We start from the raw sequence: 51,892 nt of genomic DNA, 5'->3' as shown, positions 1-51,892 counted from the left end.
CGCTCAGGGTCAGAGTACCGCTACCGGTTTTCGCCAGCCCGCCGTCGCCGGAAACCACTCCGCTCAGCGTCTCGTTGTTGCTGCCGGTGGCGACAGTGCCGGTGCCAGTCAGAGCCACAGCATTTGCCAGATTCAGGTCACCCGTGGTAAAGCCCAGTGTGGTGCCGTCAGCCATCGAAAGTGTTCCACTGCTCAGGGCATTGTTGTTGGCTACATCAATTTCACCGGCTGTCAGGTCAGTACCGCCGGTATAGGTATTTTCACCGGTCAGTGTCAGGGTGCCGGTACCGGCTTTCGCCAGTTTGCCGTCACCGGAGATGACGCCGGAGAGGGTTTCGCTGTTGCTGCCGGTATTGACGGTAGCAGAGTCACCGGACAGCAGCACGTTATTAGCCAGAGTCAGGTTATCGGTAATAAAGCCCAGTACAGTATTGGCCGCCATGGTCAGAGTACTGCTGCCCAGTGCGGTATTACTGCCGGCGTCAATTTCACCTTCAGTCAGTGAGGTACCGCCGCTGTAGGTATTGTCGCCTTTCAGGGCCAGGGTACCGCTGCCGGTTTTCACCAGGGTGCCGTCGCCGGAAATCACGCCACTCAGTGTTTCGCTGTTGCTGCCGGTGGCGAGGGTGCCTGTGCCGCTCAGAGCCACGGCGTTAGCCAGGTTCAGCTCCCCGGTGGTGAAGCCGAGAGTGGTACCGTCAGCCATAGATAGCGAACCTGTACCCAGTGCATTGCTGTTGCCGACATCGATTTCACCGCCGGACAGGGTGGTACCACCTGTGTAGCTGTTGTCACCATTGAGGGTCAGGGTACCGCTGCCGGTTTTAGCTACCTGTCCGGCACCGGAGACATCACCAGACAGGGTTTCACTGTAATCACCGGTCGCAATCGAGGAGTTCAGGCCGCCCAGCACGATGTTGTTCGCCAGTGTCAGATCACCTGTGGTAAAGCCGAGGGTGGTGTTGTCGGCCATGGTCAGCGTGCCGGTGCCCAGTGCATTGCTGTTGTTAATATCAATTTCACCGGCGTTCAGGTCAGTACCGCCACTGTATGTGTTGTCACCGGTCAGGCTGAGGATACCACTGCCGGTTTTCGCTAATGTACCATCACCGGAAATCACACCGCTCAGGGTGTCATTAAAGCTGCCGGTGCTGATAGTTGCTTTACCGCCAGACAGGGTCACATTATTCGCCAGATCCAGATCCCCGGCGATAAAGCCAAGGGTGGTGCCATCCGCCATAGTCAGCGGACCGGTGCTCAGTGCATCGCTGCTACCAATATCGATTTCACCGACGGAAATCTTAGTTCCACCGGTATAGGAGTTATTACCGGTCAGGGTCAGCGTTCCTGTACCGTTCTTATCGATAAGTCCGGCACCGGAAATATCGCCGGATAATGTTTCGTTGTAGTCACCGGTCTGGATAGCCGAATTAGCACCACCCAGCACGATATCGTTAGCCAGATCCAGGTCTGCTGCTGCAAAACCCAGGGTGGTATTATCGGCCATTGACAACGTTCCGCTGCCCAGCGCATGGCTGTTGGCAACATCAATTTCACCAGCTGACAGGGTGGTTCCTCCGGTATAGGTATTGTCACCGCTCAGAGTCAGTGTGCCGCTGCCGGATTTGGTCAGCGTATCACCGGAAATCACGCCGCTCAGTGTTCCGGTATTGCTGTTGGTATTAATGGTGGTGTGAGTGCCGGACAGATCCACACTGTTGGCCAGTGTCAGACCATCAGCTGCAAAGCCTAAGGTCGTATCATCAGCCAGGGTGACAGCACCGGTTCCCAGTGCATTATTACTGCCGGCATCCAGCTCTCCTGCTGATACAGTGGTGCCACCAGTGTAGGTGTTGTCACCAGTCAGAGTCAGAGTACCACTGCCTGTTTTCGCCAGTACGGCGTCACCGGACAGGGTACCACTCAGTGTTTCGCTGTTACTGCCGGTATTAACGGTTGAAGTTCCGGACAGGGAAACATTGTTAGCCACGTTCAGGTCACTGGCAGTAAAGCCCAGTGTGGTGCCGTCAGTCATCGCAAGCGAGCCGGTTCCCAAAGCATTACTGTTACCGACGTCGATTTCGCCGCCGGACAGAGTGGTACCACCGCTGTAGCTGTTATCACCGTTCAGGGTCAGAGTACCACTGCCGGTTTTGCTGATTTGTCCTGCACCGGAAATATCACCGGACAAAGTTTCGCTGTAATCACCGGTGGCGATGGCTGAGCCACTGCCGCCCAGCGAGATATTATTCGCCAGATCCAGACCACCGGTGGTGAAACCGAGGGTCGTGTTATCCGCCATCGCCAGAGCACCGGTCCCCAGAGCATGACTATTACCGACGTCAATTTCACCAGCAGACAGGGTGGTACCACCGGTATAGGTACTGTCACCGGTCAGGGTCAGCGTTCCACTACCCGTTTTAGCTAATGCACCGTCACCGGAAATCACGCCGCTCAGCGTTTCGTTATTACTTCCGGTGGCGATAGTGCCGGTACCGGTCAGAGTAACAGCATTTGCCAGATTCAGGTCACCGGTGGTAAAGCCGAGAGTGGTGCCGTCAGTCATGGCCAGACTGCCGGTTCCCAGCGCGCTGTTATTACTGACATCAATTTCACCGGCCGACAGTGAAGTACCACCGCTGTAAGTATTATCACCACTCAGAGTCAGGGTTCCACTGCCAGTCTTCGCCAGCGTTCCGTCGCCAGAAATCACGCCGCTCAGCGTTTCGTTATTACTTCCGGTGGCGATGGTGCCGGTACCGCTCAGAGCCACGGCGTTAGCCAGGTTCAGGTCACCGGTGGTAAAGCCGAGGGTAGTGCCATCAGTCATGGCCAGACTGCCGGTTCCCAGCGCGCTGTTATTACTGACATCAATTTCACCGGCTGACAGTGAAGTACCACCGCTGTAAGTGTTATCACCACTCAGAGTCAGGGTTCCACTGCCAGTCTTCGCCAGCCCACCTTCACCGGAAATCACGCCGCTCAGTGTTTCGTTATTACTTCCGGTGGCGATGGTGCCGGTACCGCTCAGAGCCACAGCGTTTGCCAGGTTCAGGTCACCGGTGGTAAAGCCGAGGGTAGTGCCATCAGCCATGGCCAGGCTGCCGGTACCGAGAGCGCTGCTGCTGCCAGCATCAATTTCCCCGGCAGACAGGTTAGTACCGCCGCTGTAAGTATTATGACCCGCCAGCACCAGAGTACCGCTGCCGTTTTTGGTCAGCGCTGCATTACCGGAAACCACACCACTCAGGGTACCGGCGTAGCGACCGGTATCAATGGCGGTGTTGTCTCCTGCCAGGCTGACATTGTTCGCCAGATTCAGATTATCCGCGGCGAAACCTAAGGTGGTATCAGCAGACATGGTCAGGTCACCGCTACCCAGCGCATTACTGCTACCGGCTGCAATTTCACCTTCTGTCAGTGAAGTGCCACCGCTGTAGCTGTTATCACCGTTCAGGGTCAGGGTGCCGCTGCCGGTTTTGGTCAGTGAAGCACTGCCTGAGATATTGCCGGACAGGGTCTCGTTATAGCTGCCAGTAGCGATGGTAGGATCGGTGCCACCCAAAACCATATCGTTGGCTAAATCCAGATCACCGGCAGTAAAGCCGAGGGTGGTTCCATCCGCCATATACAGCGTACCGGTCCCCACTGCAGTGCTGCTGCCAACGTCAAGTTTACCTTCGGTAAGGTCGGTGCCGCCGGTATAAGTATTGTCGCCGGTCAGAGTCAGAGTACCGTTGCCGGTTTTCGCCAATAATCCGTCACCAGAAACGGTGCCATTCAGCGTTTCGCTGTTGCTGCCGGTAGCCACCGTCGCAGTGCCGCCAGACAACAGCAAATCATTGGCCAGTGCCAGTTTATCGCTGATAAAGCCCAGTACCGTATCGGCCGCCATGGTCAGCGTGCCTGTGCCCAGTGCGTTGTTGTTGTTAACATCAATCTCACCGGCAGACAGGCGGGTGCCGCCGGTGTAAGTATTATCATTGGTCAGGGTCAGGGTACCGCTACCGTCTTTGGCTAATTCACCTGCTCCTGAAATAACCCCACTCAGGCTTTGAGGTTTACTGCCAGTATCGACAGTGGCTGTGCCACCCGACAGGGTGACATTGTTTGCCAGATTTAGATCGCCGGTGGTAAAGCCGAGGGTGGTGGCATCTGCCATCGTCAGATTGCCGGTACTCAGTGCGTTGCTATTGCCAATGGCAATCTCACCACCGTCGAGGGTGGTACCGCCGGAGTAGGTATTATTACCGGTCAGGGTCAGCGTACCGCTCCCGGTTTTACTGATTTGACCGACCCCGGAAATTACCCCGGACAGAGTTTCACTAAAGTCACCGGTCGCAATCGCCGAATTCAGTCCATTCAGGGTAATATTATTGGCTAAATCCAGATTGTCGGTAGTAAAGCCGAGGGTGGTATCATCGGCCATTGTCAGGTCACCGCTGCTCAGCGAAGCACTGTTGCTGATATCAATTTCACCCGTTTCCAGATTAGTACCACCGGTATAGGTATTTACACCGTTGAGAACCAGGGTCCCGTCACCGGTTTTAGTGAGAGCGGTGTTCCCGGAAACAATACCATTCAGCGTACCGGTATTGCCGTTGGTATCAATCGCAGTGCCATTTCCGTTCAACAGCACATTATTCGCCAGTGTCAGCTTGTCGCTGATGAAGCCTAATATCGTATCAGCTGCCATGGTCAGCTCACCGCTACCCAGCGCGTTGTTGTGACCTACGGCAATTTTGCCGGTGTTAAGTGCAGTTCCGCCGCTATAGGTATTGTCACCACTCAGGATCAGGGTGCCGCTGCCATTTTTAGTCAGCTCCTGATCACCAGAGATGACACCACTCAGAGTACCGGTATTGCTGCCGGTATCAATAGTCGTACCTGTATCTGACAACAGGATATTGTTCGCCAGATTCACCTCAGTAGCAGAGAAGCCTAAGGTAGTGTCTGCGGCCATCTCCAGGTCACCACTACCCAGTGCCGTGCTGCTGCCAACATCAATTTCACCTGCTGACAGGGTGGTGCCGCCGGAATAGCTGCTGTTACCGGATAACGCCAGTGCGCCTGTGCCTTGTTTAGTCAGTGAACCTGTGCCGTTAAGAGCACCGGTATAAGAAGTGTCGGCAGCCTGGTCGACAGTCAGATTATGCGCATTCAGGGTGACTGAACCGCCGGTGCCGGATAACTGAGAAGTGGTAAATTTCCAGTCACCTAAATCCAGTTCACCACCGTTTATCGTCAGAGCGGTATCGGTCAGAATCGCATTTTCTGAACCACGGACCAGGGTACCGTCATCGACTTCGGTGCCGCTGTCATAGGTATTGGTGCCGGAAAGGGTTAACCTGCCGGTACCTGTTTTGGTCAGTGAGCCGCCGGTGCCTTCGATAATGCCAGACCATGCGCCATCCTGATTAGCCCCGCCCACCAACAGATTATTAGCACCCAGATTGAGGGTGGCATCGCCGGCAGCGTATTTACCTGTAGCATTACCATCGTCATCGTAGAGAGCACCACCCAATACTCCGGAAGGACTCACCCCGGTCAGATTACCGACTGTCAGTGAGCCTGTTGTCAGGTTACTTAAATCGAACAAAGAACCAGAAGCTCCCCCGATGCCTCCGCCAACAAATTCCCATTGGTTATTACCCTGGGTGGTGCCGTTAAAGGTAATGACGCCACCACCTATGGTTTGAAAGTAGAGCGGCTGAGTGTTACTGTCGCTGGTCACTGTGGCATTAGTGAAATTGATATAGCCGCCACGGGATACAGCAACCGCACCATTAGTATTAGCAACCAGTTTGTCGGCGACATTGATGGTTCCATAACCACCGGCAGGGATATTCCATTTAGCATTAGTTTTTAAAGCCACAGCAGTGAACGTTTCGGAACCATCAGCATCACCGGTTTCAGTGCCGTCACTGTTAACGTTAATAACGTTATTGCCTGAAAGATTCACCGTCCCTCCGCCTGCGCCGGAACTGTAATCTACCTTATCTGCGACCACTCCCAGTGCGATACCATTTTCTGAGTAGACATTCAGTGTACTGTCACTGACACTTTGGGAAGAACCGTCAGCAGCAAAAACGGCGGCCGCAAATCCTAACTGGCGGTAGGCGGTAAAGGTAAATGCTGATACACCATTCTGTAAATCACCTGATAAAGAAGGGGTCGCGATAATTCCGGCACTATAATCGGCAGTATTACTGTAACCAAACGGACGATAACGCCAGTAAAAATCAGATTGTGGATAATCTGAAGGAAACTGAGAATCACTGAGACTATAAGAGGCTTTTTCGGTGTTGGAGAGATTGATGGTTGAACCCGTGATAGTCGCGGTACCACCGTTAATGGTGGCGACACCGACAGTTTTTGTATTTATCGTTCCTCTATCGAGCGTCGCTGCCTGATCGGAACCATTGAGCAGATATGCTGCAGCACCATATTCTGTCTGATCTGCCACTAACACTGACGATGGCAGGGTGACGGCCATGGCCGAGAAGGGCACTGCAGCCGAAAGGGATAACGAAACCAGACCGGCGGTCATCTTCCTGGTTTTAAAAGTTACCTGATCTTTGTATTTATAATCGTAGTCAGAGAACTTCTCCGCACACTCTCGATTCTTTTCATCAACGATAATCATAGGTTCGCTCCATTCCGGATAGAGAATTGCTGTGTGTAAATTTATGAATCTTATGCGTTTTATTTTTTTTGTTGCGTTAAATTAAGAGGCTGTAAAGGAAAGGTTTTTTCTTTGTTAAGCGTAATTGATGACCAGTACTTTGTAAACAATACGGCTATGGACAAAACAGGCATTGTTTTTTTAAAAACAGAAACTTCATTAGGTTTATCCGGAATAAATGAGGGGGTGTTCAGGAAACGATAAAATAGATGTTTATGTTTTTATTATTATTTTTTTATTTTCTTTTTTTAAAAGTAATCGTTTTCTTTTTTAGTCAATCAGGCAAAGGCTATCGTTGTCTGAGATTGTTACGGTTTTACCGATAGATTAATTAAAGATTTTTTTTGTTCAGCCTATTGACTGTTAAAATAGCAGGGATGAAAAGAGACCAATTATTTATTCCATAGTAAGCCGGCTCACTAAGGGAAATGATCGGTAAATTGTTTAATATTTGGGATTAAATTTCGTTGTCAGGGTGAAAATTGACAGAAAACGGTGCTTGTGTGTCCGGGCGCCTGGGCGTTATGAGAACCCGGAGCAAAATGAATCACTGTAGAAAGTGGGTGCTGAATGGCTTGCGAGTGAAGGCAGGAATTTTCACCGAACGGTTTTTTTCGGCTCTTCACGCCACCCGGCTTTCAGTTATCTCTCCGCAGCACATTACACTGTCAGGAGACAGAAGAGATAAACGGGCGCATTTAAATGGGGGGGCCATGGTTCATCTCAGCACAAAACAGTGGTGTCTGTCAGCCATCGCAGGGAAAGGAGATGCCTACCCTGCCTGGCCCAGGTTGCTGGAGAGGGTTGCTGAATTTTTTATTCTGACGTTCTCTTTACCTGCCATTCAGTCACTGATAACCGGCAGTGTGTGTCATTGCTCCTCATCAGGTATTGTTAAATTTTTATCAATTTCCGGAATAGTATGATGTTTTGCTGTCTTTCCCGGAATGACGTCAAATAAACTTCCGCCAGAGAATCCAGGAGATATTTTTAATATTATCTCCGTAATTATTTGTCAGTCAGTTAAGCTCCGTTATCCTTAGATAAAATGAAGTGCCTTGTTTTATCTGTCAGGCTGTGAAATTATCATGGTAATTTTTTATAAGGATATTCTATTGTTTTTTATATATTTACTCCCGGTTTTTTTTGAATTTCAGATATGAGTGGGTTTTGATTTTTTCAAATAGCAGAGTGATATCTTTCAGAATGATTTTTGTCAGGAGTAAGGGGGGCATACTTTGTAAGCTAAACGGATCTGTTATTTATCAGGGTGAAAAGCAGGTTTATTAACGGTTTTATTTGATCAGATATTTAAAACTTTATTTTTTATCATTTCTGAGGGAGAGCGATTATTGCCGCAATTTTCGCTACGCATTATCTCCCGGCATCTTCTTTATGTGACTCAATGTGGTTATTTATCCTCCGTTCCGATCATTCCCGGACTGAGTTCACTACGTGCAGACCGGTTTTCGGCAGTTCTTCGGCGAAAAGACTCACTATCGGTTTACTCATTTTTTGTAAATTTCCCGGTGGATGCTGAAAGCCTTATAGCTCTGCAGACCTTGTCCTGACTGGCCAGGTGAACCGTTACACTATCGCAATAGCACAAATTTCCTATGCCGACAGCCATTAACTGTAAAAGTTCTGTATGTTTCAACATTTGGTATTGATAATCATTATCATAATGATATAGATTACCATTTCTTTTTTGTGGGGCGTTTCCCCCACGACACACGTCATTATAAAAACCTTCGTTTGCATTGACCTGTGGCAAACGACTTTTTTGGTATGCCTGGATACTGACTACTATGTATAAATTTCTGACTCAGGGTAAGATTAAACCTGTCTTATTTAAGGCGACAGCGGTGGCAATTTCTGTTCACGCGGCCTGTTCTTTCGCAGCAACCACCAGTACTACAGCAGCCGACAGCGATTCCGATCAGCAAATCATCGTCAGAGCCACCGCCCCTCAGGTGAATGCCAGTAACCGCAAAACAGTGACGGCGGCAGAGATGCAGAAACTGGGGGTCACAGATTTTGGTTCCCTGATGCGTTACCAGACACTGATCAGCGCTACCGGCGCCAGTGGCGGTTCAGGTAACGGCAAAAGTGGCTTTGACCGTGGTGGCTATACCGGATACAACATTCGTGGTCTGGAAAGTAACCGTGTCGGCATTGATATCGATGGTGTGGAAATACCCTCTGCGACCAGCCGTGGCTATGTGGGGCGTACCGGAGTCAATACTTTCGGTATCGGTCGTGACTATATCGACCCGTACCTGTTTGGTCTGATGAATATCGATGCCGGTGCCACTGCAGTATCACAACCCAATACCTCGATCGGTGGTGCAGTTTCCTTCAAAACCAAGTCACCCGATGATTATCTGCATCCGGGGAAAACCAGTTACTTTGGCTACCAGTCAGATTACGATTCTTCAAACCGGGGCTGGCATAATGGGATTACTGCAGCGGCAGGGGACGAAGAACTGCGCGGTATTTTCGTCTACAGCCATCGTGATGGCCAACAGACGCGTAATAACAGTGGGACGGTATCTGCCTATCCGGCTAACTGGCACTCCAACGCTTTTCTGGGCAGTGTTATCTGGCAGCCTAACGATGAACATAAGCTGACCGGAACCTTCAGTTACTACGATAAAACCAATCATACGCATTTCGATACCTGGGATTCGGGGGGGAGTGCGATTATTGGTACCAGCCATCAGTCCAGTGAGACCCGGCGTTTATCCGGCAATCTTCAGGATTTCTATACGCCGGAAAATGAATGGATTGACTCTCTGACTACCAATCTCTACTGGCAAAAAACTCAGGCGCGCGATAATACGCTGGCGCCATACGATACCGGCGTGATTGGCCGGACATATTCCGACTACGATACCAATAACATTGGTTTCACTACCGAGCTACGTAAGACGATAGGCCGTCATGAACTCAGCGGCGGCCTGAATGCGGACCTGGGTAACACCAAACGTCCGTTCGATCAGGATCCGGCTCCGCTGGTCTACTACTCAGTCATGCAGCCGCAGGCCAACAGTACCACCACCAAACTGGGTGGCTTTGTTCAGGATAAAATCAACTTCGATCTGCAGGGGCATAATTTTGCGATTGTCCCGGGGGTTCGTGTGGCTTATGAAAAAACCAGGCCAAAAGATCTCGAAACTCTGGCGGCCGGCAGTTCTGTTCTGACCACAGACGAGGTAGAAACCCTCTATGGTACAGGTACCAGCGATACCGAAGTGCTGCCGTCGCTGCGTTTTCAGTATAATCTGACCCCGGGACTGCTGACCTATGTTCAGTACAGCCGCGGGGCGGAATTCCCTGAAGCCAGCCAGTTGTACGGTTCATGGAACCTGGGTTCCAGCTATGCGGGCAGTCAGCAATATGCGCTAATTGGCAACCCGGCACTGAAAACCGAAACCAGTAATAACTTTGAATGGGGTCTGAACGGTGAACTCACTCCGGGGATTACCCTGACCAGTTCTGTGTTCTATAGCCAGTATAAAAACTTTATTGCTTATAACCGTTATGACCGCAACGGTTCACCGTCGATGTTCACTAACGTGCCGTCGAACATCTATACCATCTACCAGGCGGAAAACCGTGATAAAGCCTATATCTACGGGGGGGAAATCAGCACTAAATTCAGTATCGGTCACTGGATTCACCAGGCAGAAGGCCTGAGTGCCACCCTGGCCTGGGGCTATGCTAAAGGTGAGTCTAAGTCTTCACTTGACGGTGACAGCTATACAGCACTGGACAGCGTAGCACCAATGAAAGCTGTGGTCGGTGTGGCCTGGGATGATCCTACCGGTCTGTGGGGCACTGCGGTGACGGCGACTTTTGTGAAGGGTAAACAGGCACAGGAAACGACCCGCGATACCACTAAAACCGGTACCGTCACTTCAGAAGAAAGTCCGTATAAGCGTATTCCGGGCTATGGTTTAGTGGATGCCACGGCTTACTGGCGTGTGACGAAGAATGTCAAACTGAGCGGTGGGGTGTATAACATTACTAACCGTAAATATATCGACTACCTCAGCAGCCGTGATCTGGAAACCTCCACTGCGCAGGATCGCAACGATGTTTCATTAGCTTACATGCCGGGTCGTACTTATCAGGTCGGACTGAATGTCGATTTCTGATCATTGAAAATCTGCCCTGCCAGTCAGGCAGGGCTCTCAGGGAAATGAGGACGCAGGAGAATTTATGAGCACACATTATCAGCAGTATCTGGAATTAAAAGCACAGCATCCTGGCACTTACGCCCGTGATCTGGCGGCACTGATGGGCATAACTGAAGCAGAACTGTTACTGGCCAGAACGGCAGACGATGCACAGCAGCTACGTGCTGACTTCCCGGCATTGCTGGAAGCGCTGAAAGCAGTGGGTGAGACCAAAAATATTACCCGTAACGAATATGCTGTCCATGAACAGGTCGGAACCTACGATAATCTGCATATTGGCCCGCATGCCGGACTGGTGCTTAACCCGCGCCATCTGGATCTGCGTTTCTTTCTGTCGAAATGGCACAGCGCCTTTTATCTGCAGGAACAAAGTGCCCGGGGTGAGCGAAAAAGCATCCAAATCTTTGATGATCAGGGTAATGCGGTACTGAAAATTTATGCCACCGACAATACCGACCTTCAGGCATGGCAACAGCTGATTGCTCAGTTTGTACTGGCAGAACCCGCAGGATTAGCGCTGAATCCCGTGGCTGCTCCGGAATTTGCTCAGCATGTTGATGGACAGAAAATAGAGCAGGAATGGCGTGCGATGACCGATGTCCATCAGTTTTTCCAGTTACTCAGTCGTCACAATATCAGTCGTCCGCAGGCTTTTGCGGCAGTGAGTGATGATTTAGCGCAGAAAGTTGCCCCGCAAACCCTGGAACGTTTGCTGACCCTGGCCCATGAAGCCGGCAACGAGATTATGATTTTCGTCGGTAACCGTGGCTGTACCCAGATTTTCACCGGCGCCGTTGAGAAAGTGACCCCGATGAAAGGCTGGCTGAATATCTTTAATCCGAACTTTACCCTGCACCTGCAGGACCAGCAGATTGCTGAAAGCTGGATTACCCGCAAGCCTACGGCCGACGGTCATGTCACCAGTCTGGAACTGTTTGCCGCCGATGGCACCCAGATTGCCCAGCTGTACGGACAACGCAGCGAGGGTCACCCGGAACAGGCGCAGTGGCGTGAGCAGATTGAATCTTTAGCCGGAGGCGTACCTGCATGAGAATATTTGGCCTGATGCTTTGTCTGCTGGCGTTACCGGTATTTGCTGCCCAACGGGTAGTGTCGATTGGTGGTGATGTCACGGAAATTGTCTATGCTCTCGGTGCCGGTGACCAGCTGGTCGGGCGCGACAGTACCAGTTTCCGCCCGGCTCAGGCCACTCAGTTGCCGGATGTAGGTTATATGCGCCAGTTAAATACCGAAGGGATTCTGGCGCTGAAACCCAGCCTGGTGCTGACCAATGAGCAGGCAAAACCCTCTCAGGTACTGACCCAGCTTTCCGGCGTTGGCGTGAAGGTGGTGGAAGTGACCGGTGAAAACTCGTTGTCTGCCATTTCACAGAAGGTTACCACCATTGCCACCGCACTGAATGAAACGGCGGCGGCACAGTCGTTATTGCGCCAGATCAGCCAGCAGATAGCCGCGATTCCGTCGACCCGGTTGCCGGTGAAAGTGCTGTATATCATGGCGAACAGCGGCATGACGACGATGGTTGCCGGGAATCAGACGGCGGCGGATGTGGCTATCCGCAGTGCCGGACTGACCAATGTGATGGGCAATGTGCCCCATTACCAGACACTGTCTGCCGAAGGGGTGATTGCTGCGGCTCCGGATTTAGTGCTGGTCGATCGCAGTGGTGTTCAGGCTCTGGGCGGGCCGGATAAGTTCTGGAAACTGCCAGGTTTAGCCATGACTCCGGCGGGTAAGCATCACCGGTTATTGTACATCGATCAGATGGCGTTACTGGGCTTTGGTTTAGACACACCAAAGGCAATTTTGCAGCTGCGTCAGGCTGCAGAAAAAATTCATGCTGAATAGCCGTCAGACACGAGGCTGGTTAATTGTGATGGCGCTGGTGCTGCTGGCGACATTGCTGGTCGCCAGCCAGACCGGGGCAATCAGATTGTCGCTGATTTCTCTCTGGCAACAAGGCCCCGACAGCCTGGGTCGCAGGATCTGGCTGGATATCCGCCTGCCGAGGGTGTTACTGGCGGCACTGGTCGGGCTGGCGCTGGCAGTCTCCGGGACGGTGATGCAGGGGCTGTTTCGCAATCCACTGGCCGATCCCGGCTTGCTTGGCATCAGCAGCGGGGCAGGGTTGGCGGTTGCCGTCGCGATTGTTATTCCGCTGGCCTTACCTCCCGCCATTTTGTTGTGGCTACCAATGATTGCTGCGTTTACCGGCAGTCTGCTGGTCACCGCTCTCATCTTCAAACTCAGCCAGTTTACCCGCGGTCATCTGTCACGGTTATTATTGTTTGGCGTCGCAATCAATGCCGTTTGCGGGGCTGTCGTCGGCGTACTTTCGTGGGTCAGCAATGATCAGCAGTTGCGGCAGTTGTCATTATGGGGAATGGGCAGCCTGGCACAGGCGCAATGGCCGGCACTGGCGGTGTGTGCGTTACTGATTCTGCCGTCTGCGGTACTGACGCTGTGGTTCGCCAACCGGCTCAATCTGCTGCAATTGGGGGAAGAAGATGCCCATTATATGGGAGTGAATGTCCAGCGAACCCAACGTCAGTTACTGGTGCTGAATGCTCTGTTGGTAGGCACCGCGGTCTCGGTCAGTGGAGTGATTGGTTTTATCGGGCTGGTGATCCCGCATCTGATGCGGATGTGCTTTGGCAGTGATCATCGCAGAGTGTTGCCTGCCTCTGCGCTGAGCGGAGCCATTTTACTGTTAGTGGCGGATACCCTGGGCCGCACCCTGGTCTCTCCGGCGGAAATGCCGGTCGGATTACTGACCAGTCTGATTGGCGCCCCCTGGTTTTTCTGGCTGATCGTCCGCCGTCAGCAGGGGAATGATGATGTCTGAACTTGAAGCAATGGCGGTCGGTCTGCAACGTGGACAGCGCCAGTTACTGAGCGGGATTTCTCTGCGACTGTCGGCCGGAGAAATGGTTGCTCTGATAGGGCCGAACGGTGCAGGAAAATCGACCCTGATGCGGGTGCTCAGCGGTTTTATTGCTCCCGACAGCGGGGAATGCCGTTTACAGGGGAAAGCACTGAGCGAATGGGACGGACAGCAACTGGCCCGGCAAAGGGCCGTGATGCGCCAGCAAAGTTCTCTGACCTTTTCGCTGACCGCCCGTCAGGTGATAAGCCTGGGCAGGGCCGCCTGGAGCCGCCATCATCAGGATGAGATAGTCAGTCAGGTGGCCGGGCTGACCGGCTGTGATGAACTGCTCGACCGCAGTTACCTGCAACTCTCCGGCGGAGAGCAGCAGCGGGTTCAGCTGGCGCGGGTCCTGGCGCAACTCTGGCGCGACGGCGAACCGCAGGGTTGCCTGTTTCTGGATGAACCAACCTCCGCACTGGACCTCTATCATCAGCAGCATATTCTCAGGCTGCTACACCGGCTCACCCGGCAGGGCAAGCTGATGGTGTGCAGCGTGCTGCATGATCTTAATCTGGCATCATTGTGGGCTGACCGGCTGTTATTACTGCATCAGGGGAGTCTGGTGGCGGAAGGAACACCACAACAGGTGCTGGAAAGTGAACTGTTGCAACGCTGGTATAAAGCAGAGCTCAGTGTGAATACCGATACTCCCCATCAGCGACCCCAGGTGATGTTGCTGCCGTAAAAAACAGGCGCCGGGAAGGCGCCTGTGAGTGTTGTTGCCAGCCGGTCAGTATTTATCCGGCACAATCATATGCTGTGGTACCGGGCTTCTGATGTAATCTTTTTTATGCTCACGTTTCGGCAGGATGATTAACGGATGTTCCTGAGTTTCATACGGGATCTGCGACAGCAGGTGACTGATGCAGTTGAGCCTTGCACGTTTCTTATCAACGCCCTGCACTATCCACCAGGGGGCTTCCGGGAAATGGGTGCGTCCCAGCATATCTTCCTTGGCTTCGGTATAGTTTTCCCACAAGCGGCGGCTTTCCAGGTCCATCGGGCTGAGCTTCCACTGTTTCAGTGGGTCATGGATGCGGCTCAGGAAGCGCAGTTCCTGCTCTTCATCGGTAATCGAAAACCAGTATTTAATGATTTTGATGCCGCTACGCACCAGCATTTTTTCAAACTCAGGAACGCTGCGGTAAAACTCTTCCAGTTCCTGCGGGGTACAGAAGCCCATCACCCGTTCCACACCGGCACGGTTATACCAGCTACGGTCAAACAGCACCATCTCTCCGGCGGCCGGCAGATGCGAGATATAACGCTGAAAATACCACTGGGTCTTTTCACGATCGCTGGGTGCCGGGAGTGCCGCAACACGGCAGGTACGAGGGTTCAGGCGCTGGGCGATACGTTTAATCACGCCACCTTTACCAGCAGCATCCCGGCCTTCAAAAATAATCACCACGCGGTAACCGGTACGGGTCACCCAGTCCTGTAATTTAACCAGCTCGCCCTGCAGGTGCAGCAATTCACGGAAGTAGCGACGACGCCAGTTTTTTTCATCTACTGTATCAGGGGTTTGTTTATCCAGCCGCAGATCATCAAGTTCCATTTCCAGCTCTTCGTCGTAGCTGTCATAAAATTCTTGCAGTAGCCGGGCATTAAACTCAGGCGTTGAGCCATGGTTATCATGTAGAGACATAATCGTGTCCTGATCAGAAATGTGAGAACAGTGTAAACAGTAAAGCGGACAGCAGGATGGAGACCGGCAGGGTCAGAATCCAGGCCATGATCATATTGCGCAGCGTCGATTTTTGCAGTCCGCCCCCGCTGGCTGCCATGGTTCCGGCAACCCCTGAAGATAAAACGTGGGTGGTGGATACCGGCAAACCAAATACATCGGCTGCGCCAATAGTGGCCATGGCGACCAGTTCGGCACTGGCCCCCTGAGCATAGTTAAGATGGGTTTTACCAATCCGTTCACCGACAGTCACCACAATGCGTTTCCAGCCCACCATGGTGCCTAAGCCCAGCGCCAGAGCGACCACAATCTTCACCCACATCGGGATAAAGCGGGTTGAACGGTCCAGTTCGGCTTTCATGGCTTTCAGGTTTGGCTGGGTGTCAGCAGGCACCACCAGACTGGTGGATTTCATGCTACCGATAGCCTCCGATGCCAGGTACATATCATTACGGATGTTCGGGACCAGATGTGCCGGAATCTTATCCATCGCGCCATAATGCTGAAGCTGCTGGCTGATATCGCTCAGCACCACACCCAGTGCCGGTAAGGTTCCGGCATCGGCGGAAGGCTGACGGATAAACTCCTGTAACTTTGTACGGGCCTGGACGGTCGTCTCCGGCTGAACCTGTTGCAACCGCAGTAGCTGCTGACCGGTGACTTCCGCCAGTGCCGCCACCCGCGGCACTTCGCTGTCCGGCATGGAGCGATTCAGCGAGTAGGCGATCGGCATGGTACCCACCAGGATCAACATGATAAGCCCCATGCCTTTCTGCCCGTCGTTAGAACCGTGGGCAAAAGAGACACCCGAGCAGGTGAGGATCAGCAGGCTGCGGATCCATAATGGCGGTCGGGAATCGGCTTTAGGTGCCTGATACAACTGACGATCACGGATGGTGCTTTTCATTACCCGCAACAAAATGGCCGACAGCACAAAGCCAAGTATCGGTGACAGCAGTAATGCTGAGAATACGCTGGTCACCTGCCCCCAGTTAACACCGCTCAGCCCGTTTTGTCCGGCCTGAATGGCGTAAGCGACGCCAACACCGATGATCGAACCGATCATGGTGTGGGATGATGAGGATGGCAGACCAAAATACCAGGTACCGAGGTTCCAGATAATGGCAGAGAACAGCAGGGCAAAGATCATGGCAAAACCGTGACCTGAGCTGGCCTGCAGGATCAAATCCACCGGCAACAGAGAAATGATCCCGAAGGCTACCATGCCGCTGGACAGTAATACGCCACAGAAATTACAAAAGCCTGACCAGACCACCGCGATATTCGGGGTCATGGAACGGGTATAAATGACGGTGGCTACCGCGTTGGCGGTATCGTGAAATCCGTTCACAAATTCAAAGCCCAGCGCGATGACCAACGCCAGTCCGAGTAAGGTAAATGAGAGGTAACTGGTGAAATGGTCTCCGGACAGAGAGACATCCTGAAAAACATTAAGGCCGGCAAACACCAGGCCGGCAAGTGCCAGTACTCCGACAATAATTGCGGGGCGCTTGCCCTGACGGTGTTGTTCAACCGGTGAGGTAACGTCTCCGGTTCCCAGCGGAAGGCTGTTTTGACTCATAATAATCTCACTGTGTATTCATCGCAGGTGATGACCGCTGTATAAATAGCGGCACTTTATGACAGTCAGATGAAGGCGTGAGTAAATCTGGTCTCCCGGGAGAAAAAACAGCGCTTTTTGTGGTGTTAATATGACTGAAATATTTCACTCTTATGATCGTGGCAAATTACCCTGAACCACTGAGATTCAACCATGCTGCCAGGACCTTTTCCCCGCCAGACCGATTTTTCGGAAGAAGTTTCCGGGCTGATGTATGGCTATTATTTTTCTGCCGGTGCCGCACCAGAGCGCCAGACGGCAGAAGCACTGGTCACACTGGCACAGCAACCGCCTGTCGATCAGGGATTTATCTGGCTGCATATTAATCTTAATCACGCCGCCGCCGGGCGCTGGCTGCGTCAGCATTTTTTACCGGATGATGATTTTCTGGATGAAATTAATGCGACTTCCTCACGTACCCGTATTGCCCTGCAGGGCGATGCACTGTTTACGGTACTGAACGATGTACGGCTGGAGCATCAGGGCAGCCAGATCGACAATGCTACTCTCTGGACCTGGTGTCGGCGGGGAATTCTTATTACCGCCCGCTACAAGCCGGTGAGCATGATCGAAAAAATGGTGGCCACACTGCCGGATCTGGACTTTAGCCGTGCCGAAGAGATGTTGTTCTGGCTGCTGGAAATTCAGGAAAACTGCCTGGAGTCGATCATTCGTCATGCCAGCCATGATGTCTACCAGATAGAGGAGCGGCTGTTTAACAGCGCGATGCGGCATAACCGGACCATACTTAGTAAAATCCGCCGCAGCCTGTTGCGGGTTCAGAGCCTGCTGGCCCCGGAACCGGCGGCGCTGTTTCGCTTACTGAACCGTCCGCCGGAATGGCTGGCCGACCAACAGACCCGTGAGTTGCGTGAATTCAGTGAAGAATTCAGCGTCGGGCTGAATGACCTGGGTAACCTGATGGAGAGGATTCGCCTGTTACAGGAGGAAGCCGGCGCGCAACTGATGGAACAGAATAACCGTACACTCTATTTACTGACAATTATTACGGTACTGGCGTTACCGATTAATATCGTTGCCGGATTATTTGGGATGAATGTCGGGGGTATTCCGCTGGCCAGTGACCATCATGGTTTTTTCCATCTGGTGGCGCTGGTGGTGCTGTTTACTTTGATTGCCTGTTTGTGGGTATACCGACGCAGCCGTTGAGGGCGGTACGCTGCCTTGTGGTACCGCCAGCGGCTGTCAGTTACTCATCAAAGCAGAGTTCGGGAGCACTGCCCTGATCATCATACTCTTCATAGTCGCGGGCTCCCCGACGTTCCGGGCTCTGAATATCATCGGACAGGTAGCGCTGGCCTGACGCCAGGATATCTTCAATTTGTACCGCGTAAGTTGATGTCATCATGAAACCTCGTAGTGGCTGAATATCGAATCATCGGGGGTCAGCATGACAGCCACAGATGACAATTCTGTGATCATTGCCGCGGACAGCGCGTGGTGAGCAGGGAACCCGGCGACTTAACGGGCAATTACCGCTATGCTGTGAAGCCTTTACCGGTGATGGCAGGAGAATAAGCGATGTTACGTTTAGCCGTAGTTGGAACTAACTGGATCACTGACAGCTTTGTCAGCGCGGCACTGGACAGCGGGTTGTATCAGCTGTCTGCCGTTTACTCCCGTAGCAAGCAGCAGGCGGCATCGTTTGCCGAAAAATATGGTAAACCGGCATTGTTTACCGACCTGCAACAACTGGCGCAAAGTCCGCAGGTTGATGCTGTTTATATTGCCAGCCCGAATTCACTGCATTGTCAGCAGAGCTGTCTGTTTATGCAGCATGGGAAGCATGTGATCTGCGAGAAACCTTTTGCCTCTCACGTTCGCGAAGCAGAGCAGATGATAGCCTGCGCCAGACAACATCAGGTGGTGTTGTTTGAAGCGTTTAAAACCGCCACGCTGCCTAATTTTCGGGTGATCCGCGAAACTCTGCCGGCACTGGGAACCCTGCGTAAGGCGCTGCTGCATTATTGCCAGTACTCATCACGTTACGGGCGCTATCTGGCCGGAGAGAATCCGAATACCTTTAATCCGGCCTTTTCTAACGGGTCGGTGATGGATATCGGTTTTTACCCGCTGGCCAGTGCGGTGGCGTTATGGGGGGAGCCGCAGAGTGTGATTGCAGAGGCCTGCCTGCTGGATAGCGGGGTGGATGCGCACGGTGCGGTAGTCCTGAATTACGGAGACTTTGATGTCACCATTCTGCATTCCAAAGTCAGCGATTCGGTGCTGGGCAGCGAAATCCAGGGGGAGCAGGGGGCACTGGTTATCGATAAACTGTCGACCTGCGACGGAGTAACTCTGCATCCGCGCGGGGAAAAGCCACAGGCGTTGAGTGTGCCACAGCATGACAATACCATGCGTTATGAGGCCGAACTGTTTGCCCGGCTGGTGGCTGACCGGGTCGTGGACCATCCGGCATTACAGGTCAGTCTGATCACTTCACGGTTACTGACGGAGATCCGCCGCCAGACCGGGGTGCGTTTTCCTGCCGACAAAACAGACTAAGCAGTGAGGGCCGCCGTGGCGGCCGCTCTCAGATTTCGAAATTATACGCTACTTCACTGGCTGCTGAGCTGTTTTGTGCATTGGCTTTCAGCTCGTCGACCGACAAATTCGGATTACACAACATCATAAACTGCCACAGATAGTCGCGCTGTAACTGGCCCCGTTTGACAGCCAGCCAGACGGTACTGGCAGAGAACAGATGGCGCACATCCAGTGCACTGACCCCTTCATCCTCTTCGGTGACTGCCGTTTCCGCCAGAATACCGATGCCCATTCCCAGTTTAACGTAGGTCTTCACCACATCCGAATCCTGAGCACTCAGAACAATATCGGTTTTCAGCGAGGCACTTTCAAAGGCTTGGTCGATAGCCGAACGTCCGGTCATCCCGCTGCGATAGGTAATTAGCGGCCATGCCGCCAGATGCTCCAGGGTAACATCGGTCAGATCAGCCAGCGGATGCTGACGGGGCACCAGCACTTTATGATTCCACTTAAACCAGGGAAACGCGCGTAATGATTCGCTGTTAGACAGCACTTCAGAAGCGATACCCAGGTCAGCGGTTCCGGCACTGACCATCGCGCGAATCTCTTCCGGGGTCCCCTGATTCAGCACCAGACGGATATTCGGGTAAAGTTCGCGAAACAGTTTGATCTTATCCGGCAGGGAATAACAGGCCTGAGTGTGGGTAGTGGCGATAGTCAGCACACCATCCTGCTGGCCAGTGAACAGTTCACCTAAACGCCGTGCTTTTCCGGCATCATCGAGAATGCGGCGTGCAATGGTCAGCATCTCTTTACCAGGCCCGGTCAGACCCAGCATCCGCTTACCATGACGGATAAACAGTTCTACCCCCAGTTCTTCTTCCAGTTCACGGATGTGCCGGCTGATCCCTGACTGCGAGGTATATAAGGTTTTGGCGACCTCGGTGAGATTGAACTGGCACCGGGATGCCTCCCTGATAATTCTTAGCTGCTGGAAGTTCATGTCATTCACTTTTCTGAAAGAGTTACCCCAGTAAAATAAAAAAAATTACCTGACGGGGTAAATAATTAAAACTTTTCAGATATTCCGGAACGGTATATACGCAATTATTTTCTCTCAGAACAGCAGACCGGGTCGGCGGTTTAGTAAATTCGACCACACAGTGGCATAAAACAGAAATTATTTCCTGGTTTTTGCTCTCAGGGGAGCGGTTAGTTTTTTTTTATCCAAGCTTTGCCATTTTTGTTATTTCAACTCTCAATTCCACGGCTCTTATTATGAAATCCGGGCGGATTTTTTATAATTAAAGAGGCAGTGGATGAAAGAATGGCGTTTTGCAGGATTTAAAAAACATTTACTGTTCACACTGATGGTGGCCGCGCTGCCGGCATGGGCTGCCACGCAGCCTCATCAGGGGGGCACATTAATTTATCTGGAACAGCAGGCGCATACTAATCTTTATCCGCCGGCCGGTGGGTTCTATCCGAACGGGGGCATCCTGAATCAGTTAACCGATAAGCTCACCTGGCAAAACCCCAAAACGCTGGCGATTGAACCCTGGATTGCCCAAAGCTGGAGCAGTAATCCGCAAAAGACAGAGTGGACGTTTAAACTACGCCCGGGGGTGACGTTCTCTGACGGTACACCCCTGGATGCTGCCGCGGTCGCTAAAAACTTCGATACTTACGGACTGGGAAATAAAGAAAAACATTTCCCGGTCTCTGAAGTGATAAATAATTATGACCACAGCGAAGTCATCGATCCGCTGACGGTTAAATTCTATTTTAAACAGCCTTCACCAGGTTTTTTACAGGGAACCTCGACCATTGGTTCCGGACTGGTTTCGCTCTCTACCCTGAATAAAAGTTTCGACCAGTTAGGCGATGCGCGGAATATTATCGGTTCCGGCCCGTTTGTAGTGAAATCTGAAACTCTCGGTCATGAACTGGATTTGGTCGCGCGTAAAGATTACCACTGGGGACCGGTGAATGATCCACATCAGGGGCGGGCTTATCTGGATGGCATTCAGATCCTTGTGACGCCTGAAGATGGTGTTCGTATCGGGGCATTACTGGCCGGCCAGGCGGATTTTATTCGCCAGATTCAGGCCTATGATGAAAAACGGGTGGCGGCACAACACCTGACGATTTATGCCGAAGCGACCCGTGGCGTGAACGACAGCCTGAGTTTCCGGCCGGATAATCCGCTGGTTTCCGATGTCCGGGTACGTAAGGCATTGCTGCTGGCGACTAACCGCCAGCAAATTGTCGATACCCTGTTCTCACCAAATTATCCGGTGGCCACCTCGGTGATTGCCGCCAGCGCATTAGGCTATGTGCCGCTGCAAAATCTGCTGACTTATGATCCGCAACAGGCGAAGAAATTACTGGACGAGGCGGGCTGGATCACCGGTAGTCACGGAATCCGTCAGAAAAATGGCGTGCCGTTATCACTCAGCGTTTATGTATCCCTGCCGCAGCCGCAAAACCAGCAGGTACTGCAACTGATTGCCCGTCAGTGGCGTGAGATCGGAGTGAACCTCAATGTCCGTCCGGCGGATGCCGGGACTTCCGCATTGAATAATCTCGATCCCCTGAAAGCACCTCTGGCGGTGGCGGAAGTGGGCAGGGCCGATCCGGATGTGATCAAAAGTGACTTCTATCCGGCCAACCGTGATCTGCTGCTGCAAAAGGGCGGTCTCAGCAATAAAGTGAAAAGCTTCCGCGATGACAAACTGAATGATCTGCTGCTGAAAATCTCTCAGGAAACCGATAACGCACAACGCCTGAAACTGACCGGCGATGCCCAACGCTATCTGTTGGAGCAGGCGTACGTGATCCCGATTTTCGAAGAACCCCAGGTCTATGCGGGTGCGCAGTGGCTGAAAGGGATGAGTTTTGAAGCCGTTGGCCGGCCATCGTTCTATGATGCCTGGTTAGATAAGAAATAAGCGGGAGGGGGGATCATGGGGCGTTATGTGCTGCAGCGGGTGCTGCAGGGAATTCTGGTGTTGTGGGCAGCCTGGACACTCTCCTTTGTGTTGTTACAACTGTTGCCTGGCGACGCCATCATGATCAAATTCCTTGATCCTTCTCTGGGCCTGGACGCTGAGCAGATTGCGCAGATGCGTAAGCTGTACGGTGACGGAGTCCCCGCCTGGCAGCAATATTTTTCTGCCCTGACGGCCATACTGCACGGTAACCTGGGCTATTCGGTACAGCTCGGGGTGCCGGTCACCGATGTACTGGCCACCAATTTTCCACAGACGCTGAAACTGGTGATCCCGGGGTTTATTCTGGCTCTGATTATCGGCCCGGGAATCGCCATTATCGCCTGGCTGCCCGGCTTACACTGGCTGCGTAACAGCCTGTATTCACTGCCTTCGCTGCTGGTGTCTCTGCCGGTGTTCTGGCTCGGGATCGTTCTGATTCAGATCTTCTCATTCCAGCTGCACTGGGTGTCGGTGATCAATCCCTCGCCGGTTGGCGGAATGATCCTGCCGGTGATCACGCTGGCGGTGCCAATTGCGGCACCTCTGGCGCAAATATTTTTGCGCAGTATTGATCAGGTGCGGACTCAGCCGTTTGTCGCCGCGGCGCGTTCGCGCGGCGTCAGCCAGTTACGGGTACTGTTCCGCCATGTTCTGCGTAATGCCAGCCTGCCACTGTTGACGGTCGCCGGCCTGTTGCTGGGGGAACTGATTGCCGGTGCGCTGGTCACCGAAACGGTATTTGGACTGAACGGGTTGGGGCAGGTGACCTGGCAGGCAGTGAACAATCAGGATGACAATGTGTTGCAGGCAGTGGTGATGATTTCAGCACTGGCTTACGTTGTGATTAATCTGCTGGCGGATCTGCTGACCCCTTTACTGGATCCGCGCCTTAATCTTGCCTCGCGGGGGAAAGTATGACTGCTATCGATAGCCTGCGTATTCAACGCAAAAATCAGCCACGGGCGGCCCGTCGTCTGCGGATAACACCGGGTCTGTGGCTGGCATGGGCTGTGATTGCTCTGGCGCTGGTAGCTGCCCTGTTTCCATACCTGTTCGCCCATTATGACCCTTACAGCGGGGTGGCCGGGACACAACTGACTCCCCCGGATGGCAGCCACTGGCTGGGCACCGATCAGCTGGGGCGTGATGTGCTCAGCCGGATTATTTATGGCACCCGCTGGTCATTATCGGCTGCGGTCGCTGCGGTTGCTGTCGGGCTGGTGGTCGGGGCCGCCACAGGAATGCTGGCCGCCTTCAGTCGTCTGTCGGTGGAAAATCTGGTGATGCGTCTGGTGGATGTGCTGCTGTCGATTCCGGCGCTGCTGTTGTCACTGAGCATTATTATTCTGCTGGGTATGGGGACTTTTCATGCGGCACTGGCGGTAGGTTGTGCCTCGGTCGCCAATTTTGCCCGGCTGGCACGGGCGGAAGTATTACGTATCCGCCGTCAGGATTATATCGAAGCCGCATTTGGCAGTGGCGGGCGTTTTCCGGCCGTGTTCCTGCGCCATGTGCTGCCGAATGCGCTGCCGACATTACTGGCTTTCTCTGCCCTGCAATTTGGTCAGGCTATTCTGGCGTTATCCACCCTGAGTTTTCTGGGGTTTGGCAGCCCGCCACCGGTGCCTGAGTGGGGACTGATGATCGCCGAAGGGCGTAACTATCTGGCGACTGCCTGGTGGCTGTCGGTATTCCCGGGAGGGGTGGTGATCGCCGTGGTGTTGGCGGCTAACCGTATCAGCCACTATTTATCAGGAGATACGCTATGACAACCCTGGCCATGCCGGTATTACAGCTGGATGGGCTGACGCTGGCTTACCATTCCGGTGACCAGTGGCGCGAAACAGTGCATCAGGTGAGCTTTAGCCTGAATGCCGGCGAAATGCTGGCGGTGGTGGGGGAATCCGGTTCCGGGAAAACCACCACGGCTCAGGCGGTGATGGGACTGTTGCCGGAGAATGGTCGCCGCAGCAGTGGCCGGATCCTGTTTAACGGTGAAGATATCAGCCAGTGGTCATCCCGCCGGCTGGACAGCCTGCGTGGTGCTCAGATTTCCCTAATCCCCCAGGACCCGGGGAACTCACTGAATCCGCTAAAAACCCTGGGCGATCAGGTCGGTGAAGTGCTGCTGCTGAAGGGCCCCCGGCTCTCCCGCACCCAACGTCGCGAACAGGTGACCGAACTGTTTCGCCGTGTCGGACTGAGCCATCCGGAACAACGCATTTCCCAGTATCCGCACCAGTTGTCCGGCGGTATGAAACAGCGGGTATTGATTGCCATTGCCATAGCCATGAAACCGGCACTGATTATTGCTGATGAGCCGACCAGTGCACTGGATGTTACCGTGCAGAAGCTGATTATGAACCTGATTGATGAGCTGCGGCATGAATACAATACTGCGGTACTGTTTATCACTCACTCTCTGGCGCTGGCCAGTGAACATGCCGACCGGCTGGTGGTGTTCCGCGAAGGTCGCCTGCTGGAGCAGGGGGCGACGGAACAGGTGATTAGCCATCCGCAGCATAGTTATACGCAGCAGTTGCTGGCCAGTGTTCGTGAAAATTATGCCCCTGCCGGGAGCTTGCCGGTCACCGTGGCTGACAGTTCACCGGTGATCCGCATCTCCTCGGTGGCTAAGCAGTTTTCTCTGAGCCGTAAACAACAGATGCAGGCATTACAGGATATTTCTCTGACCGTATCCCGTGGGACCACCCACGCGCTGGTGGGGGAATCGGGGTCAGGCAAAACCACGCTGGCGCGAATTCTGCTGGGTTTTGAACAGGCGGATAGCGGCGATATCGAAATCAGCGGTCAGAGGACTTCCGGCCTGTCACGTGAAGGCTGGCGGCAGTTACGGCAGAAAATCCAGTTTGTTTATCAGAATCCGTTTTCCTCGCTGGATCCGCGCCAGACCTTATTCTCTATTATCGAAGAACCGTTACTGAATTTTACCACGCTGACCCGTTTGCAACGCCAGCAGCGGGTAGAGGAGGTGACTGTCCAGGTGGCCCTGGATCCGGCCCTGTTATCGCGACGCCCGCAGCAGTTATCCGGCGGACAACGGCAGAGGGTGGCGATCGCCCGGGCGCTGATCCTGCGGCCGGAGATCCTGGTCCTGGATGAAGCCACTTCGGCACTGGATGTGACTGTACAGTCGCAAATTCTGGCGTTACTCAGTGAGTTGCAGCAAAAGCTTTCACTGACTTATCTGTTTATTACCCACGATTTACAGGTGGTGCGGCGTATTGCTCACCAGGTCTCGGTATTGCGTGGTGGCAGACTGATCGAACAAGGCGATACGGCGCAACTGTTTGCCACACCGCAAAGCGATTATACCCGTCAACTGATTAACGCGATCCCGGCGTTCAGCCCGTCAGTGGAGGCAGTGCTATGAGCGAAAAACGGATAGGATTCTTTACGCGGTTGCTGGATAAAGCCCCGGCCGCAGAACGCTACCGGCTGGCGACGGAGCAGATCCGCCACGCGGAGGCGCTCGGTTTTGACAGTGCCTGGGTGGCCCAGCACCATTTCCATGAACAGGAAGGGGGCTTACCTTCGCCGTTGTTGTTTCTGGCTCATGTCGGTGCGGTGACCCGCAACATTCGTTTAGGTACCGCGATTATCACTTTACCGATGGAGAATGCGATTCGGGTCGCTGAAGATGCCGCGGTGCTGGATCTGTTGACCGGCGGGCGTCTGGAGTTGGGATTAGGTTCCGGAGGGACACCCAGCTCATTTGAACCCTTCGGACTGAGCTTTGAGCAGCGGGGGGAGGTGTTTGCCAACCATCTGGGCACCCTGCAACAGGCATGGCAAGGACAGGCACTGGCGGATACCGCGAATCACCTTTATCCGGCGGCCCCCGGGCTTGCTGATAAAATCTGGATCGCCACGTTTTCGGTGGCAGGGGCGGAAAAAGCCGGTAAAGCGGGGCACGGGCTGATGCTGTCGCGCACCCAGCCGAGACCGGAAGGCCAGCCAGAATTGCCGCTGGATGCACTGCAAAACCCAATAATTGATGCTTATCTGGCGGCGCTGCCGTCCGGGGTTGCCCCCAGGATACTGGCCTCCCGGACCGCTTTTGTCGCGGACGACCGTCAGTACGCCCGTAAAGTAGCATTGCCGGGTCTGACCGCCCAGGCCGCCGCTTATCGTCAGTCTGGCCACCAGTTAAGGGGCGAGACTCTGGACGATTTTATCGGTCAGTTTGATGCCCATATCGGCGATCCGCCGGATGTGCTCTCTTCCCTGTTACAGGACAGTTGCCTGTCCCGGGTCACAGATATCTCCTTCCAGGTGCATTCTGTGGAACCTGAACATGCCGACGTGCTCCGTTCTCTGGAGTTACTGTCCCGCTATATCGCCCCGGTGTTGCGCAAGCATGCGCCAAAGAGATTGTCAGAGAGGTCTTTATGAGTGAAATTTACGATCTGGTTCAGCAGTTATCCGCCATCCCCGCCGGCTCAGAACTGGCAGAAAGCCGGCAGATCCGTAGCGCGGCCACGGAGCATACTCAGGGCAGTTATCAGGCGTTATTTGGCGCCGGCAGCGATCACTTCCCTTTGTCACTGCGTGCACTGGTCGCGGCCAGTGTCGCGGGTTGGCACCATGCCGATGCCCTGCAACAGCATTACTCAATACTGAGTCACCCGTCAGAAACCTCTGCCCGGCTGGAGGCTGCGCTGGCCTTTGCGCACCGCCTGACGTTTGAACCGGTGGCGGCCAGCCCGGATGATTTACAGAAGCTGCAGCAGGCGGGCTGGGAGACTGACGATATTATTACCCTGGCGCAGCTGATTGCTTTTGTCAGCTTCCAGAGCCGCTTAATTCACGGTTTTTCATTGCTGACGGCACCTCAGGACGATGCTGTGGCAGAGCCGGGTCCGGTGGCTGCGGGGCGCTGGCATACCCATCCGCAGACCCAACAACACCGTCCGGCGCCGGTCGCCTTTACCCAGAAAAACCTGGGTTGGGAATCCTGGCTGGCGGCGAAACCTTTCGCTGAATTCAGCCCTGAGCAGCAGGAGACTCTGATTCGCTTCGGGCATCAGGATTCTGAATACTTCCGGTTACTGGGCCGTAACCTGCCGGTACTGGAACAGCGCACACTGACCGATAAGGGTATTTTCTACACTAATGGCGGTTTAGCCCGTGCCGAACGTGAGCTGGCTGCGGCCGTCACCAGCAAGGTGAACGGCTGCATCTATTGCGCCTCGGTACATGCCCGTAAGGCGTCACAATTGTCGAAGCAGCGGGATGATGTGGCATTACTGCTCCAGGTGCAGCCGGGAGATCCGCTGTCGGCAGGTCAGACTGAACGCTGGGAAGCAGAGATTGAGGCCGTGGCCGCATTATCCGTGACGCCACCGCAACTGACCACTGCACATCTGCAACGTTTGCGTGGACTGTCGCTTTCTACCCTGGAAATCACCGATCTGCTGCAGTCGGCCGCGTTCTTCGCATGGGCGAACCGGCTAATGCTGACTTTGGGCGAACCCTTTATTCCTGAGGAAACGGCGGAAGCGGCGGCGTAATCCGGGGTCCGGGGAGGTGGTCGCCTCCCCACAGGATCCTGAGATTCCCGACAACACTATCAACCTCTCCGGCGCCTGTTTACTTTGTTCTTTCCTCTGTTTCCTGCGCTCTGTTTTTGACAACCCCGGGATTTCTGCCGAAGGTGTGGTTCTCTGGCCGGTGGGGAGCTCTGCCAGGATAACCTGCAGGGCTTTGCTCACCTGAGTGAAAGTCAGGCTACGCAGGTTCTGTCCGGTATTTTAGCCACTCTTCAGTGCGCAGGACTATTAAAGCGTCCGGTGAGCGCTTATTATCAGCCACTGATGTTTATCCCTGACGGGAGATTACGATGTTTCAGGGAATTAAACGGCTGGCCGTCATACTCTGTTGCCTGCCACTGCCGGCGTTTGCGGGGTTGTACCATATCAATCCACAGCTCAGTCATCTGGTATTACACTGGCAGATGATTGGCGTCAGGGAATATCATGCGCGGCTGTCTGAGATTCACGGCGATGTCAGATTCGATAAGCAGCAGGATACACAGATTCATCTGCAGGCCAGCCTGCCGATTGCCAGCCTTGATGCCCATAACTCGTTGTTGACCCGTGCGCTGAAAAGCGCGTCGTTTTTTAATCAGTCTGCGTATCCGGACGCTTTCTTCAGCAGCAGCCGGATGGTGGCGCTGGGCAATGGTCGTTACCGGGTATTCGGCAGCCTGCAGATTAAAAATGTGCGCAAGCCACTGGTGCTGTATGCACAGCAGAGTGATATCTCAGCGCAGCGTATCCGGCTGTCGGCGCAGACCACCATTTCACGGCAGTCCTTCGGGATGGGGCAGTATCCGGCGCTGGTCAGCGATCCTATCCGGGTCGATATTGTGTTGTACGCCGACAGCGCACAGTAAGTGGCCGGTCACCTGCACGAGACAGGGTGGGTGACCGGCAGAGAAGACCCGGTTATTGTCCGCGCAGTTTAGGGTCCAGTGCATCCCGCAGGCCGTCCCCCAGCAGGTTAAAGGCCAGCACTGTCAGGAAAATGGCCAGACAGGGGAACAGCGCCACATGGGGGGCCATCACCATATCGGCTCTGGCTTCATTCAGCATGGCACCCCATTCCGGGGTCGGAGGCTGAGCGCCCAGGCCGATAAATGACAGGCTGGCCGCCGAGATTATCGAAATCCCGATACGCATGGTGAAATAGACGACTATCGACGACAGGGTACCCGGCAGAATATGTCGCAGCAGAATATGGCTGTCGGATGCGCCGATGCTGCGGGCCGCCTCGATAAAGGTCTGTCGCTTCAGGACCAGAGTATTCCCCCGCACCAATCGTGCGAAGGCAGGGACACTGAATACCGCTACCGCCAGGATCACGTTCGACATTCCACTGCCCATGATAGCAACGATAGCAATGGCCAGCAGAATGCCGGGAAAGGCAAACAGAACATCACAGATACGCATAATAATGCGGTCAGCCCAGCCTTCGTAGTAACCGGCAATCAGCCCCAGCAGAGTGCCAATCACCGAACCGATAGCCACCGAAAATACTCCGGCCAGCAGTGAAATTCGGGTACCCACCAATACCCGGCTGAAGATGTCGCGCCCCAGCGCATCTACCCCGAACCAGTGCACCAGTGTCGGCCCCTGATCCAGCCGGTCATAATCGAAATAGTTTTCTGCATCATAAGGGCTGATCCACGGGGCGATGATTGCCACAATCAGCAGCAGCAAAATAAACAGGGCTGCACCCATCGCCACCGGCTGTTGTTGAAAACGCTGCCGGAACTCCAGCCACGGGGTACGGGGCTGATGTTCTTTCAGCAGCGGCATCGCTTTCAGGGCCGCTTCACGTCGCCAGTTCTTCATTACTCTTCCTCAGCGGTAGCGGATTGCCGGGTTAATTGCCGCATACAGCAGATCAACCAGCAGATTTATCAGGATAAATTCAAACGAAAACAGCAGCACTTCGGCCTGGATTACCGGGTAGTCACGCATCGAGACCGAGTCGATGAGCAAACGCCCCAGTCCTGGCCAGTTAAACACCACTTCCACCACAATCGACCCACCCAGCAGAAAACCAAACTGCAGGCCCATCATGGTCACGACCGGGATCATGGCATTGCGCAGCCCGTGTTTGAAAATCACACTGAACTCAGAGGCTCCTTTGGCACGCGCGGTACGCATATAATCTTCCCGCATCACCTCGATAAACGAGGAGCGGGTAAATCTTGCCATCACTGCCGCGACGGCAGCCCCGAGGGTCAGCGAGGGTAAGATATAGTGCTGCCAGCTGCCGGCGCCGACCGTCGGCAGCCAGCCGAGCTGAACCGAAAAAATCTGCATCAGCAGCATGCCGAGGGCAAATGCCGGAAAAGAGATCCCCGAGACCGCCAGCAGCATTCCCAGTTTATCCGGCCAGCGGTTACGCCAGACGGCGGACACCACCCCAATCACTAAGCCAAATACGCAGGCCCACAACATGCTGGTAATCGTCAGCAGCAGGGTCGGCATAAAACGCTGGGCAATCTCCTGGCTGACCGGGCGTTTGGAGACCATCGACTGACCGAAATCGCCGTGCAGCAGCTGGACAATATAGCGCCAGAACTGTTCCGGTAACGGCAGATCCAGCCCGAGCTGGTGGCGGACCATCGCGACCACCGTCTCATCGGCATTGGCCCCGGCCTGCAAACGGGCCGGATCGCCCGGCAGCAGGTGGACAAACATAAAGACCAGCACTGCTACAATAATCAGGGTCGGGATCATCCCCAGCAGGCGTTTAATAAAGTAATTAAGCATTCACGATCCTGATGGCTGAGGCTGGCGTTACCGCCAGCCGGGTCGTTTACTTCAGATCCGCATCGTCAAAGTTAAACGAGGTATCCGGCATAATGTAGAAACCGGTTAGATCTTTGTTATTGGCCGAAACCAGTTTTTCCACCACCAGCGGGATCCACGGCTGATCTTTCCAGATACGATCCTGAGCATCTTTGTAGAGCGCGGTTTTTTGCGTGTCGTCGGTGGTTTTCAGCGCATCCGCCAGATCTTTATCTACCTGTGGATTACTGTAGAACGCAGTATTAAAGATAGCCGGTGGCCATGAGGAGGTGGCGAACAGTGGGGTCAGTGCCCAGTCGGCTTCACCGGTAGAGGCAGACCAGCCGGTATAGAACATTCTGACGCCGCTCTCTTTCTGGCCTTTATCTTCGACCTGCGCCGCACGTTGTCCGGCATCCATCGCCGTGACCTGAGCTTTCACACCCACCTGAGCCAGTTGCTGCTGAACAAACTGCAGGACTTTCTGGGCGGTGGTGTAGTTATGTGATGACCAGAGTACGGTCTGGAAACCGTTCGGGTAACCGGCTTCTTTCAGCAACTCACGGGCTTTGGCCGGATCATAGGCCGGTGCCGGGAAGGTCTGAGCATAGGCAATCGCCGGTGGAACGATACCGGTGGCCGGGGTGGCATAACCGGAGAAGGCCACTTTCACCAGGGCCTGACGGTTAATTGCGTAATTCAGCGCTTCACGCACCTTCGGATTATCGAACGGTTTCTGTGTCACGTTGAGGCTGATATAGCGCTGCATGATGGATGGCCAGGTGACCACGTCCAGTTTGCTGTCTTTTTTCAGCAGCGGTGCCTGCTCATACGGAATCGGGAAGGCGACGGTAGCCTCGCCGGTTTGCAGCATCGCAGCGCGGGTATTATTGTCTACCACCGGACGCCAGGTAATCTCATCCAGTTTCGGGTAACCTTTCTTCCAGTAGCCGTCCCATTTTTTCACTTTCATGTCGTCAGTCTGGTTCCAGCTGACAAACTGATAGGGTCCGGTACCGACCGGATGGAATCCGATATCCTTACCGTATTTTTTCAGCGCTGCCGGAGAGATCATCACCGCAGAGGGGTGCGCCAGGTTGTTGATAAAGGCCGAGAACGGCTGCTTCAGTACCACTTTAACCGTCAGTGGATCTACCACATCGGTATGGGCGATATATTTAAACAGGTTATAACGCTTCAGGTGGCTGTCCGGGTTACTCGCGCGGTCGAGGTTCACTTTAACCGCTTCGGCATTAAAGTCGGTGCCGTCCTGAAACTTCACGTTCGGGCGCAGTTTAAAGGTATAAGTCAGGCCGTCTTTACTGACGGTGTAGCTCTCTGCCAGTACATTCTCCAGCTTCATATTTTTATCGAAGCCAAACAGCCCCTGGTAAAATGACTTGGCGACACTCTGCGACAGGGTATCGTTGGCATCGTACGGGTCCATGGTGGTGAAGTTAGATAATACGGCAACCACAATGTCTTTGGCGGCAAAAGCAGGTAAAGAGACGGCACTGCTGCCGACAAGGCCGGCGGCTATCAGCCATTGAGCTGTTTTCTGTTTCATGGTCCTGTTCTCCTGTCGTTATTCTTATGCCAGGCGGGCTAAACCGCGCAGAGGGCAGTGTGTAAAAGTGAAAACTCAGTCACTATGATGGCCGCTTTCGGCCACAAAATGGTGTTCAGAGACCGGAATCATCGTCACCCGTTTCGGTGATTCTCCTTTCCGGTAAATGGCATTTGGCACTTCTTCGGCTCCGGCGCTGTACAGATGGCGCGGAGCATCCGGATCGGCCACCGGCACCGCGGCCATGAGTTTACGGGTGTAGGGATGACGCGGATTTTCAAACACGGCCTGGCGTGGGCCGATTTCGACAATCTGCCCCAGATACATCACCGCCACCCGATGGCTGATGCGTTCCACCACCGCCATATCATGTGAAATAAACAGGAAGGCGATCCCGAACTCCTGTTGCAGATCCATCATCAGGTTAATGATCTTCGCCTGGACCGATACATCCAGCGCCGAGACAGATTCATCGGCGATCACGACTTTCGGGTTGAGTGCCAGCGCCCGGGCAATACAGATGCGCTGACGTTGCCCGCCTGAAAACTCATGCGGATAACGGTTGGCATGCTCCGCCAGCAGACCCACTTTCTCCAGTAGCTCCCCGGCACGCCGGGCCGCATCGGGACGGTTCATCACGTTATGCACCAGCAGCGGTTCCATGATCGAAAAGCCGACCGTCTGGCGGGGATCCAGAGAAGCGTAGGGGTCCTGAAAAATAAACTGAATATCACGGCGCAGGTGCGCCAGCGCCGATCCGGACAAACTATCGATCCGTTGTCCGTTAAAGGTAATCGATCCCCCCTGACTTTCCACCAGTCTCAGCAGGGAACGGCCGGTAGTGGATTTACCGCACCCGGATTCACCCACCAGGGCCAGGGTTTCTCCGGCATAGAGATCAAAACTGACATGTTCCACCGCATGAACCTGACGCTCAACGCGGTTCAGCCAGCCGCCCCGGATATCAAAGCGGGTGACCAAATCGCGTACCTGCAATATCGGGGGAGCATCGCGTTTGACGGTATCCGGCTGACTGGCGGCTTTCACTACCTCACCCGGCAGGGGAAATTTGGCCGGCAGAGGCTGGCCGTGCATGGCTCCAAGGGTGGGTACTGCCGCCAGTAGCGCACGGGTATATTCCTGCTGTGGGGCCTGGAATAGCTGGCGTAGCGGGGCGGTTTCCACCTGTTTTCCCTGATGCATAACGGTAACACGATCAGCCATTTCCGCCACCACGCCCATATCGTGGGTGATAAAAATCACCCCCATATGCATCTCTTTTTGCAGTTCCCGGATCAGGTTCAGGATTTGCGCCTGCACCGTGACATCCAGTGCCGTCGTCGGTTCATCAGCAATCAGCAGCGCGGGGCGGCAACTCAGTGCCATGGCAATCATCACCCGCTGGCGCATGCCACCGGATAACTGGTGGGGATAGCGGGTCATGGTATCGGCCGCTGCCGGAATCCTTACCCGGTCCAGAAGCTCGCGGGCCTCTTTCCATGCCTGACTGGCGCTTTTTCCCTGATGCAGACGCAGTGATTCGGCAATCTGCTCGCCGACCGGAAACACCGGGTTCAGGGAGGTCATCGGTTCCTGAAAGATCATGGCGATATCTGCGCCACGGATCGTTCTTAACTGCTGTTGATCGGCGCTTCCCAGATCAAACAATGATCCGTCACGGCGTCTCAACCAGCGATCACCACTGACCTCGCCCCCGGCCTGCTGGATCAATCCCATTAACGCCAGCGAAGTCACCGACTTTCCGGATCCGGACTCGCCCACCAGTGCCAGAGTTTCACCATGGCTGACAGACAGTGACAACTGTTCCACGGCCTGAAATCGCTGGTTGTCGCGGCGAAAAGAGACCGCCAGGTTCTCTGCCAGCAACACCCGGTCAGGATCATGGAGCATTGTCGTATGGATATCAGTCATGGCAGCTCCTCAGAGTGCGGGCGGATTACGGTAAATAGCGACCTGCGGTGGTTCATCACCCTGAGCCGAGGCGCGGTACATCCCTTCGCTGTTAAACGGCAGGGCAATATGGCCGGTGGCATCGATAGCAATCAGGCCTCCTTCGCCGTTCAGTTCCGCGATGGTTTGCATCAGATGCTCACAGGCACTGTCCAGCGAACGGCCGGCATAATTGATTTGTGCCGAGATGTCATATCCGGCCTGTGCCAGAATAAATACCTCGCCGGTACCGGTGCAGGAAACTGCGACCTGCCTATCAGCATAGCAGCCCGCGCCGGGCAGGGGGGTATCGCCGACACGACCCACCCGTTTATTGGTCAGCCCGCCGGTGGAGGTGGCAGACGCCAGATTGCCGTCAGCGTCCAGTGCCACAGCGCCGACCGTACCAAATTTACTTTTGGGGTCAATAGGATCACCTGAGGCTACCGCAGAAGCGCCGTCGTGATCCCGCAAAATACTGTCGCTCTGCAACGCCTGTTGCAGTTGGGCAAAACGTTCGGGAGTAGAGAAAAAATCGGGGCTGACCTGCTCCAGCCCTTGTTCGGCAGCGAACAGATCGGCGCCCTGACCGGCCAGAATCACATGCGGGCTGTGTTCCAGCACTGCACGGGCAGCCAGTACCGGATTACGCACCCGGCTAACAGCAGCGACCGCTCCGGCCTGCCGGGTACGGCCATCCATCACACAGGCATCCAGTTCATGAGTGGCCTCATGGGTAAACACCGATCCTTTCCCGGCATTGAACAACGGGCACTCTTCCAGCAGCCGGACCGCTTCGGTCACGGCATCCAGAGCACTGCCTCCGGCAGTTAAAATCTGTTGTCCGGCACTGACGATATCCAGCAGGGCCTGACGATAGTATTGTTCTTTTTCTGGGCTGAGTGCGCTGCGGGTAATGGTCCCTGCGCCGCCATGAATGGCTATCGCGGTTTTCAAACGTGGCTGTCCTGTCATAGAGATTATAATAAGTTATAGTTATTTATGATTTTTTATACTTTTTGACTATAAAAACTGCAGCTCAGCTTGTAAAGCCTGCACTGTGTCCGTGCTAATACCCTTTTGTTATGAAAAGTAAAAAAAAACACTAACCAATCCCCCCGGCAAGGGAAACTACGTCGGCGGTGGGGATTATCGTGGCAGATCCGCATCTCTCACCGTGCCCGGGTGGCCGGGCAGTCGGCACAGAATGGCGGGGTTTAACAATTGTCTGGCGCCCTGATCACCGCTTAGCGCCATTAACGCGTCACGATAAATGGCGGTGAATCCGACAGGGTGGCCGGGATGTTGTTGCCAGAAGGGTCTGACCTGAGTCGCTCCGGCGGCTAGTGCCGCCGCGACATGATGATAATCGTCACTGACAATCCAGCCCATATCGCCCGGTACTATCAGCCAGCCTTTCCAGTCCGGGGTAGCTCTGACACCGCAGGCAATGGTCTCTCCGCTGCCCTGACTGTCAGCCAGTGACACCGGCAGGTTAAACCGTGCCGCCAGTTGCTGAACCGCGGTCTGTTGCGGCCGGGTGATTATTCTGACCGGAAATCCGGATACTATGGCCTGTTGCAGCGTCAGGGCCAGCAACGGTGTCGGTTGCTGCCCGGCATCCGGATATTCAGCCAGCAGCTTATCTCCCTGACCGCCAGCCTGATGAAAGCGCCGTCCTTTGCCTGCGGCAAGAATCAGGATGCCATAGCCATGATCTGTCGCTGAATACATTGCGCTGTAACCTCTGAATACGATGAATTCCATCATGGCATATTCTGCCATCGATTGGAGCAGGGTTGTGGGAAATGGGGCAGAGAAGGACCGAAAACAGGGGATAACAGCAGGTTTTTCGCAGGCAGTCAGGGGAAATCCCTACAGCCCGGCCGGAGTCGGGCTGCGGGGAGTATGCTTAGCGGTAAACTATTCCACCGTCCGTCAGAATCGCCTGGCCGGTAATATAATCGGAGTCATTGCTGGCGAGGAAGGAGACCAGTGCGGCCACGTCTTCCGGAGTCTGCGCACGCCCCAGCGCGATACCATCGACATATTTTTTATAGGTCTCACCTACCGGGGTGCCGGTAATCTCAGAGAAACGCTGATCAATTTCCACCCACATATCGGTACCGACAATCCCCGGGCAGTAGGCGTTCACCGTAATTCCGTCGCTGGCATACTCTTTGGCCGCGGCCTGGGTCAGGGCGCGTACTGCAAATTTCGTCGCCGAATAGACCCCCAACAGCGCAAAACCATCATGTCCGGCAATCGATGAGGCGTTGATAATTTTGCCTTTCTGCTTACGCTGCTTAAATTTGGCAGCGGCGGCCTGAATACCCCAGGTGACCCCGCCAATATTAATCCGCAAAATCCGTTCAAGATCTTCCGGCTGCACATCGGCAATCGCTTTGACCTGCGCAATCCCGGCATTATTGATCATGACATCAAAGCCACCGAGTGCCTGTTCCGCGTGATCGATCGCGGCATACACCTGGTCACGCTGGCTGATATCGGCGCTGAATACCGTGGTTTTTACCCCTTTTGCCGCCACTTCCTGCTGAACTGCAGCCAGTTTATCGGCGTTCAGATCGACCAGAGCCAGATTAACCCCTTCTTCTGCCAGACGCAGGGCAATGCCACGACCGATCCCCTGAGCTGCACCTGTGACTAACGCTGTCTTACCTTTCAGTCCACGAGCCATATCGTCCTCTCATTACGAATTAAGATGTGAGTAACATATTAGATCTGCTGATTGATATAAGCTTGATGCGAATCAACCTTTAGACTGTGCAAAAAGAACCGGCCAAAGGAAAGCATTTTTTGTCTGTTTTTTGATCGCCGTTTTTCTTTTTTATTTCATCTGGTTAATCTAAAAATCGCAACAGACTGGCAGGAGAGGCTTGTCTTACCCATTGGCTGGCGTTTTGCGGGGGGATGATTTTGTATTAGCCAGGATTAATGGATTTTGGCTCCGACGGGGGCCGGAGCACAGGGGAAAGAAGCAGGGAGGCCTCGCCCGGGGGGTCAGTCAGTTTTGAGCTGCGGGGTAGCAAAACGGCGGTTTTCCAGCACCGGCACGATCTGCCTGGCGTGACTGAGTCGCTGCGGATCGATATCGGCAAAGACTAATCCCGGGGCTTCTCCGGCACTGGCGACGATTACCCCCAGCGGATCGGCCACCAGACTGTTACCGATATTTTTCGGCCCGCATTCACCCACTGCGACCATATAACAGGTATTTTCCAGGGCGCGGGTGGTGGTCAGCAGCTCCCAGTGCCGTTCTTTCAGTGGGCCACGCAGCCAGGCCGACGGCAACACCAGCACATCGGCCCCGTCGAGCGCCAGGCGGCGTGCCAGTTCCGGGAAACGCACGTCATAACAGATCATCAGCCCGACCTGTAAACCTGCGACTTCCAGCAGTGGTGGCACCTGCTGACCGGCATCTACCCTCGCGGATTCCTGAACCGCAAAAGCATCGTATAAATGCAGTTTCTGGTAGCGCGCGACAATTTCCCCGTGGCGCAAGGCAAACAGGGTATTCACCGCCCGGTTATCGGCGGCAGGTATGTGCTGGGTAAAAATAGTGGTGAGTTGCGTCTTCTGGCTGGCGGCCAGCAGGCTTTGCATAAACGGGCCATCTTCCGGCTGTGCCGCATCGATAACATAACCCGGCTGGCTGTTATCTCTGGCAAGTATCGCTTCCGGCATCACCAGCAAATCAGCCCCTGCGGCTGTGGCCTGCTGCATCAGTGTCTGACAAACTGCGGCATTTTCCTGCCAGTCACGGCTGACGGCAAACTGCCCGAGTGCAACTTTCATAACCCTGTCCTGTATCGCGCGAATTTATTTCATCATAGAGAATTCCGCGTAGCGGGGCTATAGCGGTGGAGCAGGGGGGAGTTAACCCTGCATCCAGTCGGCGATGATTTTTTATACCGGGGCGCACAGATAAAATTATTCCAGCGGGTTTGAAAAAAAGTGAATTGAATGGTTTACGTCATCTACTGAACAGATCAGAAAACTCATCATACTGAAACAGAGACACAGAACAGCAGCAGTAACTCCACACAACCTTGCAGGTTACACTGGCTTCAGGTGAAAATTTATCTGGAGGTCTGCCATTTATTATCTCCACCAGACAGGGGCCGTTAACAAAAGAGACTACGAGTGCAGTTTTTAGTAGTGATGGTATAAACGCCGTATCCCTGGCTTCCCGGTTTTGACCCTTTTTATTTCATATTTTCTAACCTATTGATTTTAAATAGTGTGAATGAGTAGTCCGGAAAAAGGGTATTTTACCCATAGTCATTTAAAATCTATATTTATCAGGGGAATATTATATTAAGCTAACAGTTCACTGCCGCACAGGCAGCTTAGAAAATCACAAACTCTTCACGAAGTACGTCACCACTGTTCACTGCCGCACAGGCAGCTTAGAAATGACTCTGTTGCGACAGTGAATGTGTCAGGGGGTTCACTGCCGCACAGGCAGCTTAGAAAAAGGAAAGTATTGTTAGAAATTTGCCCCCACCGTTCACTGCCGCACAGGCAGCTTAGAAATTGAAAAAATGATTGATTCCGCAGTGGGATATGTTCACTGCCGCACAGGCAGCTTAGAAAGCGTTATGAAAGGTTTTGCGATTATATCAATAGTTCACTGCCGCACAGGCAGCTTAGAAATCATAAACTTTCTTTTCCACCGGAGATAAGAAGTTCACTGCCGCACAGGCAGCTTAGAAACACACCCACGGATTAGCCTGCCAGCTTTCTTTGTTCACTGCCGCACAGGCAGCTTAGAAATGCAGATGCACGCTCAGATGATGTGTACCGGTGTTCACTGCCGCACAGGCAGCTTAGAAACTTTAGATGGGCTACCAGCCTGCTCCCCAAGCGTTCACTGCCGCACAGGCAGCTTAGAAATTTACACGACAAAGGCGCATATAAAAAATAACGTTCACTGCCGCACAGGCAGCTTAGAAAAAAGACGAGCTAATGCTTATGCATTCTGAAGGGTTCACTGCCGCACAGGCAGCTTAGAAAAAAGGGACTATATCGTTTTTCTACAGATACCGGTTCACTGCCGCACAGGCAGCTTAGAAATTGTTGTTTTATCATAAGAAATGGCAGCAAAAGTTCACTGCCGCACAGGCAGCTTAGAAATTCGATAATTCCGCCGTCAGTAATGAACCGGCGTTCACTGCCGCACAGGCAGCTTAGAAACTCAGAGGCGGAGTATGGCACTGTCATTTCTTGTTCACTGCCGCACAGGCAGCTTAGAAATCTCAGGTCGGTGACAGGGTGCTGACTTATCCGTTCACTGCCGCACAGGCAGCTTAGGAAGCTGTATTAATCTCAAAGTCTGACATTTCGCTGTTCACTGCCGCACAGGCAGCTTAGAAAATACCCGGCGCTTATGCTCATACCACTCATGGGTTCACTGCCGCACAGGCAGCTTAGAAAACCGCGCCTAAAAAGGCGTACACAATGAGTAAGTTCACTGCCGCACAGGCAGCTTAGAAATTCATCATCAGGAACACGATACAGACTGCCCGGTTCACTGCCGCACAGGCAGCTTAGAAATGCGCATCGAGCGAATGCTGGCCGCCCGTGGTGTTCACTGCCGCACAGGCAGCTTAGAAATGATCCTGTTTAGGAACGCCCACAGCATCCAGGTTCACTGCCGCACAGGCAGCTTAGAAAACCGAAGCATAACACGATGGTCAGCGCCTTAAGTTCACTGCCGCACAGGCAGCTTAGAAAGTGGCAACAGTGGAAGGACTCGAACCTTCAAAGTTCACTGCCGTACAGGCAGCATAAAGCACTGGCTGGTTTGGCCTGAATTCAGGCCATAAGCTGTTGCAAGGGAAGTTCAGAAAAAATGGATTGAGGTATTATTTCAATCTCAGTACAGGATATCTGGAATTGATTATTCACCCCTGTCATTGATAGATAGCAGCAGACCAGGGCTGTTTTATACCGACCTCCTAAAATATCCGCCGTAGCGGGTCAGGGGGGGAGTTATCACGTTAACACCGAATTCAGCCAGTTGTCGTGCCAGTTCTGCCGGTAATGGACGGTCTGTAATCAGTGTTTCAAAGGCTTCGATACCCGCGATCCGCGCCGGCAGCACCTTGCCAAATTTGCTGCTGTCCATCACCAGCACTTTACGGCGGGCACGCTGTAATGCACGGTGTTTCATCGGTAATTCGTTAACATTGAAGCAGGTCACCCCCTGTTGCTCATCCAGCCCGGCCGCAGAGATAAACGCCAGTGTCGGGCAAAAATCTTCCAGCATCTGGTGCAGGCCGACCGGGGTGAAAATCGCATTATCAGGATGAAATTCACCGCCACTCAGGATAACGCGACAGGTCGGTTTTTCCTGCAGGGCCAGGAAGGTATTCATGGATGCACAAAGCGCGGTGAACGGCAGCGCAGCATTAATTGCAGAAACGATTCGCGCGGTGGTGGTGCCGCAGTCAAAAAAAACCGTATCGTCTTTTCCTACCAGCGAGGCGGCCAGCAGTGCAATCTGCTGTTTTTGTTCTGTGTGCTGATTTTGCTGGTCAGAAATAAAATAACGTTCAGGTTCCTGGCGGGTCGCGCTGACAATATAACCGCCCAGCAACAACAGCAGTTGCGGATAATGACTGAGATCACGGCGAATCGTCATCCCCGAAACCCCGAGCAATTCTGCTGCCTGATTCAGATGAATACGTTCCGAAACTCTGAGTTCCTGCAGCAGGATTTGTATGCGTTCTTCGCGTTTTGTTTCCATAACTCTGTCTGTCCTGATGAGCGGAGGTACTGTTCACCCAAAATATCCTCCGGGATTATGCGCAGGTAATTCGAACCAGTACAAATACTAAGTCAACCAGACTGAGAATTGATAGATATCCATTGCTGATATTGTCTCTATTCCGGCTATTGTGGTTTCAATATATTAGAGTATTTTATGTAATTACGATGGCTTGCCTGGTTTCCATTTCTGAAATCGCCTGGTTTAAGGGAGTATCGATGGCTGATTCGTTAACACCTTCAGAACTCAAGACTATTTTGCATTCGAAACGCGCAAATCTTTATTATCTGCAATACTGCCGGGTATTAGTGAATGGGGGGCGGGTTGAATATGTCACCGATGAAGGTAAAGAATCGCTTTACTGGAATATCCCTATTGCTAATACCACTGCGGTATTACTGGGAACGGGAACCTCCATCACTCAGGCAGCGATGCGCGAATTTGCCAGAGCAGGCGTACTGGTGGGATTTTGTGGCGGCGGCGGAACCCCCTTATATGCCGCCAACGATGTAGAAGTTAATGTTTCGTGGCTGACCTCTCAAAGTGAGTACCGGCCGACAGAATACCTGCAATATTGGGTGAGCTTTTGGTTTGACGAACAATTGCGGCTGGCTGCTGCAGTGGCACTTCAGCGCAGCCGAATCAGACAGATTGAAAAGCACTGGTTGGGTAACGGAGTGCATAATGAAGATGCCTTTACTCCGGAAAAAAAACAGTTACAGCAATTGTTATCCAACTATCAGCAGAATTTATCCACCAGCAGAAATACCACTGAGTTATTGGCTCAGGAAGCTGTTATGACCAAAGCGCTTTATAAATTAGCGGCGAATACCGTGAATTATGGCGAATTTGTTCGGGCGAAGCGCGGTAGCGGTATCGATATAGCTAACCGGTTTCTGGATCATGGGAATTATCTGGCTTACGGGCTGGCTGGAGTGGCTTGCTGGGTCATTGGCCTACCCCATGGTCTGGCAGTTATGCATGGCAAGACACGTCGCGGCGGGTTGGTATTTGATGTGGCAGATATCATTAAAGACGCTCTGATACTGCCGCTGGCGTTTGTGGCTGCAATGGAAGGTGATGATGAACAGGAATTTCGTCAGCGTTGCCTCAATGCCTTCCAGAAGGCACAGGTGCTGGATGTCATGATCGATACTTTGCAATCTACGGCGCAGCAATTACATCAGGCGGACAAATGAATATCATGCTGGTGGCGCAGTGTAATAAACGCGCTCTGCCGGAAACCCGGCGTATTCTGGATCAGTTCGCGGAAAGGCGAGGGGAACGGACCTGGCAAACGGCAATTACCCTTGAAGGATTAAACACTTTAAGAAAACTATTACGAAAAACAGCGCGACGAAATACGGCAGTGGCCTGCCACTGGATTAAAGGGGCAAATCAAACCGAACTGTTATGGATTATAGGCAACCAACGGCAGTTTAACCGCCAGGGGGCAGTACCCACTAACCGCACAGCGCGGGATATTGTTAAAAGCAGTAGTGAAAATCAGTGGCACAGCGCGGAGAGTATCAGTCTGCTTGCTGCAATTGCGGGGCTTTTTCATGACTTCGGTAAGGCAAACAGTTTATTTCAACGTGGCTTAACGGGGCTTCACAAAGGAACTCAGCCTTACCGTCATGAATGGGTGTCTTTACGATTATTTCAGTCATGGGTTAATGGCCGACAGGATAAAGAATGGCTAACGGCACTGGCTAACATAAGCGCTGAGGATGAAGCCGCGATGTTAAGTCAGTTGGTCAGGGATTCATTAACCTCTCAGAATCTTCCTTTTGCCGGCCTCCCACCGCTGGCGACTACCGTTGGATGGTTAATTGTTTCCCATCACCGGTTACCGGCCTGGCAGGGAGCCGATGATAATCAGCCTGATTTACAGAGTATTGATGGCTGGCTTAACCATTCGCTCGATGCCGGCTGGAACGCCGCTAATCATTGGCGGCCTGATCAAACTGCTGCTGAATTTCAGGCAGTCTGGACTTTTCCTGCCGGAACACCGATGCGCAGTGCATTATGGTGCGCTAAAGCCAGGAAGTTCGGACAACGCGCCCTGAAGCTACCATCACTTTTGCACCATGGCATGTTGTCAGACGGCTTTACCAGTCATCTGTCACGGTTGGTATTAATGCTGGCTGACCATCACTATTCATCGATGCCTGCCACCACCGGCTGGCAGGACAGGCATTATCCGGTATATGCCAATACCGATAAAAAAACATCACAGCTTAAACAGCAACTGGATGAGCATAATATCGGGGTAGGCCAGAATGCGTTATTACTGGGGCGGAGCTTACCTTATATTCGCCAGACTTTACCGGCCATTACCCGGCATAAGGGTTTTAAGCAGCGTAGCGGAGATGAAAAATATCTCTGGCAGAATAAAGCCTTTGATTTGACCAGTGCATTACGAGAGCGCAGTCAGCAGCAGGGTTTTTTTGGGGTTAATATGGCGTCCACCGGATGCGGAAAAACCTTTGCCAATGCCAGAATTATGTATGCGCTGGCAGATGAACAGCAGGGCTGCCGTTTTACTGTTGCACTGGGATTACGGACACTGACATTACAAACTGGTGATGCTCTGCGGAATAAACTTTGTCTGCAGGAGGACGATCTGGGGGTACTGATTGGTTCTGATGCGGTGACGCAATTGCATCAAAAAAATCAGGAAATGCAGCGAAAAAGCCAGCCACAGGACTCTGGCAGTGCTTCTTCAGAAGCACTGTTTTCTGAACATCATTATGTCAGTTATCAGGGGAGTCTTGATGACGGGCGGTTAAGTCACTGGCTAAAAAACAGCACGGTGATGAATAAGTTACTGAGTGCCCCGATACTGGTCTGCACTCTTGATCACCTGATTAATGCTACCGAGGGCGTACGCGGTGGTAAACAAATTGCGCCTATGCTACGCCTGCTGACGGCAGATTTAGTACTGGATGAGCCGGATGAATTTGGTGATAAAGATTTACCGGCATTATGTCGTCTGGTTTACCAGGCCGGTATGCTGGGAAGTCGGGTACTGTTGTCGTCAGCAACGTTGCCTCCGGGGCTGGTTCAGTCCTTATTCAATGCCTATCGTCATGGTCGCGAGCAGTTTCAACAAGCCTGTGGCCAGCCGGGACAGCCAGTAAATATATGCTGTGCCTGGTATGATGAATATCGGGTACAGCAGGCAGACCTCTCTGACGGTAAAAGTTTTTCTGTTCAGCATCAGGCATTTGTGGAACAGCGTATTGTCCGGTTGCGGGCGTCCCCTGTTTTTCGTCGGGCAGAACTGATTCCATTACCGCAACACGGCAATCGCTTACCCGAGGTGGCAGAAACTACTGCCGCTGTGCTGTTGCGGGAAATGCAGCAACTGCATAATCAGCATCATCAACAAAACCTTCAGGGTATCAAAATCTCCTTCGGGCTGGTCCGCATTGCTAATATTGAGCCTCTGGTGGCGATAGCCCGCCGGTTGATCAGTTCCTCTCCGGCCGCTGATTTCCGTATTCATTATTGTGTTTATCATAGCCAACACCCTCTGGCGGTACGTTCGCATATTGAACAACGTCTCGACTCGCTGTTGACCCGCTACGATCCACAGGCCATCTGGCAGGCCCCGGAAGTCCGCCAGTCGCTAAATAATTTCCCTGAGAAAAATCAGTTGTTTGTGGTGATTGCTACTGCGGTGGCGGAAGTAGGCCGCGATCACGACTACGACTGGGCGATTGCCGAGCCCAGTTCTGTGCGCTCGTTGATCCAACTGGCGGGCAGGGTTCGGCGGCACCGGCCGCATGTGTGTGAATCAGCCAATGTCCTGATTTTAGAAAAAAATGTTAAAGCGATGAGGGGAAATGAGATTGCCTATTGTCGGCCTGGCTTTGAATCTAAAGATATACGACTGAATAGTCATCATTTACATGACATCCTGAAATCCGAACAATATCAGATAATAAATGCAATTCCCGCAATACAGGAACGCAAACCGCTGGATCCTTGTAATAACCTCGCCGACCTGCAGCACGCAGCGTTGCGGCTTATATTACAAGGCAGGAAGGACCGCCATGACTACTATGCTGCACTGTGGTGGAAAACCAGCACTACCTGGAGTGCAGAGCATCAGCGGAGAACGCCGTTTCGTCAGTCGGCACCGGAACAGCGCTATTGGCTGGTGATTGATGAAGAAGGTGAGACACCACAATTTTGTCTGCCGGATACCGAACAGGGTGGCTGGAAAGTTCAGGGGCAGTTTATTCCCTGTTCGCTGAAACTGGCTGACCGGGTAAGTTGCTGGCCGCAGAATGACTATCAGGACGTTTATCTGGGGCTGTCGGAGGATTTAGATATGCCGCTCTCTGAGGTCAGCCTGAAATTTGGTGAAGTGAGCCTCAGTGAGAAAGAAGCAGGTGTATGGAATTATCACCCACTACTGGGAATATTCGGCGCACCCGAATGAGTGCACCACTACCTGTACGGCAGTAAATTATAATCACTACTGATTATTTCTAAGCTACCTGTGGCGGCAGTCACACCATCATAGAGAATTACTACTGTAATAAACAGTTTTTCCTTATCTGGTTATATTACAATTACAACTGATTAGGTTCGTTTTCCTTGTTGCAGTAATTATTAGGTGATAATATCGCCACATTATACGGCTGTCTGGATATTGTAATGAAACGAAACACTACGGATAAAGTTGGTAAAATCATATATTTAATCGCATTATGTTTGATTGTTTTAAAACCATTGGTTCTTCAGGGTAATGATTTTCTCGTAAAAGACCATGGATCAGTTTCTTTGTTTACTATCGTCTTATAGAGAAAATCCCCGGGGCTGGTTTCCCTGGAACATCTTCAACGAGGAGTAGTTTATGGCATCAGAGGATCTAACCAGTCTTATCATCTCCTTTGTCGGGAATCGCCGTCAGCCGAAACTGGAAGCCTTTGATAAAGACGCTGAGAAAAAACTGGCTGCCGTTAGTGATGCAACTGAAAAGGCTGCCCTGCAACAGGATATAGCATTGGGGCGCCAGGCGTTGCAGGCACGCTATGAAGTACGGCAATGGTTAACCGATGCCGCCAGTCGGGCAGGGCAGATTAAACTGGTCACCCATGCATTAAAGTTTACCCATTCTGATGCCCGCGGTAGCAGCTTGTTTAGTAGCTCTGATCCAGACCTGCCACACCGTTATCTCTCCACTGCAGCTCTCTGTAATCCGGCCATTGATGCGGTAGGTAATGCAGCGGCACTGGATGTGGCCAGATTACTTCAAACGGAATATCAGGGTGAAACCCTCATTGCACAGATTAATCGCGGTGAGTATTCTGCTCTCGCAGCACTGGCAGAGGATGAACAACAGCTCACTTTGTGGGTTGATGGCTTTAAACAGGTTGTCATTGATAACTCGCCGGCATCACATACCCTGGCGAAACAGCTCTATTTTCCGGTCGCAGAACATCAATATCATCTGCTCAGTCCGTTATTTTCTTCGGCTTTGGCGCAGGCTTTACATCAGAGACTGGTTGATGCCCGTTTCAGTGATTCCGCTAAAGAAATCGCCGCTGCATTCAGAAAAGGAAATTATCACCCTTTGCCGCGGGTGAGTTTTCCGGACATCGCGATTCAGAAAGTGGGAGGTACTAAACCACAGAATATCTCTTATCTTAATAGTGTACGTGGTGGCAGTGTCTGGTTACTCAACTGCGCCCCGCCTAACTGGCTGAAACGTCAGCTTCCCCCGCTGAATATCCGTTCGATTTTTGAACGCTACAGCCAGTTTAGTGGGGTGGCGCGTCCGGTGATCCGCCGCTTACAGGGGTATTTGCTGAAAGTCAGGGATAAAACCAGTACGCGAGAAGTACGGCAGCAGAGACTCGAATATACCGATGAAATTATCGATATTTTATTTGGCTATGTGGCGGGTATTCAGAATGCGGATTATCCGCCCGGCTGGAGTGCGGACGCACAATGTCGTTTACCCCGTCCACAGCAACTCTGGCTGGATCGCGGCCGTGCTGAAGAGGATGCTGAATTCCGGCAGAATCGGGAACAGGATGACTGGAAACAGCAGATCGGGCTGGAATTTGCTGTCTGGCTGAATCATCAGTTGGAGCATAAGAACCTGACATTCGGGGTGACAGAGCAACGCGAATGGAAGGCATTATTCAGACGCCGTTTACGGGAATTTGAAGATGAAGACACGGAGGTTCAGCCATGAGCTCGTTGATTATTTTGCGTCATCTCTCAGTCGAAAACGCTAATGCTATTGCCGGATTGACCTATGGTTTCCCGGCGATCACCCATTTTATGGGGTTTACCCATGCCTTATCACGAAAATTACAGATCTCTCATGGCCTTAAGTTAGAGAAATGTGGGGTGATTTGTCATCAGCAACAATTGCAGGCCTATTCTTCCGGGTACGACAATGTATTCGCGCTGACCCGTAATCCGTTAACTAAAGAAGGTAACACCGCTGCATTTAATGAAGAAGGGCGGATGCATCTTACGGTGTCACTGCTCATTGAATGTGAAGGGTTGATTAGTCACGGGCAGGCCGGTATCCAGGCGCTGGAAAATGAATTGATGAACTTGTGTCTGAGTCAGCGTTTAGCCGGAGGAATGATCACCGGTATCCGGCAGGTGCAGGTTGTTTCCTGGCCGACAACATCGCGCGAGACGCGGCGGGTGATGCGCCGGTTATTACCCGGGTTTGCACTGCTGGACCGCTCTGAGCTGTTAGAGGCCCACTATCAGACGTTAAAAAATACCAACCCGCAGACCGAAATGATGGATGCATGGCTGGATTTTTATGTACTTAAGCAGCATTCAACCGGACAGGGGGAGGAAGGGGATGTGCCATGGGAATATCAGGCTAAACCTGCCAGTGGTTATCTTGTGCCACTAATGTGCGGTTACCGCGCAATTTCGCCACTTTATCCGCCAGGACATGTCAGCCGCAGCAGAGATACCGGGACACCTTTTCGTTTTAGTGAGGCGGTGTATGGTGTTGGTGAATGGCGCAGCCCGCACCGGATTACCGATATTGAAACACTATTATGGCAGTACCAGCACAGGGATGATTTTTATCTTTGTTGCGGCAGCCAGCCGGTTTCTCCCGAACATTTCGAATTTAATGATGAAGATTAACTTACAGGAATAAGCTCATGGCAAATTTAAAAACAGCTTCTGTTCTGGCTTTCGAACGTAAATTAGCGAACTCTGATGCGATTATGTCTGCCGGTAACTGGGGGGAGCAGGAGTGGTTACCCGTCACGGTTCGTGAAAAGGCGGTACGCGGGACTATCTCGAACAGGCAAAAAAATGCTATCGCCAGCGATCCGGCAAAACTCGATAATGAAATCCAGAAAGCTAATTTGCAGCGTGTGGATGTTGCTGCGTTACCGTTTGATAAAGACAGTTTAAAAATCAGTTTCACCCTGAGGGTCACCGGTAATTTATCTGAGCCGTCTGTTTGTAATGATCAGGATTATCAGGCCGCTCTGGCTGGGGTTATCACAGACTATATTGATGAACATGGCTTCACCGAACTGGCTTCCCGTTATGCCGAAAACCTTGCTAACGGGCGTTTTTTATGGCGTAACCGGATTGGTGCTTCAGCATTAAAAGTCACGGTGACCGCAGGGCAGGACAGTTTTGAATTTAATGGTACAGACTATAATCTGCGTGAATTTAGCCAGCCTTCAGGCCGACTGGCAGATTTAGCTGCTGTCATTGCCCGGGCACTGTCAGGTAACAGCTTTGCCTTATTGCAGGTTGAGGCGATTGCCTGCCTGGGAAATGGCCAGGAAGTATTTCCGTCTCAGGAACTGGTGCTCGACAACAACAGTAAAAAAAGCAAAATTCTTTATCAGGTTGATGGCGTTGCGGCGTTGCATTCACAAAAAATCGGCAACGCATTACGCACTGTGGATAGCTGGTACCCGCAACAGTCAGAATCTGAGCTGGGGCCGATTGCCGTAGAACCCTTTGGGGCTGTCACCAGCCGTGGGAAAGCCTATCGTCAGCCAAAACAGAAAATGGATTTCTACAGCTTACTGGATAACTGGGTGATTAAAGGCAAAAAACCAGAGACGGAACAACAACACTATGTGATGGCGGTTTTAATCCGTGGTGGTGTGTTTGGTGAAAAGAGCGAATAGGGAGTGGCAATGGACCATTATCTGGATATTCGAATTCTGCCAGATCCGGAATTTAGTACCAGCGTACTGACAGACGCTCTGTTTGCAAAATTGCATCGTGCATTGACACAGGCCGGTGACGGGAAAATTGGAATCAGTTTCCCGCTGGCAGGGAAAACCCCCGGAGAATTACTGCGCTTACATGGTACCTTACCGGCACTTTCTCAGTTGGAACAACTGACCTGGAGAAAAGGGTTAAGCGACTACACTTCAGTCAGTGATATTCAGGCGGTTCCTCCGGTGACAAAGTACAGAACAGTGCAGCGGGTGCAGGTAAAGAGTAGTCGTGAAAGATTACTCCGCCGTTCGGTAAAAAAAGGCTGGATAACCGAAGAAGAAGCCAGGATCAAGCTGGCTGACGTCACAGAGAAGCGCAGCCAGTTGCCATTTATCCGGGTCAACAGTCTTTCCAGCGGACAAACATTTTTATTATTTATCCACCAGGGACCATTAACTAATTCACCGGTTGACGGCGTTTTTAGCGCCTACGGGCTAAGTGCAGAAGCCACCATCCCCTGGTTTTAACCCTCTTTTTTTAATAAATTCTAACCTGTTGATTTTACAGGTTAGGATTTTATTGTAATAAAAAAGGGTATTTTCCCGAATCTGAACAATTATCTCTGAATATCAACGCATTGCTGTATTATGCTAACGGTTCACTGCCGCACAGGCAGCTTAGAAATGATACACAAAGACAGCCTGCCTCAGATTAAGGTTCACTGCCGCACAGGCAGCTTAGAAATTGCGGAACTGGATAACGATGACAGCTTACTGGTTCACTGCCGCACAGGCAGCTTAGAAACGGTCCGCCATATTTCAGCGCCAGCAAACAGAGGTTCACTGCCGCACAGGCAGCTTAGAAATGATCGGGGTGAAGTGTTTGAGGATTCGGGTTGTTCACTGCCGCACAGGCAGCTTAGAAAAGTTACGTGCCTTACGGGCTTCATTCAGGGTAGTTCACTGCCGCACAGGCAGCTTAGAAACACCGCGAGTGTTTCCCGATCTGCTCCTTCAGGTTCACTGCCGCACAGGCAGCTTAGAAAACAGAAAATATTTCCTGCCACTCAGCTAATGTGTTCACTGCCGCACAGGCAGCTTAGAAATACAGCGGAATGTAACGGTAAGGCGCCAGGAGGTTCACTGCCGCACAGGCAGCTTAGAAAGTGGAACGGATGCTCGAAACCACCGATGCGACGTTCACTGCCGCACAGGCAGCTTAGAAATCCTGGCTCGTATAAAAAGGTATAATTGATGAGGTTCACTGCCGCACAGGCAGCTTAGAAATCATCAGTCGGTACGATGATTGACGATTCAGTGTTCACTGCCGCACAGGCAGCTTAGAAATGCTGAACTTGAACCAGAGACCTGGCGATGAGTTTAACTGCCGTACAGGCAGCAATCCGCTGGCATCAGGAAAAAACTCTGATGCCAGCTTTTCTGTCGTTTAATTGTTTACATTGGTTATTGTAATTGCAGTCACTGCCGGTATTTCAGGTCTCTTCGTCTTCAGCTTTTTTATAGGGAAATTTAATATGGCCGTAACGGACAATCAGCACTGCCACACCCAGTAACACGATAGCTAACGCATACCAGACAATCTCCTGCGGACGGATATCGCTGGGTTCGGTCATCAGATGACGGGCAATACCGACCATCGCGATATACAGCGGCATACGTACCGGTAACTGGCCCATTTTCCAGTAGGTTTCGGTCATGGAAATAAATTCCAGATACATAAACAGTAGCAGGATATCGCTGACCGTAATATGTCTGTCCATCACCATACTGACTACATGGCTAAGTGAGGCAAAGATGGTCGACAGCAGGATAATCACTAAGCCGCCTTTTTCGACCAACGAATGGATACTTCCGGGGAACTTCATCTTCAATCTCCGCAATGATAACTGGCGTTGATAGCGCCACAGCGGACTGATTTTATAAAAAATTTTTCCGTCAGGGGAAAAATTACTGCTACCAGCTATTGCTAAGCAGCTTGTCAGCGGCACTGACTCACTGCCCGTGACGACAGCAGCCTTCGGCTAAAACAGCAATGATTGCTGTAAAAAACAGCAACTAAAACCCGAATGCTGGATAAGCGGTCACAGATACCTTATAATCCCCGCCACTCAAAGGCCCCTTAGCTCAGTGGTTAGAGCAGGCGACTCATAATCGCTTGGTCCCCCGTTCAAACCGGGGAGGGGCCACCAGAATTCACCTGTTAAATCAGGGCATTAAGCCACTCTTCGGAGTGGCTTTTTTGTTGGCTGAATATCCGTTGGCGGTGGTTTCCGCTTCGGTCTGGCCCTGCGGCACACGCACGACAACGGTAACGGGTTTCAACTGATCCGCGATGGCGTCCAATGAACGGGCCAGCGTACCGGATTCCCCGGGTAATCTCCCCATTTTTAACG

The 51,892-nt window shown here is 52.7% G+C and carries 35 protein-coding genes, 1 tRNA gene, 1 pseudogene and 2 CRISPR repeat arrays; of the genes and pseudogenes, 21 read left to right on the top strand and 16 right to left on the bottom strand.

The window, feature by feature from the left end; all coding sequences use genetic code 11:
• Window positions 1-6,646 (bottom strand): autotransporter-associated beta strand repeat-containing protein (locus B3Z23_RS03375; RefSeq protein WP_294901555.1); only part of this gene is annotated, 6,646 nt, incomplete at its 3' end.
• Between the two features lie 1,847 nt (window positions 6,647-8,493).
• Here B3Z23_RS03375 and B3Z23_RS03370 point away from each other — a divergent pair.
• The 5 genes from B3Z23_RS03370 (at window position 8,494) to B3Z23_RS03350 (ending at window position 14,522) form a co-directional block, all read left to right on the top strand.
• The gene (locus B3Z23_RS03370; RefSeq protein ID WP_294901553.1) at window positions 8,494-10,845 is read left to right on the top strand and encodes a TonB-dependent receptor domain-containing protein; all 2,352 of its coding nucleotides are present in this window, start codon (window positions 8,494-8,496) and stop codon (window positions 10,843-10,845) included.
• 64 nt (window positions 10,846-10,909) lie between these two features.
• Complete coding sequence (locus B3Z23_RS03365; protein ID WP_294901551.1) at window positions 10,910-11,938, top strand: hemin-degrading factor; 1,029 nt, start codon at window positions 10,910-10,912, stop codon at window positions 11,936-11,938.
• Window positions 11,935-12,756 carry a heme/hemin ABC transporter substrate-binding protein gene (locus tag B3Z23_RS03360; RefSeq protein ID WP_294901549.1) on the top strand — a complete coding sequence of 274 codons (822 nt, stop codon included), beginning with the start codon at window positions 11,935-11,937 and terminating at the stop codon, window positions 12,754-12,756. Before B3Z23_RS03365 ends, B3Z23_RS03360 begins: the two co-directional genes overlap by 4 nt.
• Window positions 12,746-13,753 carry a FecCD family ABC transporter permease gene (locus B3Z23_RS03355; RefSeq protein ID WP_294901547.1) on the top strand — a complete coding sequence of 336 codons (1,008 nt, stop codon included), beginning with the start codon at window positions 12,746-12,748 and terminating at the stop codon, window positions 13,751-13,753. Before B3Z23_RS03360 ends, B3Z23_RS03355 begins: the two co-directional genes overlap by 11 nt.
• Window positions 13,743-14,522, top strand: a complete 780-nt coding sequence (locus B3Z23_RS03350) for a heme ABC transporter ATP-binding protein (RefSeq protein WP_294901545.1) — start codon at window positions 13,743-13,745, stop codon at window positions 14,520-14,522. Before B3Z23_RS03355 ends, B3Z23_RS03350 begins: the two co-directional genes overlap by 11 nt.
• 45 nt (window positions 14,523-14,567) lie before the next feature.
• Here the strand turns inward: B3Z23_RS03350 and ppk2 are convergent, their stop codons facing one another.
• Window positions 14,568-15,485: a polyphosphate kinase 2 gene (gene ppk2 / locus B3Z23_RS03345; protein WP_294901543.1), complete on the bottom strand. Its 918-nt coding sequence runs from the start codon at window positions 15,483-15,485 to the stop codon at window positions 14,568-14,570.
• A gap of 13 nt (window positions 15,486-15,498) precedes the next feature.
• Window positions 15,499-17,106, bottom strand: coding sequence for an inorganic phosphate transporter (locus B3Z23_RS03340; protein ID WP_294901541.1), 1,608 nt, complete (start codon window positions 17,104-17,106; stop codon window positions 15,499-15,501).
• 192 nt (window positions 17,107-17,298) lie between these two features.
• Between B3Z23_RS03340 and B3Z23_RS03335 the strand changes: the two genes are divergently transcribed.
• Window positions 17,299-18,315, top strand: coding sequence for a CorA family divalent cation transporter (locus tag B3Z23_RS03335; RefSeq protein ID WP_294901539.1), 1,017 nt, complete (start codon window positions 17,299-17,301; stop codon window positions 18,313-18,315).
• A gap of 40 nt (window positions 18,316-18,355) precedes the next feature.
• Here the strand turns inward: B3Z23_RS03335 and B3Z23_RS03330 are convergent, their stop codons facing one another.
• Entirely contained in the window at window positions 18,356-18,514 is a 159-nt protein-coding gene (locus B3Z23_RS03330; protein ID WP_294901537.1) for a hypothetical protein, read from the bottom strand.
• Between the two features lie 173 nt (window positions 18,515-18,687).
• Here B3Z23_RS03330 and B3Z23_RS03325 point away from each other — a divergent pair, with 173 nt between their 5' ends.
• Complete coding sequence (locus tag B3Z23_RS03325; RefSeq protein ID WP_294901534.1) at window positions 18,688-19,671, top strand: Gfo/Idh/MocA family protein; 984 nt, start codon at window positions 18,688-18,690, stop codon at window positions 19,669-19,671.
• Between the two features lie 28 nt (window positions 19,672-19,699).
• Here the strand turns inward: B3Z23_RS03325 and cbl are convergent, their stop codons facing one another.
• The gene (gene cbl, locus B3Z23_RS03320) at window positions 19,700-20,656 is read right to left on the bottom strand and encodes an HTH-type transcriptional regulator Cbl (RefSeq protein WP_038019213.1); all 957 of its coding nucleotides are present in this window, start codon (window positions 20,654-20,656) and stop codon (window positions 19,700-19,702) included.
• 367 nt (window positions 20,657-21,023) lie between these two features.
• Here cbl and B3Z23_RS03315 point away from each other — a divergent pair, with 367 nt between their 5' ends.
• The 7 genes from B3Z23_RS03315 (at window position 21,024) to B3Z23_RS03285 (ending at window position 29,064) form a co-directional block, all read left to right on the top strand.
• A complete protein-coding gene (locus B3Z23_RS03315; protein WP_294901559.1) occupies window positions 21,024-22,604 on the top strand; it encodes a TIGR04028 family ABC transporter substrate-binding protein in 1,581 nt (526 codons plus the stop codon).
• Window positions 22,605-22,619: 15 nt separating this feature from the next.
• The gene (locus B3Z23_RS03310; RefSeq protein ID WP_294901531.1) at window positions 22,620-23,564 is read left to right on the top strand and encodes an ABC transporter permease; all 945 of its coding nucleotides are present in this window, start codon (window positions 22,620-22,622) and stop codon (window positions 23,562-23,564) included.
• On the top strand, window positions 23,561-24,415 hold the full coding sequence (locus tag B3Z23_RS03305; protein ID WP_294901529.1) for an ABC transporter permease: 855 nt from the start codon (window positions 23,561-23,563) through the stop codon (window positions 24,413-24,415). The genes B3Z23_RS03310 and B3Z23_RS03305 overlap by 4 nt, the downstream gene beginning before the upstream one ends.
• An 11-nt stretch (window positions 24,416-24,426) precedes the next feature.
• A complete protein-coding gene (locus tag B3Z23_RS03300) occupies window positions 24,427-26,040 on the top strand; it encodes a dipeptide ABC transporter ATP-binding protein (protein WP_294901557.1) in 1,614 nt (537 codons plus the stop codon).
• Window positions 26,037-27,062 carry a putative FMN-dependent luciferase-like monooxygenase gene (locus B3Z23_RS03295; protein ID WP_294901527.1) on the top strand — a complete coding sequence of 342 codons (1,026 nt, stop codon included), beginning with the start codon at window positions 26,037-26,039 and terminating at the stop codon, window positions 27,060-27,062. Before B3Z23_RS03300 ends, B3Z23_RS03295 begins: the two co-directional genes overlap by 4 nt.
• Complete coding sequence (locus tag B3Z23_RS03290; protein WP_294901524.1) at window positions 27,059-28,180, top strand: alkylhydroperoxidase domain protein; 1,122 nt, start codon at window positions 27,059-27,061, stop codon at window positions 28,178-28,180. Before B3Z23_RS03295 ends, B3Z23_RS03290 begins: the two co-directional genes overlap by 4 nt.
• Before the next feature lie 329 nt (window positions 28,181-28,509).
• Window positions 28,510-29,064: a YceI family protein gene (locus B3Z23_RS03285; protein WP_294901522.1), complete on the top strand. Its 555-nt coding sequence runs from the start codon at window positions 28,510-28,512 to the stop codon at window positions 29,062-29,064.
• 52 nt (window positions 29,065-29,116) lie between these two features.
• Here the strand turns inward: B3Z23_RS03285 and gsiD are convergent, their stop codons facing one another.
• From gsiD to deoR, 9 genes are all read right to left on the bottom strand, one after another.
• Window positions 29,117-30,025, bottom strand: coding sequence for a glutathione ABC transporter permease GsiD (gene gsiD, locus B3Z23_RS03280; RefSeq protein WP_294901520.1), 909 nt, complete (start codon window positions 30,023-30,025; stop codon window positions 29,117-29,119).
• 9 nt (window positions 30,026-30,034) lie between these two features.
• Window positions 30,035-30,955 carry a glutathione ABC transporter permease GsiC gene (gsiC, locus tag B3Z23_RS03275; RefSeq protein WP_294901518.1) on the bottom strand — a complete coding sequence of 307 codons (921 nt, stop codon included), beginning with the start codon at window positions 30,953-30,955 and terminating at the stop codon, window positions 30,035-30,037.
• Window positions 30,956-31,001: 46 nt separating this feature from the next.
• Complete coding sequence (gene gsiB, locus B3Z23_RS03270; protein WP_294901516.1) at window positions 31,002-32,540, bottom strand: glutathione ABC transporter substrate-binding protein GsiB; 1,539 nt, start codon at window positions 32,538-32,540, stop codon at window positions 31,002-31,004.
• Between the two features lie 75 nt (window positions 32,541-32,615).
• Entirely contained in the window at window positions 32,616-34,472 is a 1,857-nt protein-coding gene (locus tag B3Z23_RS03265; protein WP_294901514.1) for a dipeptide ABC transporter ATP-binding protein, read from the bottom strand.
• 9 nt (window positions 34,473-34,481) lie between these two features.
• The gene (locus B3Z23_RS03260) at window positions 34,482-35,447 is read right to left on the bottom strand and encodes an isoaspartyl peptidase/L-asparaginase family protein (RefSeq protein WP_294901511.1); all 966 of its coding nucleotides are present in this window, start codon (window positions 35,445-35,447) and stop codon (window positions 34,482-34,484) included.
• 192 nt (window positions 35,448-35,639) lie between these two features.
• Window positions 35,640-36,260 carry a nucleotidyltransferase family protein gene (locus tag B3Z23_RS03255; RefSeq protein WP_294901509.1) on the bottom strand — a complete coding sequence of 207 codons (621 nt, stop codon included), beginning with the start codon at window positions 36,258-36,260 and terminating at the stop codon, window positions 35,640-35,642.
• A gap of 142 nt (window positions 36,261-36,402) precedes the next feature.
• Window positions 36,403-37,188 carry an acetoin reductase gene (locus B3Z23_RS03250; protein ID WP_294901507.1) on the bottom strand — a complete coding sequence of 262 codons (786 nt, stop codon included), beginning with the start codon at window positions 37,186-37,188 and terminating at the stop codon, window positions 36,403-36,405.
• 323 nt (window positions 37,189-37,511) lie between these two features.
• Window positions 37,512-38,306 carry a deaminated glutathione amidase gene (locus B3Z23_RS03245; protein WP_294901505.1) on the bottom strand — a complete coding sequence of 265 codons (795 nt, stop codon included), beginning with the start codon at window positions 38,304-38,306 and terminating at the stop codon, window positions 37,512-37,514.
• A 533-nt stretch (window positions 38,307-38,839) separates the two neighbouring features.
• Window positions 38,840-40,307: a CRISPR direct-repeat array (repeat unit 28 nt; unit sequence GTTCACTGCCGCACAGGCAGCTTAGAAA).
• Between the two features lie 151 nt (window positions 40,308-40,458).
• Entirely contained in the window at window positions 40,459-41,262 is an 804-nt protein-coding gene (gene deoR / locus B3Z23_RS03240; protein WP_294901503.1) for a DNA-binding transcriptional repressor DeoR, read from the bottom strand.
• A 239-nt stretch (window positions 41,263-41,501) separates the two neighbouring features.
• Here deoR and cas1f point away from each other — a divergent pair, with 239 nt between their 5' ends.
• The 6 genes from cas1f (at window position 41,502) to cas6f (ending at window position 50,006) form a co-directional block, all read left to right on the top strand.
• Window positions 41,502-42,482, top strand: coding sequence for a type I-F CRISPR-associated endonuclease Cas1f (cas1f, locus tag B3Z23_RS03235; RefSeq protein ID WP_294901501.1), 981 nt, complete (start codon window positions 41,502-41,504; stop codon window positions 42,480-42,482).
• Window positions 42,479-45,736 (top strand): type I-F CRISPR-associated helicase Cas3f, encoded by a 3,258-nt coding sequence (cas3f, locus tag B3Z23_RS03230; RefSeq protein ID WP_294901499.1) that lies wholly within the window; start codon window positions 42,479-42,481, stop codon window positions 45,734-45,736. The genes cas1f and cas3f overlap by 4 nt, the downstream gene beginning before the upstream one ends.
• A 417-nt stretch (window positions 45,737-46,153) precedes the next feature.
• The gene (gene csy1, locus B3Z23_RS03225; protein ID WP_294901497.1) at window positions 46,154-47,500 is read left to right on the top strand and encodes a type I-F CRISPR-associated protein Csy1; all 1,347 of its coding nucleotides are present in this window, start codon (window positions 46,154-46,156) and stop codon (window positions 47,498-47,500) included.
• Window positions 47,497-48,429, top strand: coding sequence for a type I-F CRISPR-associated protein Csy2 (gene csy2 / locus B3Z23_RS03220; protein WP_294901495.1), 933 nt, complete (start codon window positions 47,497-47,499; stop codon window positions 48,427-48,429). Before csy1 ends, csy2 begins: the two co-directional genes overlap by 4 nt.
• A gap of 17 nt (window positions 48,430-48,446) precedes the next feature.
• Complete coding sequence (gene csy3 / locus B3Z23_RS03215) at window positions 48,447-49,442, top strand: type I-F CRISPR-associated protein Csy3 (protein ID WP_294901493.1); 996 nt, start codon at window positions 48,447-48,449, stop codon at window positions 49,440-49,442.
• Window positions 49,443-49,451: 9 nt separating this feature from the next.
• Window positions 49,452-50,006: a type I-F CRISPR-associated endoribonuclease Cas6/Csy4 gene (gene cas6f / locus B3Z23_RS03210; protein ID WP_294901491.1), complete on the top strand. Its 555-nt coding sequence runs from the start codon at window positions 49,452-49,454 to the stop codon at window positions 50,004-50,006.
• 129 nt (window positions 50,007-50,135) lie between these two features.
• A CRISPR array of direct repeats spans window positions 50,136-50,825; the repeat unit is 28 nt; unit sequence GTTCACTGCCGCACAGGCAGCTTAGAAA.
• Between the two features lie 146 nt (window positions 50,826-50,971).
• On the opposite strand, the gene B3Z23_RS03205 is transcribed toward cas6f, so the two are convergent.
• The gene (locus B3Z23_RS03205; RefSeq protein ID WP_038019233.1) at window positions 50,972-51,364 is read right to left on the bottom strand and encodes a phosphate-starvation-inducible protein PsiE; all 393 of its coding nucleotides are present in this window, start codon (window positions 51,362-51,364) and stop codon (window positions 50,972-50,974) included.
• Between the two features lie 248 nt (window positions 51,365-51,612).
• On the opposite strand from B3Z23_RS03205, the gene B3Z23_RS03200 reads away from it, so the two are divergent.
• Window positions 51,613-51,688: transfer RNA gene (locus B3Z23_RS03200), tRNA-Ile, on the top strand.
• A gap of 25 nt (window positions 51,689-51,713) precedes the next feature.
• Here the strand turns inward: B3Z23_RS03200 and B3Z23_RS03195 are convergent.
• Window positions 51,714-51,892: pseudogene (locus tag B3Z23_RS03195) on the bottom strand (hypothetical protein); the annotation flags it as partial.

This window comes from Tatumella sp. UBA2305, assembly GCF_002345795.1.
In the GTDB taxonomy this organism is placed as follows: Bacteria; Pseudomonadota; Gammaproteobacteria; order Enterobacterales; family Enterobacteriaceae; genus Tatumella; species Tatumella morbirosei.
The sequence above is the reverse complement of the archived record's forward strand: the minus strand, read 5'-3'. Positions and strand labels throughout refer to the sequence as shown.

Bases quoted from the DNA above. Each gene is read 5' to 3' on its own strand.
- B3Z23_RS03370 (WP_294901553.1), top strand. From the start codon at position 8,494: ATGTATAAATTTCTGACTCAGGGTAAGATTAAACCTGTCTTATTTAAG.
- B3Z23_RS03365 (WP_294901551.1), top strand. From the start codon at position 10,910: ATGAGCACACATTATCAGCAGTATCTGGAATTAAAAGCACAGCATCCT.
- B3Z23_RS03360 (WP_294901549.1), top strand. From the start codon at position 11,935: ATGAGAATATTTGGCCTGATGCTTTGTCTGCTGGCGTTACCGGTATTT.
- B3Z23_RS03355 (WP_294901547.1), top strand. From the start codon at position 12,746: ATGCTGAATAGCCGTCAGACACGAGGCTGGTTAATTGTGATGGCGCTG.
- B3Z23_RS03350 (WP_294901545.1), top strand. From the start codon at position 13,743: ATGATGTCTGAACTTGAAGCAATGGCGGTCGGTCTGCAACGTGGACAG.
- ppk2 (WP_294901543.1), bottom strand. From the start codon at position 15,485: ATGTCTCTACATGATAACCATGGCTCAACGCCTGAGTTTAATGCCCGG.
- B3Z23_RS03340 (WP_294901541.1), bottom strand. From the start codon at position 17,106: ATGAGTCAAAACAGCCTTCCGCTGGGAACCGGAGACGTTACCTCACCG.
- B3Z23_RS03335 (WP_294901539.1), top strand. From the start codon at position 17,299: ATGCTGCCAGGACCTTTTCCCCGCCAGACCGATTTTTCGGAAGAAGTT.
- B3Z23_RS03330 (WP_294901537.1), bottom strand. From the start codon at position 18,514: ATGATGACATCAACTTACGCGGTACAAATTGAAGATATCCTGGCGTCA.
- B3Z23_RS03325 (WP_294901534.1), top strand. From the start codon at position 18,688: ATGTTACGTTTAGCCGTAGTTGGAACTAACTGGATCACTGACAGCTTT.
- cbl (WP_038019213.1), bottom strand. From the start codon at position 20,656: ATGAACTTCCAGCAGCTAAGAATTATCAGGGAGGCATCCCGGTGCCAG.
- B3Z23_RS03315 (WP_294901559.1), top strand. From the start codon at position 21,024: ATGGTGGCCGCGCTGCCGGCATGGGCTGCCACGCAGCCTCATCAGGGG.
- B3Z23_RS03310 (WP_294901531.1), top strand. From the start codon at position 22,620: ATGGGGCGTTATGTGCTGCAGCGGGTGCTGCAGGGAATTCTGGTGTTG.
- B3Z23_RS03305 (WP_294901529.1), top strand. From the start codon at position 23,561: ATGACTGCTATCGATAGCCTGCGTATTCAACGCAAAAATCAGCCACGG.
- B3Z23_RS03300 (WP_294901557.1), top strand. From the start codon at position 24,427: ATGCCGGTATTACAGCTGGATGGGCTGACGCTGGCTTACCATTCCGGT.
- B3Z23_RS03295 (WP_294901527.1), top strand. From the start codon at position 26,037: ATGAGCGAAAAACGGATAGGATTCTTTACGCGGTTGCTGGATAAAGCC.
- B3Z23_RS03290 (WP_294901524.1), top strand. From the start codon at position 27,059: ATGAGTGAAATTTACGATCTGGTTCAGCAGTTATCCGCCATCCCCGCC.
- B3Z23_RS03285 (WP_294901522.1), top strand. From the start codon at position 28,510: ATGTTTCAGGGAATTAAACGGCTGGCCGTCATACTCTGTTGCCTGCCA.
- gsiD (WP_294901520.1), bottom strand. From the start codon at position 30,025: ATGAAGAACTGGCGACGTGAAGCGGCCCTGAAAGCGATGCCGCTGCTG.
- gsiC (WP_294901518.1), bottom strand. From the start codon at position 30,955: ATGCTTAATTACTTTATTAAACGCCTGCTGGGGATGATCCCGACCCTG.
- gsiB (WP_294901516.1), bottom strand. From the start codon at position 32,540: ATGAAACAGAAAACAGCTCAATGGCTGATAGCCGCCGGCCTTGTCGGC.
- B3Z23_RS03265 (WP_294901514.1), bottom strand. From the start codon at position 34,472: ATGACTGATATCCATACGACAATGCTCCATGATCCTGACCGGGTGTTG.
- B3Z23_RS03255 (WP_294901509.1), bottom strand. From the start codon at position 36,260: ATGATGGAATTCATCGTATTCAGAGGTTACAGCGCAATGTATTCAGCG.
- B3Z23_RS03250 (WP_294901507.1), bottom strand. From the start codon at position 37,188: ATGGCTCGTGGACTGAAAGGTAAGACAGCGTTAGTCACAGGTGCAGCT.
- B3Z23_RS03245 (WP_294901505.1), bottom strand. From the start codon at position 38,306: ATGAAAGTTGCACTCGGGCAGTTTGCCGTCAGCCGTGACTGGCAGGAA.
- deoR (WP_294901503.1), bottom strand. From the start codon at position 41,262: ATGGAAACAAAACGCGAAGAACGCATACAAATCCTGCTGCAGGAACTC.
- cas1f (WP_294901501.1), top strand. From the start codon at position 41,502: ATGGCTGATTCGTTAACACCTTCAGAACTCAAGACTATTTTGCATTCG.
- cas3f (WP_294901499.1), top strand. From the start codon at position 42,479: ATGAATATCATGCTGGTGGCGCAGTGTAATAAACGCGCTCTGCCGGAA.
- csy1 (WP_294901497.1), top strand. From the start codon at position 46,154: ATGGCATCAGAGGATCTAACCAGTCTTATCATCTCCTTTGTCGGGAAT.
- csy2 (WP_294901495.1), top strand. From the start codon at position 47,497: ATGAGCTCGTTGATTATTTTGCGTCATCTCTCAGTCGAAAACGCTAAT.
- csy3 (WP_294901493.1), top strand. From the start codon at position 48,447: ATGGCAAATTTAAAAACAGCTTCTGTTCTGGCTTTCGAACGTAAATTA.
- cas6f (WP_294901491.1), top strand. From the start codon at position 49,452: ATGGACCATTATCTGGATATTCGAATTCTGCCAGATCCGGAATTTAGT.
- B3Z23_RS03205 (WP_038019233.1), bottom strand. From the start codon at position 51,364: ATGAAGTTCCCCGGAAGTATCCATTCGTTGGTCGAAAAAGGCGGCTTA.